The sequence below is a fragment of the Caballeronia sordidicola genome (assembly GCF_000729995.1).
Taxonomy (GTDB): domain Bacteria; phylum Pseudomonadota; class Gammaproteobacteria; order Burkholderiales; family Burkholderiaceae; genus Caballeronia; species Caballeronia sordidicola_A.
The window spans coordinates 229,795-287,209 of the sequence record NZ_JNFG01000020.1; the positions used below are offsets into that span (position 1 = coordinate 229,795).

The 57,415-nt window shown below is 59.2% G+C and carries 52 protein-coding genes and 1 riboswitch (2 of these 53 running past the window's edge); of the genes, 34 read left to right on the top strand and 18 right to left on the bottom strand.

Features of this window, described 5'->3' with window-relative positions; genetic code table 11:
* Both FH08_RS0120275 and FH08_RS0120280 read right to left on the bottom strand, forming a co-directional pair.
* Positions 1-737, bottom strand: the 5' portion of a protein-coding gene (locus tag FH08_RS0120275; RefSeq protein ID WP_031360098.1) for an L-idonate 5-dehydrogenase. It extends 298 nt beyond the left edge of the window; 737 of the gene's 1,035 nt are visible here — the first part of the coding sequence; the start codon lies at positions 735-737; the stop codon falls past the left edge of the window.
* Between the two features lie 205 nt (positions 738-942).
* Positions 943-2,046, bottom strand: coding sequence for a porin (locus FH08_RS0120280; RefSeq protein WP_031360099.1), 1,104 nt, complete (start codon positions 2,044-2,046; stop codon positions 943-945).
* Between the two features lie 426 nt (positions 2,047-2,472).
* Between FH08_RS0120280 and nac the strand changes: the two genes are divergently transcribed.
* From nac to FH08_RS0120355, 15 genes are all read left to right on the top strand, one after another.
* Complete coding sequence (nac, locus tag FH08_RS0120285) at positions 2,473-3,399, top strand: nitrogen assimilation transcriptional regulator NAC (RefSeq protein WP_031360100.1); 927 nt, start codon at positions 2,473-2,475, stop codon at positions 3,397-3,399.
* Positions 3,400-3,559: 160 nt separating this feature from the next.
* Positions 3,560-4,009, top strand: a complete 450-nt coding sequence (gene accB, locus FH08_RS0120290) for an acetyl-CoA carboxylase biotin carboxyl carrier protein (RefSeq protein ID WP_235210423.1) — start codon at positions 3,560-3,562, stop codon at positions 4,007-4,009.
* Positions 4,010-4,011: 2 nt separating this feature from the next.
* Positions 4,012-5,361, top strand: coding sequence for an acetyl-CoA carboxylase biotin carboxylase subunit (gene accC, locus FH08_RS0120295; protein WP_031360102.1), 1,350 nt, complete (start codon positions 4,012-4,014; stop codon positions 5,359-5,361).
* Positions 5,358-6,125, top strand: a complete 768-nt coding sequence (gene pxpB, locus FH08_RS0120300) for a 5-oxoprolinase subunit PxpB (RefSeq protein ID WP_268810831.1) — start codon at positions 5,358-5,360, stop codon at positions 6,123-6,125. The genes accC and pxpB overlap by 4 nt, the downstream gene beginning before the upstream one ends.
* Positions 6,122-7,126: a biotin-dependent carboxyltransferase family protein gene (locus FH08_RS0120305; protein ID WP_031360104.1), complete on the top strand. Its 1,005-nt coding sequence runs from the start codon at positions 6,122-6,124 to the stop codon at positions 7,124-7,126. Before pxpB ends, FH08_RS0120305 begins: the two co-directional genes overlap by 4 nt.
* Before the next feature lie 4 nt (positions 7,127-7,130).
* Complete coding sequence (locus tag FH08_RS49550) at positions 7,131-7,553, top strand: acetyl-CoA carboxylase biotin carboxyl carrier protein (protein ID WP_051888385.1); 423 nt, start codon at positions 7,131-7,133, stop codon at positions 7,551-7,553.
* A 13-nt stretch (positions 7,554-7,566) separates the two neighbouring features.
* Positions 7,567-8,334 carry a LamB/YcsF family protein gene (locus tag FH08_RS0120315; protein WP_031360106.1) on the top strand — a complete coding sequence of 256 codons (768 nt, stop codon included), beginning with the start codon at positions 7,567-7,569 and terminating at the stop codon, positions 8,332-8,334.
* A gap of 37 nt (positions 8,335-8,371) precedes the next feature.
* Positions 8,372-9,112: an SDR family oxidoreductase gene (locus FH08_RS0120320; RefSeq protein ID WP_031360107.1), complete on the top strand. Its 741-nt coding sequence runs from the start codon at positions 8,372-8,374 to the stop codon at positions 9,110-9,112.
* A gap of 84 nt (positions 9,113-9,196) precedes the next feature.
* Positions 9,197-10,195, top strand: coding sequence for a 2-hydroxyacid dehydrogenase (locus tag FH08_RS0120325; RefSeq protein ID WP_031360108.1), 999 nt, complete (start codon positions 9,197-9,199; stop codon positions 10,193-10,195).
* A 291-nt stretch (positions 10,196-10,486) separates the two neighbouring features.
* The gene (locus FH08_RS0120330; RefSeq protein WP_031360109.1) at positions 10,487-11,188 is read left to right on the top strand and encodes an amino acid ABC transporter permease; all 702 of its coding nucleotides are present in this window, start codon (positions 10,487-10,489) and stop codon (positions 11,186-11,188) included.
* Positions 11,189-11,190: 2 nt separating this feature from the next.
* Positions 11,191-11,952: an amino acid ABC transporter permease gene (locus FH08_RS0120335; protein ID WP_051888386.1), complete on the top strand. Its 762-nt coding sequence runs from the start codon at positions 11,191-11,193 to the stop codon at positions 11,950-11,952.
* Positions 11,953-11,978: 26 nt separating this feature from the next.
* Positions 11,979-12,707 carry an amino acid ABC transporter ATP-binding protein gene (locus tag FH08_RS0120340; RefSeq protein WP_031360111.1) on the top strand — a complete coding sequence of 243 codons (729 nt, stop codon included), beginning with the start codon at positions 11,979-11,981 and terminating at the stop codon, positions 12,705-12,707.
* 62 nt (positions 12,708-12,769) lie between these two features.
* Positions 12,770-13,618 carry a transporter substrate-binding domain-containing protein gene (locus FH08_RS0120345; protein ID WP_031360112.1) on the top strand — a complete coding sequence of 283 codons (849 nt, stop codon included), beginning with the start codon at positions 12,770-12,772 and terminating at the stop codon, positions 13,616-13,618.
* A gap of 112 nt (positions 13,619-13,730) precedes the next feature.
* Positions 13,731-14,285, top strand: coding sequence for a gluconokinase (locus FH08_RS0120350; RefSeq protein WP_235210425.1), 555 nt, complete (start codon positions 13,731-13,733; stop codon positions 14,283-14,285).
* 5 nt (positions 14,286-14,290) lie between these two features.
* Entirely contained in the window at positions 14,291-15,055 is a 765-nt protein-coding gene (locus FH08_RS0120355) for a glucose 1-dehydrogenase (RefSeq protein ID WP_031360114.1), read from the top strand.
* An 85-nt stretch (positions 15,056-15,140) separates the two neighbouring features.
* Here the strand turns inward: FH08_RS0120355 and FH08_RS0120360 are convergent, their stop codons facing one another.
* Together FH08_RS0120360 and FH08_RS0120365 are read right to left on the bottom strand one after the other, a co-directional pair.
* Positions 15,141-15,815, bottom strand: a complete 675-nt coding sequence (locus FH08_RS0120360; protein ID WP_031360115.1) for an RraA family protein — start codon at positions 15,813-15,815, stop codon at positions 15,141-15,143.
* Between the two features lie 42 nt (positions 15,816-15,857).
* Positions 15,858-17,066 (bottom strand): aspartate transaminase, encoded by a 1,209-nt coding sequence (locus FH08_RS0120365; RefSeq protein ID WP_031360116.1) that lies wholly within the window; start codon positions 17,064-17,066, stop codon positions 15,858-15,860.
* A gap of 633 nt (positions 17,067-17,699) precedes the next feature.
* Between FH08_RS0120365 and FH08_RS0120370 the strand changes: the two genes are divergently transcribed.
* From FH08_RS0120370 to FH08_RS0120395, 6 genes are all read left to right on the top strand, one after another.
* Entirely contained in the window at positions 17,700-18,050 is a 351-nt protein-coding gene (locus tag FH08_RS0120370; protein WP_031360117.1) for a DUF4148 domain-containing protein, read from the top strand.
* A gap of 203 nt (positions 18,051-18,253) precedes the next feature.
* A complete protein-coding gene (locus FH08_RS0120375) occupies positions 18,254-18,979 on the top strand; it encodes an alpha/beta hydrolase (RefSeq protein WP_081889528.1) in 726 nt (241 codons plus the stop codon).
* A gap of 269 nt (positions 18,980-19,248) precedes the next feature.
* Complete coding sequence (locus FH08_RS0120380; protein ID WP_031360119.1) at positions 19,249-19,926, top strand: heavy metal response regulator transcription factor; 678 nt, start codon at positions 19,249-19,251, stop codon at positions 19,924-19,926.
* Complete coding sequence (locus FH08_RS0120385) at positions 19,926-21,335, top strand: heavy metal sensor histidine kinase (RefSeq protein WP_031360120.1); 1,410 nt, start codon at positions 19,926-19,928, stop codon at positions 21,333-21,335. Before FH08_RS0120380 ends, FH08_RS0120385 begins: the two co-directional genes overlap by 1 nt.
* A 197-nt stretch (positions 21,336-21,532) precedes the next feature.
* The gene (locus FH08_RS0120390) at positions 21,533-21,934 is read left to right on the top strand and encodes a hypothetical protein (RefSeq protein WP_031360121.1); all 402 of its coding nucleotides are present in this window, start codon (positions 21,533-21,535) and stop codon (positions 21,932-21,934) included.
* Positions 21,931-22,431 (top strand): hypothetical protein, encoded by a 501-nt coding sequence (locus FH08_RS0120395; protein WP_031360122.1) that lies wholly within the window; start codon positions 21,931-21,933, stop codon positions 22,429-22,431. The genes FH08_RS0120390 and FH08_RS0120395 overlap by 4 nt, the downstream gene beginning before the upstream one ends.
* 102 nt (positions 22,432-22,533) lie before the next feature.
* On the opposite strand, the gene FH08_RS0120400 is transcribed toward FH08_RS0120395, so the two are convergent.
* Positions 22,534-23,451: a LysR family transcriptional regulator gene (locus tag FH08_RS0120400; RefSeq protein ID WP_031360123.1), complete on the bottom strand. Its 918-nt coding sequence runs from the start codon at positions 23,449-23,451 to the stop codon at positions 22,534-22,536.
* Positions 23,452-23,555: 104 nt separating this feature from the next.
* Here FH08_RS0120400 and metE (FH08_RS0120405) point away from each other — a divergent pair, with 104 nt between their 5' ends.
* From metE (FH08_RS0120405) to FH08_RS0120415, 3 genes are all read left to right on the top strand, one after another.
* Positions 23,556-25,835, top strand: coding sequence for a 5-methyltetrahydropteroyltriglutamate--homocysteine S-methyltransferase (gene metE, locus FH08_RS0120405; protein WP_031360124.1), 2,280 nt, complete (start codon positions 23,556-23,558; stop codon positions 25,833-25,835).
* 243 nt (positions 25,836-26,078) lie between these two features.
* Positions 26,079-27,362, top strand: coding sequence for a cystathionine gamma-synthase family protein (locus FH08_RS0120410; RefSeq protein ID WP_031360125.1), 1,284 nt, complete (start codon positions 26,079-26,081; stop codon positions 27,360-27,362).
* A 249-nt stretch (positions 27,363-27,611) separates the two neighbouring features.
* Positions 27,612-28,583, top strand: coding sequence for a LysR family transcriptional regulator (locus FH08_RS0120415; RefSeq protein ID WP_031360126.1), 972 nt, complete (start codon positions 27,612-27,614; stop codon positions 28,581-28,583).
* Between the two features lie 26 nt (positions 28,584-28,609).
* On the opposite strand, the gene FH08_RS0120420 is transcribed toward FH08_RS0120415, so the two are convergent.
* Genes FH08_RS0120420 through FH08_RS0120435 form a run of 4 tightly spaced genes read right to left on the bottom strand, consistent with a single transcriptional unit; the run spans position 28,610 to position 34,114 of the window.
* Complete coding sequence (locus tag FH08_RS0120420) at positions 28,610-30,088, bottom strand: M81 family metallopeptidase (RefSeq protein ID WP_031360127.1); 1,479 nt, start codon at positions 30,086-30,088, stop codon at positions 28,610-28,612.
* 28 nt (positions 30,089-30,116) lie between these two features.
* Positions 30,117-31,280: an iron-containing alcohol dehydrogenase gene (locus FH08_RS0120425; RefSeq protein ID WP_031360128.1), complete on the bottom strand. Its 1,164-nt coding sequence runs from the start codon at positions 31,278-31,280 to the stop codon at positions 30,117-30,119.
* A 23-nt stretch (positions 31,281-31,303) separates the two neighbouring features.
* A complete protein-coding gene (locus FH08_RS0120430; protein ID WP_031360129.1) occupies positions 31,304-32,695 on the bottom strand; it encodes an aldehyde dehydrogenase family protein in 1,392 nt (463 codons plus the stop codon).
* Between the two features lie 21 nt (positions 32,696-32,716).
* Positions 32,717-34,114 (bottom strand): glutamine synthetase family protein, encoded by a 1,398-nt coding sequence (locus FH08_RS0120435; RefSeq protein ID WP_031360130.1) that lies wholly within the window; start codon positions 34,112-34,114, stop codon positions 32,717-32,719.
* Between the two features lie 446 nt (positions 34,115-34,560).
* Here FH08_RS0120435 and FH08_RS0120440 point away from each other — a divergent pair, with 446 nt between their 5' ends.
* Positions 34,561-35,616, top strand: coding sequence for a HoxN/HupN/NixA family nickel/cobalt transporter (locus FH08_RS0120440; RefSeq protein WP_031360131.1), 1,056 nt, complete (start codon positions 34,561-34,563; stop codon positions 35,614-35,616).
* Positions 35,617-35,697: 81 nt separating this feature from the next.
* On the opposite strand, the gene FH08_RS0120445 is transcribed toward FH08_RS0120440, so the two are convergent.
* Positions 35,698-36,036 (bottom strand): DUF3717 domain-containing protein, encoded by a 339-nt coding sequence (locus tag FH08_RS0120445; RefSeq protein WP_235210426.1) that lies wholly within the window; start codon positions 36,034-36,036, stop codon positions 35,698-35,700.
* Between the two features lie 160 nt (positions 36,037-36,196).
* Between FH08_RS0120445 and metE (FH08_RS0120450) the strand changes: the two genes are divergently transcribed.
* The 4 genes from metE (FH08_RS0120450) to FH08_RS0120465 all read left to right on the top strand — a co-directional run bounded on the left by metE (FH08_RS0120450) (position 36,197) and on the right by FH08_RS0120465 (position 43,837).
* Positions 36,197-38,491: a 5-methyltetrahydropteroyltriglutamate--homocysteine S-methyltransferase gene (gene metE, locus FH08_RS0120450; protein ID WP_031360133.1), complete on the top strand. Its 2,295-nt coding sequence runs from the start codon at positions 36,197-36,199 to the stop codon at positions 38,489-38,491.
* A gap of 350 nt (positions 38,492-38,841) precedes the next feature.
* On the top strand, positions 38,842-39,246 hold the full coding sequence (locus tag FH08_RS0120455) for an FKBP-type peptidyl-prolyl cis-trans isomerase (protein WP_031360134.1): 405 nt from the start codon (positions 38,842-38,844) through the stop codon (positions 39,244-39,246).
* A gap of 680 nt (positions 39,247-39,926) precedes the next feature.
* Positions 39,927-40,721, top strand: coding sequence for a transporter substrate-binding domain-containing protein (locus tag FH08_RS0120460; RefSeq protein WP_031360135.1), 795 nt, complete (start codon positions 39,927-39,929; stop codon positions 40,719-40,721).
* Complete coding sequence (locus FH08_RS0120465) at positions 40,718-43,837, top strand: EAL domain-containing protein (protein ID WP_031360136.1); 3,120 nt, start codon at positions 40,718-40,720, stop codon at positions 43,835-43,837. Before FH08_RS0120460 ends, FH08_RS0120465 begins: the two co-directional genes overlap by 4 nt.
* Before the next feature lie 33 nt (positions 43,838-43,870).
* On the opposite strand, the gene FH08_RS0120470 is transcribed toward FH08_RS0120465, so the two are convergent.
* A complete protein-coding gene (locus FH08_RS0120470) occupies positions 43,871-44,722 on the bottom strand; it encodes a LysR substrate-binding domain-containing protein (protein WP_031360137.1) in 852 nt (283 codons plus the stop codon).
* Between the two features lie 115 nt (positions 44,723-44,837).
* Here FH08_RS0120470 and FH08_RS0120475 point away from each other — a divergent pair, with 115 nt between their 5' ends.
* On the top strand, positions 44,838-46,055 hold the full coding sequence (locus FH08_RS0120475) for an aminotransferase class I/II-fold pyridoxal phosphate-dependent enzyme (protein WP_031360138.1): 1,218 nt from the start codon (positions 44,838-44,840) through the stop codon (positions 46,053-46,055).
* Between the two features lie 48 nt (positions 46,056-46,103).
* On the opposite strand, the gene FH08_RS0120480 is transcribed toward FH08_RS0120475, so the two are convergent.
* Positions 46,104-47,402, bottom strand: a complete 1,299-nt coding sequence (locus FH08_RS0120480; protein ID WP_031360139.1) for an MFS transporter — start codon at positions 47,400-47,402, stop codon at positions 46,104-46,106.
* 110 nt (positions 47,403-47,512) lie between these two features.
* On the opposite strand from FH08_RS0120480, the gene FH08_RS0120485 reads away from it, so the two are divergent.
* Entirely contained in the window at positions 47,513-48,406 is an 894-nt protein-coding gene (locus FH08_RS0120485; RefSeq protein WP_031360140.1) for a LysR substrate-binding domain-containing protein, read from the top strand.
* 16 nt (positions 48,407-48,422) lie between these two features.
* Here the strand turns inward: FH08_RS0120485 and FH08_RS0120490 are convergent, their stop codons facing one another.
* The 4 genes from FH08_RS0120490 to FH08_RS0120505 all read right to left on the bottom strand — a co-directional run bounded on the left by FH08_RS0120490 (position 48,423) and on the right by FH08_RS0120505 (position 54,241).
* On the bottom strand, positions 48,423-49,640 hold the full coding sequence (locus tag FH08_RS0120490) for a D-amino acid dehydrogenase (RefSeq protein ID WP_031360141.1): 1,218 nt from the start codon (positions 49,638-49,640) through the stop codon (positions 48,423-48,425).
* Positions 49,641-49,784: 144 nt separating this feature from the next.
* A riboswitch (glycine riboswitch) is annotated at positions 49,785-49,880 on the bottom strand.
* Between the two features lie 439 nt (positions 49,881-50,319).
* The gene (locus FH08_RS0120495) at positions 50,320-51,513 is read right to left on the bottom strand and encodes a mechanosensitive ion channel family protein (RefSeq protein ID WP_031360142.1); all 1,194 of its coding nucleotides are present in this window, start codon (positions 51,511-51,513) and stop codon (positions 50,320-50,322) included.
* A 445-nt stretch (positions 51,514-51,958) separates the two neighbouring features.
* On the bottom strand, positions 51,959-53,299 hold the full coding sequence (locus FH08_RS0120500; protein WP_031360143.1) for an APC family permease: 1,341 nt from the start codon (positions 53,297-53,299) through the stop codon (positions 51,959-51,961).
* 96 nt (positions 53,300-53,395) lie between these two features.
* A complete protein-coding gene (locus tag FH08_RS0120505; protein WP_031360144.1) occupies positions 53,396-54,241 on the bottom strand; it encodes a carbon-nitrogen hydrolase family protein in 846 nt (281 codons plus the stop codon).
* 141 nt (positions 54,242-54,382) lie between these two features.
* On the opposite strand from FH08_RS0120505, the gene FH08_RS0120510 reads away from it, so the two are divergent.
* Positions 54,383-55,243 carry a response regulator transcription factor gene (locus tag FH08_RS0120510; RefSeq protein WP_051888388.1) on the top strand — a complete coding sequence of 287 codons (861 nt, stop codon included), beginning with the start codon at positions 54,383-54,385 and terminating at the stop codon, positions 55,241-55,243.
* Positions 55,244-55,306: 63 nt separating this feature from the next.
* Here the strand turns inward: FH08_RS0120510 and FH08_RS0120515 are convergent, their stop codons facing one another.
* Both FH08_RS0120515 and FH08_RS0120520 read right to left on the bottom strand, forming a co-directional pair.
* Complete coding sequence (locus FH08_RS0120515; RefSeq protein WP_031360146.1) at positions 55,307-55,696, bottom strand: tautomerase family protein; 390 nt, start codon at positions 55,694-55,696, stop codon at positions 55,307-55,309.
* Between the two features lie 45 nt (positions 55,697-55,741).
* Entirely contained in the window at positions 55,742-56,158 is a 417-nt protein-coding gene (locus FH08_RS0120520; protein WP_031360147.1) for a MarR family winged helix-turn-helix transcriptional regulator, read from the bottom strand.
* Positions 56,159-56,368: 210 nt separating this feature from the next.
* Between FH08_RS0120520 and FH08_RS0120525 the strand changes: the two genes are divergently transcribed.
* Positions 56,369-56,626 carry a hypothetical protein gene (locus tag FH08_RS0120525; protein WP_031360148.1) on the top strand — a complete coding sequence of 86 codons (258 nt, stop codon included), beginning with the start codon at positions 56,369-56,371 and terminating at the stop codon, positions 56,624-56,626.
* Between the two features lie 106 nt (positions 56,627-56,732).
* On the top strand, positions 56,733-57,415 hold the 5' portion of the coding sequence (locus tag FH08_RS0120530) for a phosphocholine-specific phospholipase C (RefSeq protein ID WP_031360149.1). 1,450 nt of this gene lie beyond the right edge of the window; the window shows 683 of its 2,133 coding nt (coding positions 1-683); the start codon lies at positions 56,733-56,735; the stop codon falls past the right edge of the window.

A 57,415-nucleotide genomic window follows, 5' to 3' on the forward strand; every position in this document is an offset into this window, starting at 1 on the left:
TTGCCGCTCGCTTCGATCAGCACATCGAACGTGCCCTTGCCTGCAGCGAAAGGCAGGAGCGCATCCGGCGCCTGCAATATGTTGAACGCTTGATCGGCACCGACTTCAAGCGCGCTTTTCAGAGGCAACTCATTCACATCGGTTGCCACGACATGCGCGGCGCCGGCACGTCGCGCTGCCGCGACAATCAATGCGCCAATCGGACCGCATCCTGTGACCAGCACGCGCTTGCCGAGCAATGGTCCCGCCCTGCGTACCGCGTGAAGCGCAACCGACAAGGGCTCGGCCATGGCGGCTTCAGCATCGCTCAACGCATCCGACACAACGTGAGCCTGCGACCGATCAATCACGATCTCCTGGCGAAACGCACCCTGGACGTGCGGCGTACGCATTGCGCTGCCGTAGTAGCGCATGTCGAGACAGTGGTTTTGCAGACCTTGCTGGCAGTATTCGCAGTGTCCGCAGGGCCGGCTGGGACTGATCGACACGCGCGTTCCGACGGGCATGTCGGTGACACCGGCACCAACGCCCGAGACTACGCCCGATACCTCATGCCCGAGCACCATCGGTTCCTTGATGCGGACCGTCCCGAAGCCGCCGTGATTGAAGTAATGGAGATCAGAACCGCAGATGCCGCCGGCGCGAACGCGAATCAGCAGTTGATGCGCTTCCGGTTCGGGCGTCGGGACATCTTCAATGCGCAAATCCAGCGGCGCGTGAATCACGAGTGCATGCATGGCGAAAACCCCTTGTTAGGCGGTACATTGAGCGGTACATCGAACGTGCTCCACTCTACGGCCAGCTCTTCAGCTTGAACAAGATCGATTCGGTCTGGATCAATAGGCGCGCCTTATGATCCCGCTGCAATTCAGCTGCAATTCAGCTGCGATTCCACTGCGCGCAGCGTGAGCCGCGCGCATTCATGACCAGCCGCACCGTCGATCAGAACCTGTGGCGCAGGCCAATCGTCGCTTCGAACAGCGAGTTATAGCCATTGAAGGGCTGGTTCGATCCTGCACTACCCGCCAGCGTGGTCCATGCGCCGGTCAGGTGGTTGTAGTCCACGCCCACATAAACGTCGGTCCGCTTGCTGAGCAAGTAGTCAAGCGTCGGGCCGGTTGTGATCCGCGTTCCGCTTGTATTTGCGTGACGCAGGAAGTCGATATAAACCGGCATCATCAATTGCAGCGAAGGCGTGATGAAGTAGCCTGCTGCAACCGAGAACGAATCATTGCGGTAGTCAGCCGGATACACATGGCTATAGATGTAGGAGCCGTAGAGCTTGGCGCTGCCAAGCGCGTAGGTCGCACCCGCGGTAAATACCTTCTGCGAACTGTCGGGAATCGTGATGCCGAAATACGTGCTGCCGTAAGCCGAGGTTGCGGGTGTCAGGCCGCCGATATCGTTGATGACCTGATAAGCGGCGCCCACGCTAAGCGGCCCACGGTCATAAGAAAGACTGACCGCCGGCGAAGAGTTCTGATGGACGTTGCCCGCTGTCTGGCCAAAGGTGTAGGCGCTGCGCAGGGTGAAGCCGTAAAGTGTCGGCGAGGTATAGCGCGCCGTGTTGTCCAGACGTCCGCCGCCGGTTTCCCCTGCGCCCTGGAAGCCCGTGGTGCCGGTGTAGTTCGAGAACGCATAGATGTCATGCGTGTAGCCCATTTCATGCACGAGCGTGTACTGGCGGCCAAGCGCGATCGTGCCATAAGGCGACACAAGCCCAACCATTGCCGTGCGGCCGAACAGCCGGGCAGCACCTGAAGGCGTCGACTGCTGCGTCACGCCGGTGTTCGGCGTGAAACCGTTTTCAAGCTGGAAGATCGCCTTCATGCCGCCGCCCAGGTCTTCCGTGCCCTGCAAACCCCAGCGGCTGCCAGACAGTTCGCCGCCGCTTCCCATGGTGAAAAGTTTTCCACCGGTCTTGGTCTGGTGGTTATCGAAGCGAATGGCTTCGTCGATGATCCCGTAAAGCGTGACGGACGACTGCGCATGTGCGACGTTAATGGCACAAGCTGTACTTAGTATGCCGAAGCAAATCTTTTTCATGTGTTTCCCCTGTTGTCGAAAGTCCAAACCCTCTATTTCCTGAAGCGTTTTCTTATATCCGGCACACTCTTTGGTGGCCGCGATCCGCGTTCATCACGCGGTATTTCCAGGCTTGAGCATGCTGCGCAGCGCTGCCCTGAGAGCCCTCTGCACGCCATGCATTCGATCGGACGCCCGGCGCAGGGAAGCATAGGAAATGCTCCGGCATGGCCGTATTGCACGCTCGGTAATCGTTGCCTTCTGGTAAAGCGCCACGTTAAGCGGGTGAAAAAGTTAGCGCCAAGACGTCTTTGCGCTGGCGCAATAACATCCACTTATGGATGAGGGATTTGAGGCGCGAACGCGCGGGACTGGGGTTTTTGATGGCTGTCGGCTGCGCGAACCTTGCCCTATCATCTGAAATCGAATGACTTTCAGGCGACGAACGTGAATCTGCGGCGACTTAAATACTTCGTGAAGATCGTGGATATAGGCAGCCTCACGCAGGCAGCCGAGGTTCTGCATATCGCCCAGCCGGCACTGAGCCAGCAACTGATCACGCTCGAAAGCGAGTTCCAGCAGCAACTTCTCGTGCGTACCAAACGTGGGGTGACGGCGACCGAGGCGGGCGCGACGCTTTATCGGCATGCACAACTGATCCTCCGGCAATACGAGCAAGCCCAGGCCGATGTGAAGAGCGCAGGGCAGACCTTGTCGGGATCCGTGTCGGTCGGGCTGGCGCCTGGGACCGGCGCTTCCGCGTTGTCGCTGCCGCTGCTGACATCCGTGCGGGCGCGTCATCCGGACATTCTCCTGTACATCAACGAGAACTTCGGCACAACGCTCAGTGAACTCATCATGAACGGGCGCATGGACATGGCCGTGCTATACGGCGACAAGCCGGTCCACGGGCTCTCATTTCAACTCCTGCTGAATGAGGAACTCTTTCTCGTGGCGCCGCGCAGCATGGGTATCGCTCCCGGGCAGATCGCCGTGACCGACTTGCGCGATGTTCCGCTGCTCTTGCCCAGACCTTACAATTACCTTCGAAAATACGTCGACGAAGGGTTTGCACGCGTCCAGATGGTCCCCAAGGTCGTGGCGGAGATCGAGTCGGCAACTACATTGGCTGCTGCGGTGAGCGCTGGTATAGGCGCCACGATCCTGCCGGATTCGACCGCACGCGTGGTGGCGGGAGCGGGCGATGTCGTGCAGTGCCGGATCGTTTCGCCCGTCATCAAGATCCCGCTTTCGGTCTGTTTGTCGGACCATCTGCCGCTTTCCGAGCCGGCCGCGGCGGTCAAGGACATCTTGCTGGAACTGGCTGCGGACCTTGCGCTGGGCGTCACGCCCGCCATTGGCGCCGATACATAAGCGCGCCTTATCGCTACAAAGCCAAACCGTCTTGGCGCGAATTTTATGCGCCGGATACATTGAGTTCATCGTAATTCGCCTGTGAGCGCGGCTCGCGGGCGTCGCGGTTTGCCGTACGCAGCTTACAAGCGTCGGCGCACGAATAACCGGGCCTGACTCAATGATGGATCTAGAAAGAATCAAAGCCTTGATCGAACTGCTCGCGCAGTCACCGCTGGCCGAACTCGAGTTGATAGAAGGCGACGACCGGGTTCGACTCGTGAAAACGCCGGGCGGCCGCGCGGGTGTTGCTGGCGTTGCAGTGGCAACAACGACGCCTGGCGAGCCTTCCGTACCTGCTCCCGCCACACCGTCCGTGCAAGCTGAAACCGACATCCACGTGATCGAGGCGCCGATGTTCGGCGTCGTGCATCTCACGCCGGCGCCAGGCGAAGCGCCGTTCGTTCAGGTCGGCGATACCGTGACGCAAGGTCAGGTGCTCTGCACGATCGAAGCGATGAAAATGTTCAATTCGATCGAGTCCGAATTCGCCGGCACCGTCCTGGCCATCCTAGTTAAAGCAGGCGATGAAGTCGAGTCAGCCCAGCCGCTGTTCCGGATCGGACGCTGATCATGTTCAACAAGGTCTTGATCGCGAATCGCGGAGAAATCGCGCTGCGTATCCAGCGTGCTTGCCGCGAACTGGGGCTGGAAACAGTCGCCGTTTACTCAGAAGCCGATGCGGACGCCCGCCATGTACGTCTCGCTGACCAGGCAATCTGCATCGGTCCGGCCGCACCCGGGCAAAGCTATTTGAAGGGCGCGGCGATCCTGTTCGCCGCGCATGTCAGCGGCGCCGAAGCCGTGCATCCGGGCTACGGATTTTTATCGGAGAACGCGGACTTCGCCGACCAGGTCGAGGCCGCGGGCATGACGTTCATCGGCCCGGAACCGCGCTCCATTCGCATCATGGGCGACAAGGTAGCCGCCAAGCGTGCGATGCGCGCAGCGGGCGTGCCTTGCGTTCCCGGCCCCGAAGGCGGCTTGCCAGAGGATCCTCAGGGCATCCTGAGGGCAGCTGCCGAGATCGGTTATCCGGTGATCGTGAAAGCGGCCGGCGGCGGAGGAGGCCGCGGCATGCGCGTCGTGCCTGACGCAGCACAATTGCTCGATGCTGTCGCCGTGACGCGCGAGGAAGCCCGCCGCGCATTTGGGAAACCCGAGCTCTATGTCGAAAAATTCCTCGAGCATCCGCGCCATGTCGAGATCCAGGTTCTATGCGATACCCACGGCAACGCGCTCTGGCTCGGATCACGCGATTGCTCGATGCAGCGCCGACATCAGAAGGTGCTGGAAGAGGCGCCTGCGCCCGGCATCGATGCAGACCTCATCCGTCAGGTGGGTGAGCGCTGCGTGGAAGCGTGCAGGCAGAACGGGTACCGGGGAGTAGGGACGTTCGAATTTCTCTACGAGAACGGTGAGTTCTATTTCATCGAAATGAACACACGTTTGCAGGTCGAGCATCCGGTGACCGAGATGACGTCGGGTATCGACGTAGTCCGCGAGCAGATTCGCGTCGCACAAGGTCACGTGCTTTCGATCACTCAGGCGGATATCCTCACCAACGGTCACTCGCTCGAATGCCGTATCAATGCGGAAGATCCGTCGACGTTCATGCCTTGCCCGGGTCGCATCTCGCATTGGGAACTACCAGGTGGCAACGGCGTGCGCGTGGATTCGCACATGAACGCGGGTCTCACGGTGCCGCCGTATTACGACTCACTGATCGCAAAGGTCGTGACCCATGGCGCGAGTCGAGCCGAAGCGCTCGCGCGCATGCGCATCGCGCTGTCGGAGATGCGCATAGAAGGCATTCGAACGAATGTGCCGCTGCATCGGGCAATACTCGACGATAACGACTTCTGCGCGGGCGGCGTCGATATTCACCATCTGGAACGCTGGCTGGCAAGGAGAACGAATTGAGCCCGATTCTCGAGCGCGTGCTCGACGCAACGACTACGGGCGCCATGACATCCAAGCGTCCCCAACAAAATGTGCAAGGGAATGCGCACTTGGCGACCCCGAGCGACTCCGATCAAAAACCGCGGATCAGCCTGCTTGGGACGAGCGCGATGCTGTTCGAAGCGCCCGGCGAACTCGATCTGCAGACGCAGCGCCGCATCTGGGCGCTCGGTCAACGTGCCGCAACGTGGGAGGGTATTCGCGAAGCCGTTCCCGGCATGTCGAACCTCATGCTCACATTCGACCGGCCGCCGCGCCAGCCTGGCTCGCTCGTTGCCGCTCTGCACGACGCCTGGGAAGCGGCGGAAGAGCTGTCGCTCGAAGGCAAGACCGTCGTGCTGCCCGTTCAATACGGTGGGAATTTCGGCCCGCATTTGAGCGACGTGGTCGCGCACACAGGCCTCTCGGTGGATGAGATTGTCGCGCTGCACAGCGAACCGCTTTACACGGTTTATGCCCTCGGCAGTCACCCGGGATATTGTTATCTCGGCGGCATGGACCCGCGCATCGCCGCGCCGCGCCGCAAGGTGCCGGTGCTCGGATTGCCGGGCGGCGCGGTATCCATAGGCGGAGTCCAGACCGGTGTCTCGGCGTCAGCGGGACCGAGCGGCTGGAACACGATCGGTCACACGGACATGTCGTTCTTTGACCCGACCCGGACAGACCCCGCCATGTTCGCGCCCGGCGACATGATCCGCTTCAGTGTCGAAAGGATTGTCCGATGATCGAGGTACTTTCCAACGCCGCTCTGGCGACGATTCAGGATCAGGGCCGACAAGGCTATCTGCGATACGGCGTGGGCACGTCGGGCGCGATGGACCGCGTAGCGCTTGCCATTGGCAACCTGATGCTGGGCAATCCCGACGATGCCGCCGGCATCGAGATCCCGCTATTCCCGTTTCGCGTTCGCTTCACGCAAGACACCGCGTTCGCGTTGACAGGAGCTGACTGCTCGGCGCGTCTTGGCGAGCGCCCGGTCTTGCCGTGGTGGACCCTGCAGGCGAAGAAGGACGATGTGCTGACCATTGGCGTTCCCGCAAGTGGAGCGCGGTGTTATCTGCTGCTCAAGGGGGGCGTGGACGTGCCGGTCGTGCTCGGGTCGCGCAGCACGCAACTGCGAGGCGAGTTCGGTGGTTTCCTCGGGCGGCAGCTCAAAAAAGGCGATGTCGTTCAGGCAGCGGATGTTGAATTGGCGCAGAGCGAGACAGTCAACGAGGTAGCCGGCTTCGGCGTGACGCCACCTTCATGGACGCTTGGCGAGCTTGAAACAAGTCCGCTGACCGACCCCGCCGACACCGTTGTGCGCGTGTTGCCGGCCGGTGAATACGAGGCTTACGAGCAGGACTCCATCGAAGCGTTCTGGCGGGAAAGCTGGAAGGTCACGCCGCAAAGCGATCGTTATGGATATCGCCTTGGCGGGCCGGTGCTGGTTTCAAAACGTCCCGAGGAGATGCGCTCGCACGGCATTGTGCCGGGTGTGATCCAGGTGCCGCCCAGTGGCCAGCCGATCATCCAGTTGCGAGACGCGCAGCCCTCGGGCGGTTACCCGAAGATCGGCACGGTCATCGAAGCGGATCTTTGGCGGCTGGCGCAGGCGCGCATCGGCTCGAAGCTGCGCTTCGTGCAGACCAGCTACGAAGCGGGCGTCGACGCGCTGGATGATCTCGACCGCTATATGACGAAGCTGCGTAACCTCGTCGGGCTCCATCGGGGCACAAGGCCGTAGCGCGATGACACAGAAAAAAGAATTGCAGATAAGCGAGCTTCGGCAGATCACCGGATGGCTCGAAACGGCGGGCATCGGGTTTATCGAAATCGGCGGGAAAGGGACCTTGGTCCGGCTGACGCTTGAGGGCGGTGGTGCGACTGGTCCACAGCCCGTGCGGTCCGCGCCGACCCTGCAGGAGACGCGGGTCCTGGCCACGTCCCCGGGGGTCTTGATGACCTGCCATCCGATGCGATCAACGCCTATTGTCGAACCGGGTGCAGCGGTCCGGCAGGGCGATGTGCTGGGCCTGCTGCGCGTTGCGCAGCTTTGCCTTCCGGTGATCTCGCCTTCAGACGGTGTCGTCGTGAAGTGGCTGGTCGAGGCGGGCGCGACGGTCGGGTACGGGACCGCGCTGATGACCCTCGCGCCGGCCGGCAATCTTTAAACGGAGTGACACCATGGAAATCGATCTGAACGCGGACCTGGGCGAAGGCTTCGGCCCGTACCGGATGGGCGAAGACGAGGCAATGATGGAGATCGTCTCGTCGGCCAACGTGGCGTGCGGCTATCACGCAGGCGATCCGGTGATCATGGACCGGACGGTGCGCATGACACTGGGACGCGACATTGACCTTGGCGCGCATGTCGGCTTTCCCGATCTCATGGGCTTCGGACGCCGGCCCATTCAAGCTGATCCGCTTGAACTCGCCAAGTACGTGCTGTACCAGATGGGCGCGCTCGCGGGCATTGCAAAAGCTGCGGGAGCGCATCTCACGCACATGAGTTTTCATGGCGCGCTCGGCAACATGGCCGCGGCATCGTACGAACTTGCCGAGCCGCTTGTGCGCGCGGTGGCCGATTTCGATGATCGCATTATCGTCAGTGTATCGACGAACACGCAGATCGAGCGTGCCGCCGACAAAATCGGCTTGCGGGTCGCTAACACCTTTCTCGCCGATCGCGCCTACGACAACGAAGGCAACCTCGTCTCGCGCAAGCTCGACGGCGCCGTGATCAAGGACCGGGCAGCCGTGCTTGCCCGCGTGACGCAGTTGCTCGAGGACGGCACGGTCACGACCATCACCGGCCAGCGATTGAAGATCGTCGCGCAGTCGATCCTGCTTCACGGCGACACGCCCGGAGCAGTCGAACTCGCGCGCACGGTGCGGGGCGCGATCGAATCGGGTGGCGGGCGCATCGTGCCGGTATCGCGGCTCATCAAGTGAGCGCCATTTTTTTGTGAATCAAGAACAGGGGTAATTCATGCCGTTTTCAGACTACAAGATCGCTTTAGTAACCGGCGCTTCAACCGGAATGGGCGCCGCGATTGTCGAGCGCTTCTGCCGCGAAGGGCTCGAAGTGCACGCGCTCGCGCGCAATGCCGAGCGGCTGAACGAACTGGCAGAGCGCACCGGATGTATCCCGCACGCCATCGATGTCTCCGATCTCGACGCCGTGACCAAACTCACGGAGCAAGTACCGTTCGATATTGTCGTGAACAACGCGGGCGTATCGCGCAAAGGCTCGATCCTCGATGCCAGCGTCGACGACATCGACGTGCAGGTTGAAGTGAATCTTCAGGCGGTCATGCACATTGTCAGGTTGACCATGCCCGGCATGGTGGCGCGCGACCGCGGCCATATTGTGAACATCACTTCGATCGCAGCCATTTATAACTTCGGCGGCAACTCGATCTATCACGCGACCAAGGCGGGTGTTCACGCGTTGTCGCGCCAATTGCGCGTCGATGCAACCGGCAAGCGCGTGCGCGTGACCGAGATCTGCCCGGGCCGAGTGGCCACCGATATCTTCGGGCACGTGCACGGTGATATCGAGGCGGCACGCAAGCAATACATTGATGGATTCGAACTGCCTTTGCCCTCGGATATTGCCGACGCCATCGCGTTCGCGATTGCTGCCCCGCTCGCGGTCAACATCAGCAACATGGAAATCTTGCCGACCTTGCAGGTGCCGGGCGGGCTGACCACGATCAAGCGCGACTAAACCGCTCGCACGCACGCGCCACCAAGGCCGTTCGTGCTTGCCCGCTCGTTCGTACTTCTCATCGAATCATCTGGAGATCACCCTATGCGCTCTTCCGTTCTTGTCACGCGGGCATCGTTTCCCGACATCGTGGAAAAGCTCAATGAACATTTCGACGTGACCGATAATCCGTCGGACACGCTATGGACCCAGCCGGAACTGATCGCCCATCTGCAACGCAAGCGCGGCGCGGTGACGGCCGGTAGTGACCGGATTGATGCGACGCTGCTCGATGCGTGTCCGGAACTGAAGGCCGTGTGCAACATCGGCGTGGGCTATAACAACGTCGATGTCGACGCGTGCACCGCGCGCGGCGTGCTCGTCACCAACACGCCGGACGTGCTGACGCAGACCACGGCCGATTTCGGCTTCGCCCTCATGATGGCCGCGGCTCGCCGCATCACCGAGTCCGAGCATTTCCTGCGAGCCGGCGAGTGGGTCACGACCGGCCGCTTCGATATGTTCGTGGGCGGCGATGTGTACGGCGCCAAGCTCGGCATCCTGGGCATGGGCCGCATTGGGCAGGAGATCGCGAAACGCGCGTCACGCGGATTCGACATGGACGTGATCTATCACAACCGGACGCCGCTGGCGGCCGCGACAGAGGCCGAGTGCGGCGCGCGTTATGTCGAGAAGGAAGCGCTGCTTCGCGAGTCCGACCATCTGATTCTGGTCGTGCCTTATTCCGCCAGTTCGCATCACGCAATCGGCCGGGCGGAGCTCAAGCAAATGAAATCATCAGCGACGCTGACGAACATCGCGCGAGGCGGCGTAGTCGATGACCTCGCGCTCGCCGAAGCACTGAGGGAGGGCAGCATTGCCGCCGCCGCGCTCGATGTCTTCGAGGGCGAACCTCAGGTCAATCCCGCGTTGCTCGCCTGCAAGAACGTGGTACTGACACCGCACATTGGCAGCGCGTCGATCAGGACGCGTCGTGCCATGGCATCGCTTTGCGTCGATAACCTGATCGCCGCATTGAACAACGGTCAGGTGCTCACCCCGGTTAACCCGCAGGTTCTGACACAGGTGTCCGCACCGGCTTGAACGGTGCTCGCGAGTGCTCGATACCCACGCTCGACCGGGCATCGAATGCGCTTCAGGGAAGATTGAAAAACCGGCCCGCGTCCTTTGCTGGCCTGGCTCCGGCGCATTCTCGCCGGGACCATTCGCGAAACTTATCGTCCCAGAAGAAAGGCGTCTGCATGGTCAATTTTTTGCGAGCTAGTATGAATTCATGGCGAACGTCGACAAGATCTTCCGGCAGTCAAAGCGGGATGTCGTCGACCCACCCGGGCACCGGCATAAGGGTGCTCTGAACTCTTCGGAACGCGTGACATGAAACTTCATTTCGACCTGGCGACGGTACTGCAAGGCGACTACGGCGCATTGTTCCTGCACGGTGTCGAACTGACGCTCGCGATGGCCGGGCTGGCATGGTGCCTGTCGCTGGTCGTAGGCATTCTGCTGACCATGATCCGCCTCACGAACCGCCGGCCGTGCACGATGTTCGTGTCCACCTTCGTGGCTTATCACCGGAACGTGCCCACGCTCGTGCAGATCCTGTTCTGGTACTTCGGGATCTCGACCCTGCTGCCGATGCCCCTGCAAGACTGGCTGAACCAGTACAACGGCCAGTTCATCTTCGCGGTCATCGCGATCGGGCTGTGCAGTGGCGCTTATCTGTCGGAAGACATCCGCAGCGGGTTGCGAGCCATTTCCTACGGTCAGTACGAAGCATCGCGAGCACTGGGATTGAACTTCATCAAGGGCATGCGTTACGTGATCCTTCCCCAAGCGTTGCGCAACTCGATTCCGCCGATGGTGAACCACGCTGTCGTGCTGTTCAAGAACACCAGCCTGGCGATGGCGATCGGCGCAGCCGAACTCACCTACGTCACGCGCAAGGTCGAGAACGAGACGTTCCTGTCGTTCGAGTCCTATCTGGTTGCGACCGTGCTCTATCTCGCCTTGTCACTCGTCATCATGCTGGCTGGCGCCAGGATCGCAGCGCACTACCGCATTCCGGGAGTCAAGTGATCATGTTCGACGTCTTGCGCGACAACTGGACCTTGCTGCTGATCGGGCAGTATCCGCATGGTCCTATCGGCGGCATCGTTGTGACCATCCTGCTGTCCGTATCGGCACTGGTCATTGCGATTCCGTTAGGTATCCTCGTTGCACTAGCTCGTATCAGCCACTTCAAGGTATTGCGCGCACCGGCGACCGGACTTGTCTACGCGGTTCGCGGCGTGCCGCTGCTGATGGTCATCTTCTGGGTCTATTTTCTTGTCCCGGTACTGACGGGTTACCCCGTGACCGGATTCGTGACCATGCTGTGCGCCCTCGTGATCTACGACTCGGCTTACCTCGGCGAGATCATTCGCGCAGGTATCGAGGCACTGCCGAAGGGGCAGACCGAGGCGTCCAGAGCATTGGGCATGAGCTACCTGAAGACCATGCGCGCGGTGATCCTGCCGCAGGCGCTCTATAACGTAGTCCCGAGCATGGTCACGCAGTTTGTCTCGACGATCAAGGAGACGTCGCTGGGATACATCATCAATGTCCAGGAGCTCTCCTTCGCGGCCGACCAGATCAACAACCGGCTTCTCACCAAGCCGTTTCCCGTCTACCTCATTCTCGCGTTGAGCTACTTCGTTCTTTGCTACGCGCTGACACAGCTGGCTCATTACCTTGAGAGACGCGTGACGCGCAAGCGGGCAGGGAAGGGCAACAAGACAGGCAACAAGACGCGTCCCGGCGCCGAGCAACCGCTCCTTGAAGCCGCCGTGAGCGAGCAATGACCGCTTAACCGTTCGAAGGATCCGACATGATCAAATTTTCCGGCGTGAACAAGTGGTATGGCGAATATCACGCGCTCGTGGATGTCAACGCCGAGGTACGCAAGGGCGAGGTTGTGGTGGTGTGCGGGCCATCCGGTTCGGGCAAATCCACGTTGATTCGCACGGTCAATCGTCTTGAAGAAATCGATGGCGGGAATATCTCGTTCGACGATCAGGATATCCACGAGAGGAAAGTGAGTCTGAATGCATTCCGCAGCAAGGTCGGGTTCGTGTTTCAGCAATTCAACCTGTTCCCGCATCTTTCCGTGCTCGACAACATCACGCTCTCGCCCATGCGCGTACGCGGCATGAAGCGCGCCGTAGCCGAGCGCAAGGCGGCAGACCTGTTGTCGCGCGTAGGACTGGGCAACAAGGCGCAGGCGTTCCCGGGTCAGTTGTCGGGCGGGCAGCAGCAACGCGTGGCCATTGCACGCGCGCTTGCAATGGACCCACCGGCCATGCTCTTCGACGAGCCCACCAGTGCACTCGATCCCGAGATGGTGGGCGAAGTGCTCAACGTCATGAAGAGCCTCGCGCAGGACGGCATGACGATGATGTGCGTGACCCATGAAATGGGTTTCGCTCGCGAGGTGGCGGATCGCGTGTGGTTCATGGATGCGGGAAAGATCATTGAGACCGCTGAGCCGGAAGCGTTCTTTTTGCATCCGCAGCATGAACGGGCTCAGCGGTTCTTGTCGGATTTGCGCACCCACTAATGCGTTCGTATTGTTTTTAAAGCCAGGTCGTTCTCAATTCAATCAAGGTCAGGAGTTTTTCGATGCGTTCAAAAGCAGGATTAGCGGGCATGCTGGCGCTGACGGGGTGGGTCGCGTGCGTCGCGCCTGCTCAGGCGGATCAGTTGTCCGATATCAAGGCACACGGGACCTTGAGTTGCGGAGTGTATTCAAACGTAGAGCCGTTTTCGTATCCGAACGCGCAGACGCGTCAGCTCGAAGGCATGGATGTGGATATCTGCACGGCCATTGCGAAGCAGCTCGGCGTTAAGGTGAGTCTCGAGCCGCTTGCAGTTGAAGCGCGCATTCCGCAACTGAAACTCGGTCGCGTGGACATAGTGGTGGCGAACCTTGCCTACACCAAGACCCGTGCCACGCAGGTGTCCTTCAGCGACGCTTACTATTCGACCAAGGAAGTGCTGATCGTCAAGAAGGCCGATGCCGGGAAAAAGCTCGCCGATTTCTCAGGGCAAAAAATCAGCGCGGCTGACGGCTCGACCTCAGCGCAATCCATCCCGCTCTCCATCAAGGACGGCCAGGCCGTGACGTTCCACGACACCAGTTCGGCGTTCCTCGCGTTGCAGCAAGGAAAGGTGAAGGGCTTCGTGACCAACCAGATGACCGCAATCAAGATTTCGAAACAGGTTGAGGGATCAGATAACGCTGTCGCGATTGCTGCCGAGCCCATGTTGATCGAACCGATCGCCGTTGGCTTGCGCCAGAACGAACCGGCCATGCTCGGCGCCGTGAACAAAGCCCTGATGTCGCTTGAGACGAGCGGCGAGATGAGCGCGATTTTCAACAAGTGGCTTGGTCCGAAGACGCCTTACGGTCTCTCGCGTACCGACAAGGTGACGCCGATCGATCAGCTCAAGTTCACGCCGGTGTCCTGAGCGCGCCATGCCATGAGCGCATCGGCGGATACGCGTTTCGCGTTTCTGCCGATGCGCTGACTGCCTTATCGTTTGAACCGCGAAAAAATCGCTTAGTGTGTGTGGACCATAGGTGAACCATAAAATTGTTGTGATGGGCGTATCGGGCTCGGGAAAATCGACGCTCGGAGAGGCCCTTGCGCGCTTGCTCCATGCACGTTTCGTCGAAGGAGACGAGTATCATCTGGCGAGCAGCCGCGAGAAAATGCGCAACGGCGTTGGACTCGGCGATGCCGACCGCGAACCCTGGCTCGAACTGCTGGCGAGCATAATGGCCGACGAGACGGATTCGGTCGTGCTGTCCTGTTCCGCTTTGAAGCGAAGCTACCGCGAGACGCTGCGGCGGCACGTTGAGAACATCAAGTTCGTCTTTCTCGATGTCGCTCCAGGCATTGCGATGCAACGCGTGATCGCCCGGACAGCACATGAATTTCCGGCCTCGTTGGTGGCCCACCAGTTCGAGGCGCTTGAGTCGCCTGAGGGGGAGCCAAACGTTCTGGCTGTGCACGCATCGGACGCGACGGACCTGCAACTCGGCCAGATATCGGCATGGCTCGACGCTCGCAGCCAAGGTGAAAACGCCGGAGCTTGCACTCAGGAACATACGAATAATCAGGAGATATTTTGAATCAGATGCTCAAGATGTTTGATTTGACCGGTAAGCGCGCGCTTGTCACGGGGTCGAGTGGCGGGATCGGCTTTGCACTCGCGCGCGGACTTGCGGGCGCCGGTGCGCAGGTTATCCTGAACGGCCGCAATGAGGCGCGCCTTGCAGAAGCGGCGGCGCATCTGCGCGATGAAGGTTTGACCGTCAACGCAATGAGTTTCGACGTGACGTCCCCGTCGGCGGTAACGGCTGCGATCGAAAAGATTGAACGTGAGGACGGGCCCATCGACATTCTTGTCAATAACGCCGGGATGCAGCGTCGCGCGCCTCTGGACCAGTTTTCGCACGAGCAATGGCAAGAGTTGATGAAGACGAACGTGGACAGCGTGTTCCTGGTCGGGCAGGCGGTCGCGCGTTTCATGATCACGCGTGGCGCCGGCAAGATCGTCAATATCTGCTCGGTTCAAAGCGAGCTCGGACGCCCCGACATTGCTGCCTACACCGCGACGAAAGGCGCTGTGAAAATGTTGACCAAGGGCATGGCGATCGACTGGGGCAAGCACGGCATCCAGGTGAACGGGCTCGGACCGGGTTACTTCAAGACCGAGTTGACCGAAGCGCTCGTGAAAAACGAAACCTTTAGCGCATGGCTTATCGGACGCACACCGTCGCGGCGTTGGGGCGATGTTGAAGACCTGGTGGGCGCGGCAATATTCCTCACGAGTTCAGCCTCGAACTTCGTCAATGGACACATTCTTTATGTCGATGGCGGCGTGACGGCAACGCTTTAAATAAATCCACTTTGCTGACGAAAACAAAAAGCGCGTTGTGGTCACAACGCGCTTTTTGGGTTTTCTTTTCAAGCTGCGGATCGCCTTAGTTGTTACAGCGCGCCTCGAGTGCATCGATAAACGATCGGTCCCACTTACCCTCTCTCATGGCCTGCATGGTGCGTGCTTCAGCCTCCAGCACTGCACGGGCTTTCTCGATCACGGTTGCTGCATCGTCTTGAGGAATCGCCAGTGCACCGTCCTGATCGCCGACCACGATATCGCCGGGATTCACCACCATGCCGCCTACACTAACCGTCACATTGATCTCGCCCGGACCGTCCTTATAAGGGCCGCGGTGCGTAACGCCGCGCGCATAGACCGGAAAATCGCGGCTGCGGATTTCGGCTACATCGCGGATCGCGCCGTCGATCACAATGCCGGCCACGCCAATGCTCGCAGCATAGAACGTGAGAATGCCGCCGATGACCGCGTTGTTGAGGTCGCCGCCCGCGTCAATGACGAGCACGTCGCCCGGGCGGCAAAACTCGAGAGCGCGCAAATACGTGAGGTTGTCTCCGCCGCGGGAGCGCACGGTGACGGCCGTTCCGGCCATCGTAGCGGCGACCGGACGATGGTAGGGCGACAGGCCTGTCGTGCCCATGTTGCGATGCATGTTGTCGCTCAATGCCGACACGGGAATGTCGTGCAATGACGCGATGATCGCGGCATCGGCCTGGTTGGCGGAGGGATTCTTGCGGATAGCTTTATAAGCGGACATTGTGATATCGGTGAAAGCGGTTGAATGGTTCCGGGACGTCGCTTAGCGCAGTGCCTTCACTGCGGCAGCGATGCGGCGGCATCCTTCTTCGAGGACGTCGAGCGACGTCGCGATCGATAAGCGGAAGTAGGGTGACAGGCCGTAGGCCACACCCGCAACGACAGCCACGCCGGCACTGTCGAGCAGATACATCACGACGTCGGTGTCGTTGGCAATAAGCTTGCCTTCAGGCGTGCTCTTGCCCAGCAACACCTCACAGTTGATGTAGAGATAGAACGCGCCGTCGGGCTGACGGCAGCTCAAGCCGGGAATCGCGTTGATCATTTCCAGCGTCACGTCGCGGCGCTTTTTATAGATCGCGGTGCTTTCCGTCACGAAGCTTTGATCGCCGTTCAGCGCGGCCGTCGCAGCAGCCTGACTGATCGAGCAGCAGTTACCGGAGGACTGGGACAGCAGCGTGTCGAGTGCGACTATAAGGTCCCGCGGGCCTGCCACATACCCAATCCGCCAGCCTGTCATGGCATACGTCTTCGACACGCCGTTGATCGCGAGCGTCCGGTCGCGCAGTTCCGGTGCGGCCTGCAGGAAGTGGGGTGTGCTTTGGCCGTCGTAGCGCAGGTGCTCGTAGATGTCGTCCGTCATGACGAGTACATGAGGATGGGCGGCCAGTACATCAGCCAATGCGCGGTACTCAGCAAGCGTATAGCTCGCCCCGGTCGGATTGCTCGGTGAGTTGATCAACAGCCAGCGCGTGCGCGGCGTGATCGCGGCCTCGAGTTGCGAAGGGGTGATCTTGAAACCGTTTTCTTCGGGGCATGCAACGGTCACCGGGGTCCCGTCACAGGCGAGCACCATGTCAGGGTACGAAACCCAGTAGGGAGCCGGCACGATGACTTCATCGGCCGGTTCGAGCGTGATGGAGAACGCGCTATAGATCGCACTTTTCGCGCCGTTCGTGACAATGATTTCGTTCGGCGCGTAGGCCAGTCCGTTTTCACGCGCCAGCTTCGCCACGATAGCCTCGCGAAGTTCAAGCGTGCCGGCCATCAGCGTGTAACGGGTGGCGCCACGCTCCATGGCGGCAGCGGCGGCCTCGCGAATATGTTTCGGGGTATCGAAATCGGGTTCACCGACCACCAGATTGACAATGGACTTGCCCTGGCGACGCAACTCGTTGGCGCGGTCTGCCGCGGAAGTGCTCGGCGACGGCTTGATGCGCCGCACTCGAGCGGCGATTCGGGAAGTGCTCACGGAATTCCTTGCATCGGCTGTGGGATTACCCATAACAGTAAAAGCGAAGGAAACATTAAGCCAAGACGGTTTCGGTCTCGCACGAGAAGAAACGCTTATGGCATGGATCAATCATCCGCCGCACGCGACTGACTGAACCCCGATGCACACAATGAGCGGGATTCCCGATGGGTTCTTGAACAAGGCCGGCTTGCCCTTGGCTCAAATCCAGCCATAACACGGTGTTGCACCCAATCAGCCGGCTCCGGCCAAAGATAACAATTTGGTAATGCTGATGTCAGATTCGCGACAAGCTTGAAAGCAGATACTGATTGCACGTTACAGAGATTGCAACGGCCGGCGGACAGAAGTTGATGGCCTTGCCTACTTCGTATGTGAGCAAAAATCCAAAGCTGCGAGTCGTGGCTTACGAAGATCTGTCAGCGGCAAGCCGAAGAAATTATTTGGTCGATCGTGGAATAACAGCAATACCGATGTGTTTGCCACTGCATGAACGCAGCAATTTAGATTCAACTAGGTAAGGATGCCGAAATAAATATCAGTCGTTTGATTTCGTTCCGGCAGCTACAGCGTCATCCGTTCCTGGGCAAATTTGCCCGCCAATCAATCACACTCATTAAGGGAATAGTCATCATGAAAAAAGCTCTCGTTTGTCTCGCTCTCGCCGCTGGCGCCTTGTCTGCTCCGGTTCTCAGCTTCGCGCAATCGAATGCTCCTGTGACGCGCGCTGAAGTGCGTGCCGACCTGGTGCGTGTTGAACAGGCGGGTTACCAACCGGGCGGCGGTAGCGACATCAACTACCCGACCGACATTCAGGCTGCCGAAGCGAAGATCGCGGCTGAGAACGGCCAGCAACAGGCGACGCAAGCCTACGGCGGCGTGGCTGAGAACGGCACTTCGTCGTCAGGCGCCCCGATGCATACAGCCATGCATTCGACCTGCGTCGGTCCGGTCAGCTTCTGCAACATCTACGCGGGTAGCTGAGTGGCGCGGTTCAGGGCCTGCGCTGTTGTTGTCGATTCCAATGACTCGCGCAGGACCTGATTTCGCCCTTCATCTTGCCTGGCAACTAGCTCTCTCTAATCCCTTCCCCCATCTAACTAATAACGGAGTCTCTCGTGAAAATCTTGCCTTTGGTCGCCTCGGCCTTGTCATTGTCTGCTTGCCTCTTTGCATCGACCGGTGCAATGGCGCAGGATGCCCAGCCGAAGAATGCGCCGGTGAAGAACATTGTCCTGGTGCATGGCGCATGGGTGGACGGTTCGGGATGGAAACCCGTCTATAACATCCTGACCAAAGACGGCTATCACGTCACCATGGTGCAGGAGCCGTTGAGTTCTCTCGACGACGACGTAGCCGCAACCAAGCGCGTTCTCGACCTGCAGGACGGTCCCACGATCCTGGTGGCCCACAGCTACGGCGGTTCCATCATCACTGAAGCAGGCGTGCACCCGAACGTTGTCGGGCTGGTGTATGTGGCCGCGCACGCACCGGCAGTCGGCGAGGATGAAAGCGACCTTGGCAAGGGCATGCCCAGCTACACATCGAAGCAACCGGGCGCGATCAAGAAGACCGACGACGGCTACACGTACCTGAACCCGGCGGATTTCCCGAAAGACTTCGCTGCTGATTTACCGCTCAAGCAAGCGCAATTCGAAGCACAATCGCAGATCCTGACGGCCGCCAAGGTTTTCTCGGCGCCCATGACGGTCGCCGCGTGGACCTCCAAGCCTAGCTGGGGCATCGTCGCCGGTGCAGACAAGATCATCAACCCGGACCTCGAACGCTGGTACTACGCACGTGCGCACAGCCACACGACAGTGATCCCGGGCGCGAGCCACTCCGTTTATGAGTCGCGTCCGAAGGAAGTCGCTGCCGTGATCGAAGATGCAGCGAAGCACGCCCAGCAGTAATACGCCGATCAACGCAACAACAAGAACCTCGTTACCTCTCAATTTTGTAATCAAATAATGGGAGTCCCGTCATGTTGGCTGTTGCAACATGGAGCCCGGCTTCACCCGGTTCGGGTTCATCGTTTGCCCCATTATTTGAGGGCTGTCATTGAATCGCGCTCTCTTGGGTGTTCATGGAAACATCACGGGGTTTTGAATCGCGGGTCAGAGTCAAACGGGGTGGCGTACTATTCATTCAGGTAAATAAAACGTTGCAGAGAGGCGTCGACATGAGGGTTCTGGTCATTGAGGATGAGCAAAAGGCGCTCGCCTACATCAAGAAGGGTCTGGAAGAGGCCGGCTTTCTGGTCGATGTGGCGGCTGACGGCGCGGAAGGTCTGATCCTGGCACGAGAGGATACATATGACGTCATCGTGCTGGACGTGATGTTGCCGACCATGGACGGCTGGAGTGTCCTGAAGAATCTTCGAACCTTGAAAGCGACCCCCGTTCTGTTTCTCACTGCCCGTGACGACGTAATCGATCGCGTACGTGGGCTCGAACTCGGCGCCGATGATTATCTCGTCAAGCCGTTTGCGTTTGTCGAGTTGCTCGCGCGGGTCCGCACATTGGCGCGCAGAGGACCGCCACGGGAACACGATTTGCTGACGCTCGCGGATCTGGAAATCGATGTGACGCGCCGCAAGGTCCGCCGTGCAGGCAAGCGTATAGAGTTGACCCCGCGCGAATTTGCGCTGCTGCAACTGCTTGCGCGCAAGCAGGGCGAGGTGATGAGCCGCACCCAGATTGCATCTTATGTCTGGGACATGAATTTCGACAGCGATACCAATGTGGTCGAGGTCGCCATCCGCCGGCTGCGAGCAAAAATAGACGATGACTTCGAAGTCAAACTCATCAAGACAGTACGTGGCGTGGGCTACGTCATAGACTCCAAAGAGGACGACTGATGCGCTCGCGGTCGCTGACGCAGACATTGGCACTGGCCTTTGCAGGAACCACGCTGGCGGTATTCGCCCTGGTCGGAAGCTACGTGTATATGGCGCTCGCGCACGAGGTCAGTACGCAGGACGATCAGGACATCGTGCTGGCGGCGCGGCACATGCGCCGCCTGACGCAAGAGCTGGCCAATGTGAGCGAGCTGACGCAGCATCAGGAGCGCCTGGAAAGCCAGGTGCTGGGCAACGGGGCTTTGTCGGCGGAAGTGATCGATTCATCTGGCCGTGTTCTCCTGCAGCATAACTTGTCCAACGCAGCGCTCGGCATGGCGTGGCCAGCGGCCAAGCTGGATGCCTCGGAGCAAATTACGGCGGCATCGATTGCTGCCCTGACCGCCAGCGATGGCACGCCGTTCCGGCGAGTTGCCACCGAGGCGCAACTGGCTGATGGTTCGACCGTCAAGATAGTCGTGATGCGCAATGTGGCGGACCGATGGCTGCTGCTAAGGAAGTATCGCGACCGGCTCTTTCTTGCAAGCGGCGCAGGCGCATTGCTGGCGTTTTTGATGAGCTACTTGCTGGTGCGCCAGTCACTCAGGCCCTTGCGTGATATCGCTCTTAGCGCGGCAGATTTTACGACTGAAAATTTAAGCGCCCGCATCGCGGTGCGCAAAGTGCCACGAGAACTCGAAACGCTGATTGCCTCGCTCAACGGCATGTTTTCCGGCTTCGAGCATGGTTTCAACCGGCTCTCCCGCTTTACGGCAGACCTGGCCCATGACATGCGCACGCCCCTGGCCAACTTACGCGGCTCAACCGAGGTTGCGCTTGCACGGCCACGTTCCAGCGAGGAATACCAGACGCTGTTGGCATCGAATCTTGAAGAGTGCGATCGCCTTTCAAGGATGATCGAAAATGTCCTCTTTCTCGCCCGCGCCGAGCACCCTCATTTTTCCCGGCACTTGCTTGAGTTTGATGTCGACGAAGAGCTCTTCAAGATAGCGGATTATTTTGAGGGAATTGCAGAAGACGCCGGCATTCGAATTCGCGTGACGGGGCATGCGCGATTGAAGGCGGATATCGAACTTTTCCGACGAGCGGTCAGCAATCTGCTTGCGAATGCGGTGCGCTTTACGCCGCGTAACGCCGAGATCATGTTGTCGGTTGCCGAACGTGACGGCGCAGTGCGCGTTGAAGTGGCTAACGAAGGCGTTCCACTGGACGCGAACCTGCTCGAACGCGTTTTTGACCGGTTTTATCGCGCGGATCCATCGCGGACGAGCGGTGCGTCGGCGAGCGGATCGACGGGGCTGGGACTGGCAATAGTGCGGACGATCATGGAGTTGCACGGTGGCAAGGTACATGCGGAAAGTGAGCCGCAGGGAACACGATTCGTCCTGACTTTTCCGCTGGTCAAATGAAGTGCTGACCTTGCCTGGGAAACGTGAGTAGAGAAAGAGCGAATCATCGCGAGATGCCGGTTTGGTTGACGTCTTGAAGAACACATTCAAGACCGGATGTGTGGCCGCATGTCTTCACGCTTAAGAAATATGACTGTGCCCCCGGAGGTTTGATACTGTACGGGCTTCATTCCTGCTGCCGACCACCGGTCAATCTGATGAAACGGACATCCTTTGCTATCCGCGTTCTGTTCGCCGTCTGCCTGCTCGGCGCGACGTTCAACCACGTGCGCGCCGATCTCGAACACGGTTTGCTGTGGGACTACGGGTTTGGGAATGAAGCCGTGTTAGCAAGCCGTATCTATTGGAGCGTTTTAACGGTTCTGGACCCGCTCGGCGCTTTACTCCTATTCGTCAGGCCGAGAGCAGGGATTGGTTTGACGGCGCTCATCATCTTCACCGATGTCATTCACAACACGTACTACGTTGCTTTAAGTGATCAATGGACGAACCCGTTCTATCTCTCGCAGATCGGATTTCTCGTTCTTGTATTCGTGCTTTCGCCTATCGCCTGGCGTGGTCCGCAGTCAAAGACAACGACTAGGGAGGCCAGCGCATGAGGTTGACGTTTGAACAACGATCTTCGCTGCCGGTCTATGCCGGCGAGGTGTGGTCCCGGGCGACGACGCCTGATGGTGTCAACGACGAACTGTTTCCCTGGCTACGCATGTCCGTGCCTGCGGCCATGCGCGGCAAGACCATTGACCAGTTGCCGCTCGAGCAACGCCTTGGCCGTAGCTGGCTTCTTGCGATGTGCCTGTTTCCTGTGGATTTCGATGACATCACGCTGGCCGAAGTCGGTCCGGGTTACCGGTTTCGGGAAACATCGCGGATGCTCGCTATCAGATCATGGGTTCACGAACGGACGGTTCGCGATATCGCCGGTGGTTGCGAGGTCGTCGATCGTCTGACCTTCGAGTTACGGCGTCCCGGTGCGTGGGTGCCGGGTTGGCGAAACACGATGACGGTGCTCTTGAAACTCCTGTTTCGCCATCGCCATGCGCGATTGGCACGATGGGCGGCGAAGGCCGATTCCAGCAGGCGCGGGACCGGATAGCACGCCCGGTTCTTCAGGTGCAATGGCCGTCACTACAGAGTGCAAGGACGGCCATATCTCTCTAACAGATCCCCCAGGTTTTCGTTAGACGTTGCAAGTTGCTTACTGCGCCCGCTCCGTTTCCACCGCCGCATTCCAGTCGGACCCGCGCGCGAGCTCGACAAAAGCGCTCAGATAATCGATTGTCGTATCTGTTTCGCGCACGCCCAGAAAGATCTGCTTGGCAATGCCCCGTTTGCCCAGCCGGACCGCATTCACCGCGACCTTGTCCGCATACTCTTCAACGAGCCAACGCGGCAAGGCGGCAACGCCCCGACCGCTCGCGACCATCTGCAACATGATGTCGGTGGTCTCTATGACCTTGTGCCGCTTCGGCATGACGTTCGCCGGCATGAGGAACTGGTTATAGATGTCCAGCCGATCGATCTCGACCGGATACGTGATCAGGACCTCTTCGGCGAGTTCATCGGGCAGGATGAAAGGCGCTTGTGCCAGTCTATGCTGCCGTCCCACCACTAATACTTGCTCATAGTCGAACACCGGCTCAAACCGCAAGCCGGGTTTTCGCAACGGATCCGGCGTGACCAGGATGTCGATGTCATAGCCGAACAACGCGCCAATCCCGCCGAACTGGAATTTCTGTTTGACGTCGACATCCACGTCGGGCCAGCGGGCGAGGTAGGGCGACACCACCTTCAGCAACCACTGGTAGCAAGGGTGGCATTCCATGCCAATGCGCAGCGTCCCACGCTGTCCCAGCGCGAATTGCCTCATGCGTTCTTCCGCATGTTCCATCTGCGGCAGCACGCGGTTGGCGAGCGCCAGCAAGTACTGCCCGGCCTGGGTCAGGCGCAGGTTGCGCCCATCGCGGCTCCACACGGCGGTCCCGAGCTGCTGCTCCATCTTCTTGACGGTATGGCTAAGCGCAGACTGCGTCAGGCAGAGCACGTTCGCGGCGGCAGTCAGCGAGCCGTGGCGGTCGACTTCCCGAATAATGGCCAGATGAGTGCGTTCGAGCATATGGCGTCCATGAAAGGAACTAATCGATCAATGAGAAAAGACCATTATATTTCATAGACCACCCAACCTATGATCAAGCCGTTCATTTCAGGAGCGGCACATCAATGGTCACGACGCACAATTTGGGTTTCCCTCGCATCGGCGCAAAGCGTGAACTGAAATTCGCGCAGGAAGGGTATTGGAAAGGGCAGTCGTCACGCGACGAACTGACCGGCTTGGGCGCACAACTGCGCCAGCGGCATTGGCAAAACCAGGCCGGGCTCGACCATGTGCCTGTTGGTGATTTCTCGTTCTACGATCAAGTGCTCGATACGAGCTTCACGCTCGGCAACATCCCTGAACGCGTCCGCGGTTTTGACGGCGACCCGCTGGACAATTACTTCCGCGTCGCGCGTGGCCGCTCCGCGCATGAATCGGCTTGCAGCTGCGGTGTGCAGGCCGGCGAGATGACCAAGTGGTTCGATACGAACTATCACTACATCGTGCCGGAATTCAGCGCGTCGACTGAATTTTCACTCGATGCTTCGCGCCTGCTCGATCAACTGGCGCAGGCTCGCAAGCTCGGCGTGAAGGCCAAGCCGGTCATCATTGGCCCCGTGACGTATCTTTGGCTAGGCAAGGCCAAGGATGACTCGGACAAGCTCGCGTTGCTGCCGCGCCTGTTGCCGGTCTATGCAGCGTTGCTTGAAGAACTGGCGGCGCAAGGCGTCGAGTGGGTGCAGATCGACGAGCCCGCCTTGGTGACGGAACTCGATGCCACGTGGCAGCAAGCGTTCGTCACCGCATACGACGCGTTGAAGGGTTCGAAGGTCAAACTGCTGCTGACCACTTACTTCGGACAGTTGCAGGACAACTTGGCCATCGCGTGCAAGCTGCCGGTTCAAGGGCTTCATATCGATGCGATCAACGCGCGTGCCGAAGTTGAGCAAGTGCTAGCGCAGTTGCCGGCGGACAAGGTGCTGTCGCTTGGGGTCATCAATGGCCGGAACATCTGGAAGAGCGACCTGAGCGCGGTGCTGGACTGGCTGGAACCCATCCATAAAACATTGCGGGACCGCTTGTGGATTGCGCCGTCGTGCTCGCTGTTGCACGTGCCGGTTGATCTGGCCAGCGAGCAGAAGCTCGACAAGGAAATCCAGTCCTGGCTCGCTTTCGCATTGCAGAAGCTCGATGAACTGAAGGTGCTGGCCCATGCGCTCAACGACGGACGCAAGTCGGTGCAAGCGGCGCTCGATGAGAACGGGGCTGCGATCCAGAGCCGTCGTTCGTCACCGCGCGTGCACAACCCAGTGGTCAAGGCAGCGGTTGCGAAAATCGATGCAGCACTCGGCCGTCGCTTGAGCGCTTACCCGCAACGTGCCACGAAGCAGTCGGCCTTGCTGAAGTTGCCGGCTTACCCGACCACGACTATCGGCTCGTTCCCGCAGACCGCCGAGATTCGCCAGGCTCGCAGCCAGTTCAAGAGCGGCGAACTGGATGACGCCGGCTACAAGGCCGCCATGCACAGCGAGATCACGCGCAGCGTGCGCGAACAAGAAGCACTTGGCCTTGACGTACTCGTGCACGGCGAAGCCGAGCGCAACGACATGGTCGAGTACTTTGGTGAACAGCTCGACGGTTATGCGTTCAGCCAGTTCGGCTGGGTACAGTCCTACGGTTCGCGCTGCGTGAAGCCGCCTATCCTGTTCGGCGACATAAGCCGCCCGAAGGCGATGACCGTGGAGTGGATCAAGTACGCTCAATCGCAAACCGCCAAGCCGATGAAGGGCATGCTGACCGGCCCGGTCACGATTCTGAACTGGTCGTTCGTGCGCGATGACCAGCCGCGTTCGGTGTCGTGCCATCAGTTGGCGCTGGCTATCCGCGAAGAAGTGCTGGATCTGGAAAAAGCCGGCGTGCGTGTGATCCAGATCGACGAGGCAGCACTGCGTGAAGGCTTGCCGTTGCGCAAGTCGCAGTGGAACGAGTACCTGCAGTGGGCTGTTGAGTCGTTCCGCATCACGGCGAACGGCGTGCAGGACGAGACGCAGATCCACACGCATATGTGCTATTCGGAGTTCAACGACATCATCGCGTCGATCGCCGAAATGGACGCCGACGTCATCACGATCGAGACATCGCGTTCGGACATGGAGCTGCTCGATGCCTTCGATAACTTCGACTACCCGAACGAGATCGGACCGGGCGTGTACGACATTCACTCGCCGAATATCCCGAGCCAGGAGCACATCGTGCAACTGATGCGCAAAGCGGCTGAGCGTATTCCGGCGGAGCGGTTGTGGGTCAATCCGGATTGCGGCCTGAAGACGCGTCAGTGGGATGAAGTGATCCCCGCGCTCAAGAACATGGTCGCTGCGGCTAAGACATTGCGTGCGGGCTTGTGATCTCGAGCGAGTGTTAACAATGCTCAAGCGATAGCGCCGCGTAGAACCACTTGGAAGCATGAACGACGGCCGCCTTCGGGCGGCCGTTTGTTCTTTGGGCGCGTATGGGCGCCTTCGGGCGCTTGTGGGCGGCGCGAGACTTGCCCGTATCTTGGAGTAGCATGGTCTCGCGTTGCCGATGGCTAAGCGCGCCATGACTGCCCGCAACGTTCGACCGTCAGCAAAACCTCATTTGGAGCAAGCATGGCCTATCGCAACTACCATAAGCGCAAGATTGGCGATCGCGATCTGCATCCCCAGACACAGATGATGTCCTACGGCTACGATCCCTTCCTCTCTGAAGGATCGGTCAAGCCGCCTGTGTTCCTGACGTCGACGTTCGCCTTCCGTACGGCAGAAGATGGCGCCAATTTCTTCGATATGGTCGCAGGCCGCAAGCCTTCACCGGAAGGCGAAAGCGCGGGACTGGTCTATAGCCGTTTCAACCATCCGAACCTGGAGATCGTGGAGGACCGGCTTGCGCTTCTGGACGACTCCGAATCCGCGGTCGTGACATCGAGCGGCATGTCCGCGATCGCAGCGGTTTTGCTGGCGTTCTTGCGGCCAGGAGACTGTGTCGTGCAGTCAGCACCGCTCTACGGCGGAACGGAAACACTGATAGCCAAGTTTCTTCCGGAATGGGGCATCACGTCGCAAGTCATCGACGATGGTCTTTCGCCGGACGTCATTCGCAACGCGCTCGAAGCAGCCGCGAAAAAAGGCAAGGTGCGGATGTGCTACATCGAGACACCGGCTAATCCAACGAACGCTTTGTTCGATCTTGAAGGGCTGCGTCAAGAGATTGATGCCTTTGAGGGTCGCCACGGTTATCGTCCGCTTTCGGTGTGCGACAACACGCTGCTCGGGCCGTTGTATCAGAAGCCCGTCAAGCAAGGCATTGACCTCTGCGTGTATTCGTTGACGAAGTACGTCGGCGGACATAGTGACCTGGTCGCGGGTGGAGTGACAGGCAGCCGCAGCCTGGTCACCAAAGTGCGTTCGATCCGGAGTTTATTGGGTTCGCAACTCGACCCGCACTCATCGTGGATGATCACGCGCTCAATGGAAACACTGGTCCTGCGCATGGAGCAGGCGGCCCGAAGCGGCACGGCTGTCGCGCAATGGCTGGCGAGCAATCCTCATAGGCCGGTCAAGGTCTTGCACCCCGAACTGAACGACGATCCTGCTTACCAGGCGGTGTATCGACGTCAATGCACGGGTCCTGGTTCGACCTTCGCGTTTGTACTCGATGGAGGCCGCGAACAGGCGTTCAGGTTTATCAATAGTCTGGAACTGTTCAAGTCTGCCGTTAGCCTGGGTGGCACGGAGTCGCTGATCTGTCATCCGGCATCGACAACGCATTCTGGCGTGCCCATTGAGGCTCGCGCCGCAGCGGGTGTGGCCGAAGGATTGATTCGTGTCTCGGTCGGGCTGGAGCATCCGGATGACCTGATCGCCGACCTGTCGAACGCGCTGGAGCATTGTTGACTGGTTGGCGAGACCTCGGCAGCCGCGTGGGAAAGTTTGATGTGATGCAGATCATGCGGCGCTGAAAACAGCGTGTTCGTTGTATGCCGGCTATCGACGGTCCATAGGTCGCTTTGCAAATATAGTCATGTGCCGCACCGAGTGTAGTGTCACTTTTTACACCACCGCTAACAGCAGGTACACTACGCCGACGTATGGCGCGACCCACCGTTCCCGGCCACTTCCCGCTGCGGCTAATCAGCCGGTCTTATGCAAAATGGCATTTCTTTCGATCTGAAGGCGCTTGAGGTCTTCGTGCTTGTCGTCGAATCCGGCGGCATGACAGCGGCTGGTCAACGACTCAGCATCACGCAATCCTCAGTCTCGCAAACGCTGTCGAATCTGGAACAAACCCTCAACCTACAATTGCTGGATCGCTCACAGCGCCCCCCGATGCTGACACCCGTGGGGCGCCAGTTCTACAACCGGGCCTGTACGCTGCTGGATGAAGCCAGACATTTGAGTCAGGAGTTCCGCAAGCCTCTCGGTGAACCGCTCAAGCATATCCGGATTGCACTGGTCGATTCCATGGCCACCAGCATTGGCGCCGATCTGCTGACTGCAATACGGCTGCGCACCGCCAACTGGTCGATGGTGACGGGCCAATCTCATCAGCATGCCGAAGCGTTGTTGTCCAGGCGGGTTGACATCATCATCTCCGATGACGTCGTGTTGAAGAACCCGTTGCTGTACCGTCAACGCATCTTGCGCGAACCATTCGTGCTGGTTTTGCCCGGCGACTTCAAGGGACCCGTCCCGTCTCTGCGCAACCTGTTGGTCAGCGGCGATTTCATTCGCTATAGCAATACAACCGTCATTGGTCGCAGCATTGAGACCCAGTTGGAGAAATGGGGGATTCAACCACCACTACGGCTGCAACTCGACAATACGTTCGCGATCATGTCCATGGTCATGGCCAATGCCGGCTGGACCATCACCACGCCGTTGTGCTTGTTGCAGTCGGGACTGACACCGGACAATAAGTTTTCTCAGGCGTTTCGCCTGTTCCCGATTCCCGGCGAGGAGTTCTTTCGCGAACTCACCATGGTCGCCCGTCAAGACGATCTTGGCTTGCTGCCGCAGCAACTCGCTCAGGACAGTGTGGAATTGCTGAAAAGTCGCTTCCTGCCAATCATCGAGGCGAACGCGCCTTGGCTGCTTCCATCGATTGTGTTGGGCTAACGGGGCGGGTTAACTTCAAGCTAACTTCAAAGCAGCGTGACGCCGGGCCTCAATTTTTCATAACGCAGCTGGCGCAAATCCGCGACATTGATACCGGGCGCAGCCACCACCAAAATCTGCTCTGCCAGCGCGGCGAAGTCGGCCCGGAAATGCACGGAGCTCTTTAGCACCAGGATGCGGTAATCGGCCGGATCGGCGCCGACATGGCGGAACATGGCCTGATCGGCAGCCTGTTGTTTGCGGCTCGACACCACGATCTCGATGCCGAGCGGGCCGCCGCACCTGACCCGGACCATAGCGCCGAGATCCATATGGCAGCCAAGGTAGAAGGGGCCAGTGCCGGTGAAACGGCCGGTTCCAATTGCAAGCACCTCGAATGGTGCTTGCACCGGTCCCTCGCCCAAGCCGCTAACCCCGCCCAGCGAGACATAGATAACGGAGCCGATACCCGCTTGCGTCGCCGCTTCGACAAAATTGGCGTCGCACACGACCCCGGCGCAAACCCGCTGCGCTTTTTGCCTCAGCAGTTCGTGCAGGATATCGGTTGTATCGCCGCCACCGCCGCCGCCCGGGTTGTCCTGGGTATCGGCGAGGATGATCGTGCCAGACCCAGCGCGGAGTCCCCACTCGAGCGCATGCGCGACCGCCTCGGCCGGTGCATGGAGACGCCCGCCGAATTCATCCCGCCTGGCCAGAACAGCCCGTGTCAAAGACTCGACCGCCGCCTCGACCGCCATCCGATCTGCCCCATAGGCAATGACGCTCGGCCCACTATGATGGATATCGGCAAGTGGAAAACCTGGCACGAAGTCGGCCGCAAAAACCTGTTCCGACGCGAGTGATTCACCAAGCGCCATCAAACCACGCATGGGTTCGGACAAGGTGCTTTGCCAAGGCATGGGAATGAGGAAAGGCAACTGGCGATAGCCCTTGTGCAACACTTCGCCAGCGAGCAACCGGTCGAGCAGCACATGTGCACGCTGCCCTGTCTGCGCCATGTCGACATGCGGATAGCTGCGGTATGTCACCAGGCCGCTGGCATGTTCGATCATGGCCGGCGTGATATTGGCGTGAAAATCGAGCGCCGCGACTATCGGCATCGTGCCGCCGACTCTTTGACGCAGGCGCTGCAGCAATTCCCCCTCGCCGTCCTCCAGATGCTCACTGACCATCGCGCCGTGCAGATCGAGAAACAGCGCGTCCAGCGGACCCGCATCACGGATCATCCGGTCGAGCATGAAGGCAATTGCCTCGAATGCATCTTGCGTCACCGGACCACTCGGGTTGGCCGAGGCCCACAATAGCGGCACCAGTTGATGCGACGTGTGCGCAGCTTGTATGAAACCGTCTATCGCCAGATTGACGCCGGCGACCGCGCCGAATATCTCCTCGCCAACCAGCAAGCCCGGCCACGCGTCCGCCTCGACGAAGGTAGCAAAACTCGCCCGGCTGGCGGCAAAGGTGTTCGTCTCATGTAAGAAGCCAGCGATCCCGATCCTTGCCACACCATCCCCTCATCAATTTCAATGGGCGTTACAACAAGCCTTCTACGGCCGTCACGAAAATGCGGCTGTACTCGGCGGCGCTGAATGGAATCGGATTGGTCCCGGCGGATCCATCGACCACGGCCATTTCGCCGACCTTCGCTGCGTCCTGCGCATTGATGCCGATCTCGCTCAGCGTATGGGGAATGCCCAGTGTGTCGCGCATCATCAAGACCCAGTCGAGGAACGACGTGAACGACGGCTGCGCCAGTTCAAGGTAACGCGCCAACAATTCGATCCGGTCCGCAATAGCCGATTCGTTAGCCTTGAGCACATACGGCATCAGGATGGCGTTGAGCATGCCGTGGTGGGCGTCATACAGCGCCCCTAGGGGATGCGCCAGCGCATGCATCGCGCCCAGGCCGCGCTGGAACGCCGTGGCGCCCATGCTCGACGCCACCAGCATTTGCAGGCGTGCATCGAGGTCCTGGCCGTCCTTGACCGCACGCGGCAGGAACTGCTTGATCAGGCGAATGCCTTCGACCGCGATGCCCGTCGCCATTGGATGATAAAACGGCGAACAATAGGCTTCGAGGTTATGCGAGAGCGCGTCCATGCCGGTCGCCGCCGTCAGTTTGGCCGGCAGGCCCACCGTCAACTCAGGGTCGAGGATGACGACCGAGGGCAGCATGTTCGCGTGGAATATGATGCGTTTCACATGGGCATGGTCGTCGGTGATCACCGAAGCGCGCCCGACTTCCGAGCCGGTCCCGGCTGTGGTCGGCACAGCCACCACTGGCGCCATACCGGCTACATTGACGCGCAGATAGTTGTCGCCGACATCTTCGAAATCCCACAACGGACGATCCTGCCCAACCATTAGCGCCACGGCCTTGGCCGCATCGAGGGCCGAGCCGCCGCCGAAAGCGATTACACCGTCGTGACCACCGGACTTGAAGATCGCCACGCCATCGTCGACATTCTTGCCCGTCGGGTTGCCCTTGATATCGTGAAACAGCCCGCTCTCCAGGCCGGCGGACCGGCAGTGATCCAGCACGCTGCCGATCAGCGGCAATGCCGCCAGTCCCGGGTCGGTAATCAGCAGCGGCCGGCGCATGCCGAGGCTCTTGCACCATTGCGGCAATTCGCGGATCCGGCCTGCGCCGACCTTGACTGCGGTCGGGTAATTCCAGTTTGCGGAGGGAAGTGACATACGAAATTCCTTTGAAGATCCGTTCAGAGACGGGTTTTCAGATGAAAAGATTTGGGTCGCGTCAGGTGCTCGTATCCGATCGCCGACAAGGTGACTCCCCGGCCGGTATTCTTCACTCCGGTCCAGGCGAGCGCAGGGTCGAGATAATCGCAGCGGTTCATAAAGAAGGTGCCGGTTTCGACACGCAGGCCAATCGATAGCGCCGCTTCTTCGTCGCTCGTAAACACAGCGGCCGTCAAACCGTAGGGGCTGTCGTTCATCAGTTCGATTGCTTGTTCATCTCCGGACACCGGCATGATGCCGACCACCGGTCCGAAACACTCATCGTTCATCAGCGTCATGCCGTGATCGACATCCACGAACACGCCCGGCGCCACATAAGGCGTGCCGGCGCGCGACAATTCGAACCGACTTTCATCGATAAGATTCTTAGCGCCTTTAGCGAGTGCCTCGGCGATCACGGCCCGCACTCCGTCGGCAGCCGCGGTACGGACTACCGGCCCCAACGAAGTTTCCGCATCAAGCGGGTTGCCCAGCACATACTGATTTGTCAGCGCCACGGCGCGCTCGACAAAATCCTTGTACAGAGGCTGAGCCACATAGATTCGCTGGATACCGCAGCATGACTGGCCTGAATTGAAGAACGCGCCGTCGACGAGCGTTTCCACTGCGTAGTCGAGATTGGCATCGGCTCGCACGTAAGCCGGATCATTACCGCCCAATTCCAGCCCAACCCCGATAAAGCGCCCAGCCGCAGCTTCCTCGACAATGCGACCTCCGCCCACCGAACCGGTGAAGCAGACAAAGCCGATCTCGTTCGCGTGTATTAATCGACGCACACGTTCATGATCCACATGCAAGTACTGGAACACGCCCTCGGGCAACTCGGCCTGGACGAAGGCCTGATGAATGAGCTCGGCACACAACGGCGTTTGATCGGAGTGCTTGAGAATCACCGAATTACCCGCTAACAAAGCCGGGACGATACTATTGACTGCCGTCAGCAAAGGGTAATTCCACGGTGCGATGGTGAACACCACGCCCACCGGCTCACGTGAAATAAAACGGGTAAAGCCTTCCTGCGGTGCCACTTGGACGAGCTTCAATGCATCTTCCGCAATCGCCATCATGTGGCGCGCTCGTGAGGCAAAGCCGTCCACTTCGCCGGCGGTGTAACGCAACGGGCGTCCCATCTGACGCGTAATCGCCTCGCCGATGGTTGCCTTGTTTTCGACAAAGAGTTCTACGGCACGTCCAACTAGCGCCAGTCGCTCGGACAGCGGTCGCGCGGCCCATGCCTTCTGGGCAGTTTGCGCGAGTCGCAGTGTCTGCTCGATCTGCGACTCGCTCGCATAAGGCCGGCGCACGAATTCGCTGCCGTCAATCGGGCTAATGGTGATCAGTTCTTCTTTCATAGTTGGCTTGGATTAATAGACTCAAATAATCTCGAAATAGCGGGCCAGTTCCCAATCGGTCACATGCCGACGGAACTGCCGCTCTTCCCATTCGCGGGTCGCGACAAAATGCTCGACAAACGCTTCGCCAAACAAGGTCTTCGCGGCTTCCGAATGGCGAAGTCGTTGTGCGGACTCCCACAAGGTGCAAGGCAATTTCAGATGGGCAGGGAATTCCTGTGTATAGGCGTTGCCCTCGACAATCTGCCCCGGATCCAGTCCCTGTTCGATACCATGCAAGCCGGCACCCAACGCGGCTGCCAATGCAATGTAGGGATTCGCGTCCGCCGAACCGATGCGCACTTCAACGCGTTGGGATTTCTCGGAACCCGGGATCAGGCGCAAGGCCGTGGTTCGATTCTCGACGCCCCACGTTGCATCGAGCGGCGCCCAGTAGCCCGGCACCAGCCGTGAATAGCTATTGACGGTCTGCGCGAACATCGACATGAATTCGGGCAGGTAGCGTTGCACGCCCGCCATGAAACTGGCTTGCTTGACGCTCATATTGTAAGGACGGCTTTCGTCGTAAAACGCCGACTTGCCGGTGCTCGTCTCGCGCAGGGACAAGTGGATATGACCGCTCTGTCCGGGGTGATCATGCGACCATTTCGCCATGAAGGTCGCCATCAGATTGTTCTTCTGGGCCAGCGCCTTGGTAAAGGTCTTGAACAAGATGGCCTTGTCCGCCATCTCGGCCGCACCGTCGACTGCGAGCGCAGCCTCCAGCACGCCGGGACCGGTTTCGGTATGCAGCCCCTCGATCGGCATGTCCATCTGCTCGCACATATCGAGCAATTGCCGATAAAAATCGCCTTCGACCGTACTGCGCAGCACCGAATAGCCGAAATTGCCGGGCGTCCAGTTTTTCAGGTCACGGTAGTTTTTTTCACGCACCGAATGCGGCGTCTCCTCGAACATGAAGAATTCATATTCAAGGGCGGCGGAAACCGCGAATCCCATATCGGCGGCGCGCTTTAATACGCGCTGCAATAAACCCCGTGGGCAAATTGCTTCGGCATCCCCAGCAAATTCGGCAAGGAAGAAGAGCATGTCTTCGCCATCGCCCTGTTCAAGCGGCAAACGCCGGCAGCTCTCCGGTACGATGCGCACCATGGCGTCCGGATAGGCGGTGTGCCAGCCGGTGTATTTCGTATTGTCGTACATCTGGTCGTCCACATCCCAGCCCAGGACGACATTGCAGAAAGCGAAACCCGCACGCAGAGCTCCGAGGAATTTATCCTTGCGCAGATATTTGCCGCGCAGGATGCCATCGGTATCGGACAGACCGACTTTGATATGCGTCAGCCCGCTTGCCTCCACCAGACGTATCGCATCTTCTACTGTCTTGATTGCCCGTTCGGGCTTCGCGTGCGCATCCATATCCATTGTCTCCGTGTTATCGTTTTTTTCGGCTAATTCATCTTAGGAACGAGAGAAATGCAGATCAACAACAATCGGTATTCGTTATGGTGAGGATCGGCTGGGGTAATGCTGCATGATGTGTGGTCGCTTGTTGTTCGCTTGTTGCTCGCTTAGGCACGGCGGCGTGTTAGTGCCTCATACTCATGGGCGCCATGTCGCGCTGCACAACGCATTGGCATGCCGGCCCGGCGGCTAGCCAGGCTCGCTGCTGGTGCGAGCGCGCCCACTCTCAGCTCTTTCAGCGCCACTTCGGGGCGTTCCTCAGACGCAGGTCACGCTGCCGATTCTAGTCAAACACCTTTCGAAAGCCCTTCGATAAAGGCATGCTTGCCACTGGCACAACTCTTGTGTATGAAGTTAAAAAATTACTTCAAGCGGGATACGTATTCCCGAAGGGTTTCCAGATGGTTTCTCAGTTGGCGCAGATCTTCAGCGACTCAGGCACCAAGGTGCGGGGCAAGCTTTTCGGCATCTACGGGCTATTGATTGCGTTCAACGTCCTCGCCTGGGTTTGGGCATTCGTGGCATTCCGCCACCATCCGGTACTTCTGGGAACCGCATTGCTGGCCTACGGATTCGGGCTGCGTCATGCGGTGGATGCCGACCACATTGCCGCTATCGACAATGTCACGCGCAAGCTCATGCAGGAGAAGAAGCGCCCTGTTGCGGTCGGTTTTTTCTTTTCCCTCGGACACTCGACCGTGGTCGTGCTCGCCTCTGTCGGTGTGGCTGTCGCAACGTCGGCCATGCAGGGTCGATTTGACCACTACAAGGAAATTGGCGGAGTGGTCGGCACGTTGGTGTCGGCGTTATTCCTGTTTGCGATTGCGCTGATGAACCTGATTATCCTGAGGTCGATCTATCAAGCGTGGCGTAACGTCAGGAATGGCGGTGCTTATGTCGATGACGATTTCGATCTGCTTCTGGCTGATCGAGGATTTCTGGCTCGAATTTTCCGCCCGCTGTTTAGCATGATCACGCGAAGCTGGCACATGTATCCACTAGGTTTCCTGTTTGGTCTGGGATTCGACACAGCGACTGAAATCGGCTTGCTCGGTATAGCAGCAACCCAGGCGTCGCAAGGGCTCTCTCCCTGGGCGATCATGGTGTTCCCAATCCTGTTCAGTGCCGGCATGTCCCTGGTAGACACGCTGGACGGTCATCTGATGCTCGGCGCTTACGGATGGGCTTACCTGAAGCCGATCCGGAAAATCTACTACAACATGACCATCACGCTGGTGTCCGTCATCGTGGCCGTGGTGATTGGCGGTATAGAAGCGCTTGGGCTGCTCGCCGATCAGTTGAAACTGCAAGGTCCGGTGTGGGATGCCATAGGGACCTTGAACGATAATTTCGGCACGCTGGGCTTTGTGATCATCGGCATTTTTGTCTTTAGCTGGATTGTGTCGGTCCTGATCTATCGGGTAAAACGTTTCGACGAGCTGGAAGTTGGCCGCTAGATAAGCTGCCGGGATTCGGGCGACTTCGCTCCTTACTGTCCACAATGAGCATGGCCTGGGCCCAGCGTCGAACACAAACAGCTAACGCGATAGACCGCGTTGATCCAGGGCACTCGTCAGTGCCTGAATTTGCTCGCTGTTAAGCGAGGATGCCTCGATCGCGTCGGCTCGGGAAAAAATCATCTGCCCATAAGCATCGGCGAGCACACGCGCTTCCCGGCAGAGTGCCGCATCCTGACCGGCCGGCTTTAGCTCTCGCCAATAATTGATGGCCTGCTCGACGTCGATAATCGTGAATACACTCATGGATCTGGCCTGCAACTTCGGGTGAATGGGACGGGTAGTACCGGTATGCAAAAAATTTCCCACATGCGGCTCGCCCTTTAGAAAAACGATGTGGTGCTTGAAAGCGTTCGCCATCGTCGGCCACTGGGCAGCCGCGTAGTCTGATTCTTGACGATGTCGCAGGGATGCGCAAGTTGTGCCCACATGAACGAAACTAATAGGAAGATGAAAACATGTCCCTTGTTGAATAACACGGCGGCATTCAGACTGTGGGCCACTTGATTAAGGACGCGTCATGGCTCGCACTCATCTACACGGTTTTCCACGCATCGGCGCGCATCGCGAACTCAAGTTCGCGCAAGAGGCTTTCTGGCGCGGGGAGTGTGACGATGCTCATTTGCGTAGTGTCGCAGAGGCATTGCGTGCGCGCCATTGGGAGTTGCAACGCTCGGCGAAGCTGGATTTCGTAGCGGTCGGCGACTTCGCCTATTACGACCAGATGCTGAACCTGACTGCGCTATTGGGCGCGTTGCCGGAGCGGTTCGAATTCGAACCGTCGGCGCTCTCGCTTGCGCAATATTACGAGCTGGCGCGGGGCAACAATGCGCAGCCCGCCATGGAGATGACCAAGTGGTTCGACACCAATTACCACTACCTTGTGCCGGAGTTGGGGCCGCGCACAACATTCAATGGCGGTGTCAATTGGTTCTTCGACGAAATCGATGAAGCGCTTGCGCTGGATCATTCTGTCAAGCCGGTTCTCATCGGCCCGATTACGTATCTGTGGCTGTCCAAGAGCCACATTCCCGGCTTTGACCGGCTTTCACTTCTGCCAAAGCTCGTAATTCGCTATATGCGCATTCTCGACCTGTTGAAGCAACGCGGGATTGAATGGCTTCAACTGGACGAACCGGCACTGTGTCTTGACCTGGATGACGAATGGCTCGAGGCCTTTTACGCGGCCTACGATGTGCTTGGCGCGTCAGGCAACAAGGTAATGCTCGGGACGTATTTCGACACAGCCGCGCACCACGCACCGCTCGTCGCGAAACTGCCTGTTCAGGGTGTTCATATCGACCTGATCAGGGCGCCCGAACAACTGGACGCGTGGCGCGCGGCGCTACCGGCGGACAAAGTGTTGTCGGTGGGAGTGATCGATGGCCGAAATATCTGGCGGGCCGACCTCGGTAAGATCGTCGACTCGCTTCGCAGCCTGAGCGAAGAACGTTCGGATAACTTATGGATTGCACCTTCCTGTTCACTACTGCACGTGCCGGTCACGCTTGCGTCGGAGAAAAGGCTCGATAACCGCTTGACGTCATGGCTTGCGTTCGCGACTGAGAAGCTCAATGAAATTGCGGCCATCGCGCTAGCGTTAAGCGATTCGGCAGAAGCCGGGTCTGTGCTCGCCGCGTCAAACGCAGCACTCGATACGCGACGTAATTCGGACGCGGTCATCAACACCCTCGTGCAGCGAAGGACCACGGCCATCACCCAGGCAATGGCAAGCCGTAAGAGTCCTTATGCCATCCGCAAGCGTGTGCAGCGGCATACGCTCAGGCTGCCGCTCCTGCCGACCACGACCATTGGTTCGTTCCCCCAGACAATGGCGATTCGGCAGGCGCGCGCGGCATACCGGCGCGGGGAACTGGGTGCACTCGATTACCTTGAACGCATGCGCGCGGAGATCGCAACAGCCGTGCGCAAGCAGGAGGAGCTAGGACTCGACGTCCTCGTGCATGGCGAAGCCGAACGCAACGACATGGTCGAATTTTTCGCGGAGAAGCTATGGGGATATTCGCTGACGGAGAACGGCTGGGTTCAGAACTACGGCTCGCGCTGCGTCAAGCCGCCCATCATCTACGGCGATATCTATCGTCCAGAGCCCATGACGGTGGACAACACGTGCCATGCGCAGTCCCTGACCAACCGCGTGATGAAGGGCATTCTTACGGGACCGGTAACCATGCTCCAATGGTCTTTTGTCCGTGACGATCAACCCCGCGAAACAACGGCGCTACAGCTTGCGCTGGCCATTCGCGACGAGGTGACGGACCTTGAAAAGGCCGGCATCCGCATCATCCAGATCGATGAACCGGCGTTCCGCGAAGGCTTGCCGTTGCGCCAGGCCGAGTGGCCCGCTTACCTTGACTGGGCAACCCGGGCCTTCAAGATCGCCGCTAGCGGGGTCTCCGATGCAACGCAGATTCACACCCATATGTGCTATTCGGAGTTCAATGACATTCTGCCCTCCATCGCAGCGCTGGATGCGGACGTGATCACGATCGAGACCTCGCGCTCTTCAATGGAATTGCTGGATGGCTTCGGTGCGTTCGCCTACCCGAACGGAATCGGGCCCGGCGTCTATGACTCGCACTCCGCACGGGTGCCGAGCGTGGAGGCCATGCAGCGTTTGCTCGAGCGTGCATGCGAGGTCATTCCTGCGGAGCACCTGTGGGTCAACCCTGATTGCGGATTGAAAACGCGTGCGTGGCCGGAGACGGAAGCGGCACTGACCAATATGATCCTGGCGGCCCGCGCAGTCCGAGCGACGCTTTCCGAAGAAAATAAGGAAATAGCGGAAGTCTGAGTCTTCATCAGCACGCGAGCATTTTCTCCAGCGGCTTTGGTCATCACGGTTGCCGACGGCACGGTGGCTCGGACATTGTTCCGTGGTCACCGCGGCCCCTGAGGGGCTGCCTGCGACGCTTGATACCATCACCTGATCATGCTGCCACTCCTGCGCGGCGAAACGTGAAGAAAGCCCGCATGACCCACGCGAGCGGCAGGCACTTAAGTCCACCCGAACTTACCCATAAAGAACCGCCTCGAAGCGAGGTTCTGTCATGGCGTGGCCGGTCCGTGCTACTGTATTTGACTTGAGTTCGTTGACTCTTGACTTTACACACCATCCCACTTTGGGGACGTACTGGACGCTTTATGAAAAAAGTATCGCTGCTGCTTACTCTTGCTGTTATCGCTTCGTCATCGGCTTATGCCGCTACGGGCGCGACTGAAACGCTTCCCTCCGGCGTCACCGTGACGCAGATCAAGGAAGGCACCGGGGCGCAGCCCAGCGCTGCGGACACCGTGACCGTGAACTATCGCGGCACGCTCGCGAATGGCACCGAATTCGACTCTTCGTACAAGCGCGGGCAGCCGGCATCGTTCCCGCTCGGTCAGGTAGTCCCATGCTGGACGCAAGGCCTTCAGAAGATGAAGGTCGGCGGCAAGGCCAAGCTCGTGTGCCCGCCGGCAACCGCCTACGGCGATCGCGGCGTAGGCCCGATTCCGCCGAACAGCACGCTGACGTTTGAAGTCGAGTTGTTGAAAATCGGCAACTAAAGCCTGCACAACGCGCACTCGCTCCAACGTAATCATGCGAATCGCGCGTCCCGTGCTATTGCGTACCGAGATCTTTGGTCATCGCAATAGCACGGCTTTGTAACACCCTCACATAGATCTATGGATGTGGCAGCCGTTTAATTCCATCCCGATGGAAAACCATCCTTGCCTATACCTTTGCCGTTGAGACAGCCCGATTTCCAATCAAAGCGTTGACGGGTGCGAAGTAAAACTATCGATGCGAAGAGGGCACATGAACCTGTCACCTGGTTGAAGTAGCCTATGCGCTGACGCGCTCAGAGCAGCAACAGCCAAAGGCCGGAAGTCGGGTGTACAACGGCGGAATTCAATGTCGCGTGTTGTCGATCAAGTACGAAACGGTAGGTACACCACAGTTCGCAAACGATTTCCCTCGGTTGCAGTTTTAATAAGCGTCCGGTAACATTAATTCGCGGGCGTTATGCATTTTTTACTAAACCGGTCTCCTTGCCGGGACCTGCCTGAATAAGCAATTTTCTATCGTTTTTCCGAGCGACAGATTCGGCATGCAAAGGTATATTGCGAAAAGTCTCCCTGCATAACCCGTTGTTGATGGGCTTAAATCACTAAACACGCCCTCGCAACCGGTGTTAATAAAAAGAGGGCTGTATCTTAGTCATTTCCACCACCATGGCGACGCTGTGATCCGACACACTCTGGGCGCCTTGCTACTGGTGATGTCATGCCTCGGCCGTGCGGTCGCGGCAGGTCCCGATTGCTCACGCGCCTTCACGCTTGCCCTGCACGACCACGGCCTGCTTTATTCCGCCGATACCGACACCGGTATTGACCGGGATTTCGCCGACGAACTGATCCGCCGCAGCGGATGCCAGATTAGCGTCAGCCTGATGTCGCGCGCGCGCATCTGGCAATTGATCGAATCCGGCGCACTCGATTTCAGCTTGTCCGGCATTGCCAACGCCGATCGCAACCGCTTCGCTTCGTTCGCCTGGTATTTCAGCAACAAATACTATTTGCTGGTGAGGAAGGACGCGGGCATGCATCAGCTGGCCGATTTCGAGCGTAGCGACCAGTTTCAACTAGGCGTGATTCGCAGCTTCCGCTACAGCGACTCCGCCAACAAGCTGGTCGACACGCTCGCGGCTGAGAACCGCGTCAGCCAGGCGGGCGGCCTGGCACCGTTATACGAGGCGCTGATCCATCAGCGTATCCAGGGCATGATCATGGAGCCCTTTGACTACCCCGCGCTGGATGAAAAGAAGATCCGCGATGTCACCACCATCATCGAGTTCAATGATCCCGCCATCCCTCACGGCCTGATCATGTCGAAGAAGGCGCTGTCGCCCGCCGAGCAGGACAAGTGGCGTGCGCTGGTGAACGAGATGCGCGCGGACGGAACCGTGCTGCGTATATTCGAGAAGTACTTCAAACCCGATCTGGCCAGATCCATGGTCGATTTTCAGGCACCCCCGTGACCTGGGCTCGCCTCGTATTGCTGCCCTTGCTGATCTTGTCCGCCGCACTCGGCGTCACATGGATCGTCTGGGATCACGAGCGGCAAGCTTCCCACAACGAGTTACTCTCCCAGTTCAATTTTTCACTGGGCGACGTGGTCAGCCGCGTCGAACAGCGCATGTCGACGTACGAACAGATGCTGCGCGGCGTGCAGGGCCTGTTCTCCGCCACCGGCCAGATGGACCGCGACAACTTCCGCGACTACGTCAGCGCGCTCAATCTCGACGCCAATTTTTCCGGCATCCAGACCATCGGGGTTATCGAATGGGTACCGGCGGCGCGTCGGGATGCTCATATTGCCGCCATGCATCAGTTGGGTTTTAGCGGCTACACCATCCGGCCGCAGGGGTTTCGCGAGAACTACGCGCCGATCGTCCAGCGCGAACCATCCGCTACCAACAGCGTCGCTCCACTCGGGCTGGACCCCTGGACTGACCCTGTGCGGCGGCAGGCGATGGAGAGGGCGCGCGATTCCGGCATGGTGGCGGTCTCCGGGAAAGTCCGCCTGGGCGTGGACGTCGGGCCGGATGCGAAACCCGCTTTTGTCATGTATCTGCCGATCTACAACAAGGGCCAAGCGCACGACAGCGTCGCCGAGCGCCGGGCGCATCTTGCCGGCTGGGTGTATGCGTCGTTTCGGATGCACGATGTCATCGCCAGCCTGTACGGCGACACGCTGGCCGGCCTCGCGTTAGCCATCTACGACGGCGTGGAACCGTCCGCCGCGGCCTTGCTTTATCGTTCCCGTGCGGCAGATGGGCAGCACCAGCGTCCGCTCATTTCAGCCAATGAATACCTCGTGGTCGCAGGGCACAACTGGACGCTCTCGATGACCACCCTGGACGACTTCAAGACCCGCTTCGGCCGAAACGCCGAAGCACTCATCGCCGTCACCGGTACGGGCTTAAGCCTGCTGCTTGCTCTGCTCGCGTGGTTGATGGTCACCGGCCGCGGCCGCGCGATGCGGCTGGCTTCCACGATGACTCGCGAGTTGCGCGAGAGCGAGGAGAAGTTCCGCGCCATTGCGGACTGCACGGTGAACTGGGAAGTCTGGTGGGGACCGGACGGCAAACCTCGCTGGATCAATCCATCGGTCGAGAAATACACCGGTTATACGGTGGACGAATGCATGGCCATGACCGACTTTGCCGGCACGCTGATCCACCCCGATGACTGGGTCCGCGTTGCCCCTGAGTTCCTGAAGGGCCTCCAGGGCTTCCGTGGCGACGACCTCGAATTCCGCTGCGTCCGCAAGGACGGAACGCTAGTCTGGCTATCCGTTTCCTGGGTGCCGATCACCGACGCCAAAGGCGTATTCACGGGCTTCCGGACTAGCGGTCGCGACATCACCGACCGGAAGCAAGTCGAGGCCGAACTGCGGATTGCGGCGGTCGCCTTCGATTCGCTTGAAGCCATGATGGTCACCGACGCCAGCAACACCATCCTGCGGGTCAATTCGGCGTTCACCGAGTGCACCGGTTACACGGCTGAAGAGGCAGTTGGCCAGACACCGCGGCTGCTGCGTTCGCATCATCACGACGAAACGTTTTTCAGCGAGATGTGGGAAACGATCCACCGCATGGGCGGCTGGCAGGGCGAGATCTGGGGACGTCGCAAGAATGGCGAGGTCTATCCGAAATGGCTGACGATTTCGGCGGTGACAGGCGAAGGCGGAGTCGTCAGTCACTATGTAGGCACGCATCACGACATCACCGAACGCAAGATCGCGGAAGAGCGCATCAAGGAGCTCGCCTTCTTCGACGCCCTGACGCGCTTGCCCAACCGCACGTTGTTGCTGGATCGCCTGACGCAGGCTATTACGGTCAGCGCGCGAAGTGGTGCGTGCGGTGCGTTGTTGTTTATCGACCTGGATCACTTCAAGACGCTGAACGACACGCTGGGCCACGACAAGGGCGACCTGCTGCTGCAGCAAGTGGCGCAGCGCCTGGCTGCCAGCGTACGTGAGGGCGACACCGTAGCGCGGGTAGGGGGCGACGAGTTTGTGGTGGTGCTCGGAAGTCTCCATGAAACCTGGCAGGAAGCGGCCAGCCAGACAGAAGGCATGGGCGAAATAATCCTTGATGTCCTTGGCAAGTCGTACCAGCTTAACGACATCGATTACCGCAGTACGGCCAGCATTGGCGCGACTGTGTTCAGGGGCTATCAGACTTCCATCGACGAACTCCTGAAGCAGGCGGACCTCGCCATGTACAAGTCGAAGGAAATGGGGCGCAACGCGCTGTGTTTCTTCGATCCGGACATGCAGACCGTGGTAGTGGAACGGGCAGAGCTCGAGGCGGGTTTGCGAAAGGCCATAGAGGGCAATCAGTTCCTGCTGCATTACCAGGCGCAGGTGCTCGACGGCGACAGGGTTGTCGGCGCCGAAGCGCTCGTGCGTTGGCAGCATCCCCAGCGCGGTATGGTGCCGCCAGCCGATTTCATTCACCTCGCTGAAGAGACCGGGATGATCCTGGCGTTGGGTAACTGGGTGCTGGAAACCGCGTGTACTCAACTGGCGTTGTGGGCCACGCGGCCGGACATGTGCCACCTGACAATCGCAGTCAATGTCAGTGCGCAGCAGTTCCGCGAGCCCGATTTCGTGGCCAAGGTGTTGAACGTGATCCGTCGAACGGGCGCCAACCCGAACCGGCTCAAGCTGGAACTGACCGAGAGCGTGCTGGTGGACAACGTGCAGGACATCATTGCAAAGATGCATGCGCTCAAGGCCCGTGGCGTAGTCTTTTCGCTGGACGATTTCGGTATCGGCTATTCGTCGCTTTCGTATTTGAAGCAACTGCCTCTGGATCAGTTGAAGATCGATCAGTCATTCGTGCGCGACGTGCTCGTCGATCCGAACGATGCGGCGATTGCAAGGACTATCGTAGCGTTGGCGCAAAGCCTGGGCCTAGGGGTGATCGCCGAGGGCGTGGAGACTGAAGAGCAACGCGACTTCCTGGCCGACGCCGGCTGTCATGCTTACCAGGGCTTCTATTTTTGCCGGCCCTTGCCCATTGAAGGGTTTGAAGAGTTTGCGGCTGTAGGGCGGATTAAGCCGGAAGCGGCACGCGCGTACTAGCTCGGCCGGCTTACCGCATTTCTTCGCAGGGGCTCAGATTCGCAGGTCGGTCAGAATCTGTTCCGCTAAAAAATCACAGGGCGGCCGGTTCGATCCCGCGCTGCGCGCGAGCACGATTTCCAGGTCCGGCAGGGCAGGCAGGCCGTCCGCGGCGCCGAGTTGGACGAACCGTTCCGGGATGCTGCATCGGGACAGCGCGGCAATCGCGAGCCCCGCTTCGACCATGCTGAAAAGGCCCAGCAGGCTCGGGCTTTCATAAGATGTCCGATAGCTGATCTTGGCCCGTTCGAGCGCGTGGATCGCCTTGGAGCGTGCGACGCTGCCCGGTGCAAAGACCGCAATGGGTAGCGGGCGCTCCTTCCATACTTCATTGCCGACGGCGCAACCGGCCCAGACCATCGGTTCAAGCCGGATAAAGTCACCGTTCAACCCCTTCATTCGCGTCATGCAGGCGAGATCGATCTTGCCTTCCTTGATGAGCGGGGCCAGCGCGTTGCTCGGCATGCCGATGACCTGGATCTCGACCTTGGGGTAAGTCGCGGAAAATTTTCTCAGCACGGAGGGTAGGAGAGACGATGCATAGTCGTCCGGCACTCCGATCGCCACGCGTCCCCTGACGTCGGGGCGAACAATCGACGCCCAGGCTTCGTCGCGCAGTGCAAGCAACCGGCGCGCATAAGCGAGCAGCACATGGCCGTCCTGTGTCAGTGTGATGTTGCGCGGCTTGCGTAAAAACAAGGGCTTGCCTAAAGACGCTTCCAGCGACTTGATCTGCATACTCACGGCGGATTGCGAACGATGCACGAGCGCGGCGCCGCGCAGGAAGCTGCCTGAATCGGCAACGGCGACAAACATGGAGAGCGCATCCAGGTCGAAGGTTTTCATCGTAATTTCAAGTATCAGAAAATCTGAACGAAGTCTTCAATATAACTCGCTTTCCTGAATTCAGCGGGCCTTGCATACTGGGCGTCCCTCAACGCGAATCGCTGGAAAAGAAACGATGTCGATGACATACGATGACTTCAGGAAGCTCGGAATAAAGATCGATATGACCCGCGGAAAGCCGTCCTCGGAACAACTCGACCTGTGCTCGGAGCCACTGGCCAACGCTCTGAAAGCGGGCGAGTTCATGTCGCGCGATGGCATCGATTGTCGCAATTATGGTCATGCGCTGGGTCTGCCCGAAGCACGTGAATTAGGCGCTGATCTGCTTGGGGTGGCTGCGGAACAGGTCGTGGCCGCCGGTAATTCCAGCCTCGAGTTGATGCATGACGCCGTGGTGTTCGCCATCCTGCATGGCATGGCTGACGGCAAGCCGTGGCGCAATGAGAAGGACATCGCGTTCCTTTGCCCCGTGCCGGGATACGACCGCCATTTCGCGATCTGTGCGGCGCTTGGCGTGCGCATGATTCCGGTACCGCTGACCGGGAACGGCCCCGATATGGACTTCGTCGAAGCACAGGTCGCCGCCGACCCGGCCATCAAGGGCATCTGGTGCGTGCCGCTTTATAGCAATCCGACCGGTGAAATCTATTCAGCCGATACGATTCGCCGTCTCGCCTCGATGCAAACCGCCGCCCCCGACTTCCGCCTGTTCTGGGACGATGCGTACCGCTTCCATCACCTGACGGAGCAGAAGCACAGCACGTTGAACATGATCGAGGCTTGCGCGGCGGCGGGGCATCCGGACCGGGCGTTGATGTTCGCGTCGCTGTCCAAGATCACGATTGCCGGGGCTGCGGTGGCGTTCGTCGCATCGTCGCGGCGTAACATCGACTGGTGGCAGCGTTGCTCGGGTATCAGGACCATTGGACCGGACAAGCTCAATCAACTCCGGCACGTGCGCTTACTGCGCGACCGGCAGACATTGGAGGGTTTGATGGAGCGTCACCGGGCGCTGTTGCGACCCAAGTTCGACGCCATGACAACGACCTTCAGCGAGATCCTTGCGGATCTGCCCGGCGTGTCCTGGACGGTGCCGCAAGGGGGCTATTTCATCAGCCTCTATAGCCCCGATGGTCTCGCTAAACGTACCGTCGCGCTGGCTGCCGACGCCGGTATAGCAATGACGCCCGCAGGCGCTGCGTTCCCTTATGGTCTCGATCCGCGCGATCGGCATTTGCGTGTTGCGCCGACCTTTCCTGCACTCGATGAAGTGAAGCGGGCAGCGCTTGGGATTGCATTGTCGTTGCGTCGTGCGTTCGAAGAGCGGGGGTGAGCTCATCGCTTATCCAATCATGTGAGCGTGGTCTCGCGCGCTATGCCGTTAGCGCAAATCGGCGAGACCGCTTCTGCAAACCGGCATGGCACGGCGCGCGTTCGGTATCAGGAAGGCCAGTCCGACGAGGATGATCGACGCCGCTGAAGCCATCTCGTACACCGGTTGAAACGAACCGAATATCGTCTTGCATAATCCACCCAGCACGTTTCCCATCGCCCCGCCAACACCAAATGCCGCTTCGCAGATTCCGCACACGATTGCCGCGAGGGCTGGCGCGCTCGTCTTGCCGACATACGCGTGCAACAGGCCGAAGATCGGGAAGAACGAAAAGCCTAACGCGACCGCCGCGACCATCAGCGCGTAAGCGCCCGGACGCGACGCGGCGATCAGCGACCCGCACAAAAGCAGGACCCCCGCACTAACGAGCGCGGTACGCATGCCGTCTCGTTGCGTGCGCCCATTTCGATCAGGACTACCGTGCATATCGGCGATCATGCCGAGCGCCAATCCGCTCACCACCCCGACCAGCCCCACGAGTGCCCACGCGTGCGCTGTTACATCGAGACCCAGATGCAGGTCATCGTGGGAATAAGCCGATAAATAGGTGATGAACGGGACACCGGAAAAACCGCATAGCAGCGCGATGGCGTACACCAGCAGGAAGTGTCGGGCGAGCATGCGCCGCAGCCCAAGGCGCTCGCTCGGGCGCTGGGTTTGGTGCGGTGGCGTGACGCTTGGTTGCGTGGCCGATGCACGGCCAAGCCGTGCAAACACGAGGACGATTGCGCCGCTCAACACAGCGGTCAGCACGGCGCTCACGAGCCAGACCGAGCGCCAGCCCCACGACGCCAGCAACGCGGGCACCATCAACCCATTGAGCAAGACACCATAATTCGTGCCGCTGCCAATGACCCCGATGGCTTTCGCCCGATGGCGCTCGTCGATCAACGGTGTGATCAGCGCCATCATCGGGACCCAGGTCGCGGCGGCGCAGGCATTGAGCGTGACGAGCGCGGCGCCCATCATCCATGTGTTGTTGGCGAATGCGAGGCCCGCGAGGTCCATGGCGGACAGCACAGTCGCCACGAGCATGACCCGCGCTGCTCCAAAACGCGCAGCGGCGAGCCCTGATAACAGCGCCATTGCGATATTGGCCAGTTGCCGCGCAGCCGTGATGTACCCGGCCTGCGCATAGTTGAAGCCGATGTCCTGTTTCATCTGCGGCAGGACCACGGGGAAGAGATAAACGCCGAAACCGTAGGTCGCTGCGATCACGGCGGTCAGCAGCAGCGTGACGGCCAGTTGATTTGCCAGGCGAGGAGAAATGCGGGTCGAAACATCCATGGCAGGCTACCGGGAAAAGTCGTTAGATTTATTCTCGGCGTCCTTGCGTTATGACGGAAATGATTTAATTTACTATCATTGATTAAGCTTCATCATCATTGAGTCCGACCATGAACCTCGATCTTGCCCTCCTGCGCGCGTTTGTTGCTGTCACTGAGGCCGGCGGTTTTACCGCGGCCGGGCGACGGCTGAACCTGACGCAATCCGCGATCAGTCACCAGATACGGCGGCTTGAAGAAGAAGTGGGCCGGCCGCTTTTATATCGCACCACGCGCAGTCTGACCCTGACCGAAGATGGCGAGGATTTCTTGCGTTACGCCATGCAAATCCTGAATGCGATGGACGCGGTTACGGAGCGTTTTCAATCGTCTCCGGCTTCGGGCGTCGTGCGGTTCGGCGCGCCGGATATTTTCATGGGAGAACGGCTCCCCGTTTTGCTGACGCAATTTTCGCGGGCGTTTCCGAATGTGCGGCTGGACGTGAGCGTGGGCATGAGCCTCGATTCGCAGGCAATGGTCGCCGCGCACGAACTGGATCTTGCCGTGGTGCTGTGCGTGCACGGGGAAACGGATCGGGACGCTGACGGTATTGTGTTGCGGCGCACGCGGTTCGTTTGGGCGGCGGCGGAATCGTTCGAAGCACGCGTGGGGGCGTCGCTGCCGCTCGCGTTTTTTCCGGCGCCGTGTGTGAATCGGCGAGTGGCGCTTGAGGCGCTCGATGGCCTGCCGGTGGACTGGCATGTCGCGTTTACATCGTCGAGTCAGTCGGGCATTCGCGCTGCGGTGATGGCGGGGCTCGGGATTACGCCGCTGACGCGCGATGACCTGGAGCCGGGCATTGTGGTTGTGGATCGGCAGTACGGTTTGCCACCCTTGCCGGAAGCGGAATTCAGGCTGCTTTGGGGCAAGGGTGAACCCACGCTGGCCGCGCAGGAGTTTGGGCGGCTTGTGCTTGATGCACCGGTTGAGCGGCCATTACGAGCGAGTGCCGCTCAGTTTGCGTGATAGGGCCCTCAGGGACCTACATGCACTCCGCAATGCTGTGCGCCGTCGCAGCCGATAGCGTCCACCCCAAGTGTCCGTGTCCCGTGTTGTAGAACACGCCGTGACGCTTGCCGCTCCCGACCTTCGGCAACATGCTCGGCAGCATCGGCCGCAAGCCTGCCCACGGGATCACCCGCGATGTCGCGACACCCGGGAAATAGCGGCGCGTCCAGTCGACGAGCGGTGCGATCCGGTCCGAACGAATATCGCGATTAAAGCCGTTGATTTCAGCCGTACCCGCTACGCGAAAACGGTCGGCGCCAAGCCGGCTCGTGACAATCTTCGCGCTCTCGTCGAGCAGGCTGACCCACGGCGCACCCTCGCGACTCGCTGCGTCATCCAGGCACACGGTGATCGAATAACCCTTCACCGGATAGATATTCACGTGGTCGCCAAGCATCGATGCGATCTGCCGGCTCGCCACGCCGGCGCACACCACGATGCGTTCGAAGCCATGTTGCTGCTCGTCAGCTGCGCTGCCGCCGTGCAGCACACGCATGGCGAACGGGCCGTCGCCACGCTGCTCGATACCCGCGATCTGCGTGTCGTAATGAAAGCGCACTCCACGCCGCTCGCAGGCTTCAGCCAGACCGCGCGTGAACTTGTGGATGTCGCCGGTCGAGTCGGACGGCGTGAAAAATCCACCGTGAAAATCGCCTTGCAACGTGGGTTCGATCGCGCGCATTTCGTCGCTCGTCACCGCGCGCCGGTCAAGGCCACCCGACTGCAACAACTGGTTCACTTTCGCGGCGGTATCGAAGTCCTTCTTCTGCTGGTACATATGCAGAATGCCGCGCTGCTCGAGGTCGAAGTCGATCCCTTCACGCTCGGCAATCCCAAACAGATGCTCGCGCGCAGCAATGGCAAGGCGCACGGTCTCAACGGTGTTGGCCCGGTAGTTCGGGATCTGGCGCAGGAATTCGCCCATCCACGAATACTTGTGCCAACTCGGCACCGGGTTCAGCAGCAGCGGTGCGTCACGCGTGAACATCCAGCGCAGGCCCTTGAGCACGGTGGCCATGCTGTTCCAGACCTCGGCGTTGCTGGCGGAAAGCTGGCCGCCGTTGGCGAACGATGTTTCCATCGCCGCGTATCGGTGACGCTCGAAAACGGTGACGTCGTGGCCACGTTCGGCGAGGGCGTAAGCGGTCGTGACGCCGGTAATACCGGCGCCAATAATGGCGATTCGTGACATGACAAAGTCCAGATGAAAGTTGGGCATCGCCGGTGTTGCCGGCGTCTATGCCCCATCTGTCCGTGTACCTGAGAGTTTCAGTCGTGGCGTTGCACGCACGACATCCCCGTCGGTGGGCGCATTAAAGCGCCGCTCTCCAGATGTTCCTGCTGCGCGGTCCTTGGGCCTGAGAGTTTCCGGGGCGGTTGCTCCGTCGGCGCCGTCACCGTGTTCCGTGACAGTCTCTCCCGCGCTAGCGATTAGAACCCCGCCAAGATACCGTCTAAAAATAAGATAGGCAAGGGATTGATGTATGACTTGATTTGGGGCGGAGATGCCGGCGGCTAGTCGTTGAGGTCGATCGGAAACGCAGGATGCAGGTTTTTGTGCGGGTCCGACCGGCCTTTTTCGTGTCGAAAAGTAGTCAGGATACTTAATGACTTTTCGCGGACCGACCTCAACAAAATGCCCGGAGACAAAGCTTGATCCACCTAATCTTTCATTTAATACAATTATTTCTTTTTGCTTTCATTTCGCTATAAAATGCGCTTCCCCTTATCGATTCGGAGACCCGCATGAGCCCTTTTGCTAAGGCAGCAGCCACTCTGGCCGCGTGTATCGGCGCATTTACCGTCGTCGTATGTATTGTCGAGGGGCTGGCCGGATAACGGGGGCGCGACCGGGCTCGTACCCGGCGCCGCTAGCGCATTTGCCAGACGCGCAAATTGAATAGCGGCAAGATGCCATAGACGTGGTCGAACATATCCGACTGGATTTGTTCGTACGATTCCCAGCTTGTCTCGCTCAGGAACAGGAACACTTCCAGCGGCAGGCCCTGATTGGTGGATTGCAACTGGCGAACCACCAGCGGCATGTCTTTTCGGATTGCCGGGTATTGACGAAAGTATTCCATCAGATACCCGCGAAACATCCCAAGGTTGGTCAGACGATGTCCATCGTCCGGCACGGTGAACGGCACCTGGAAGGCTACGCTCGTCTTCAGGTTGGAGAGCAATTCGCTGTCGCAAAACCGGATGCTCTCGATGTCCAGATGAATCGCGTGCTTGACCCGCCGTCCGCCGGACTCCTCCATGCCGCGCCAGTTCTTGACGCTATTGGTCAGCAGCACATAGCTCGGCAGCATGACAATGGAATTGTCGAAATTCTGGACCTTGATCGTGTTCAGCGCGATATCGATGACCGTCCCGTCAGCCACGAATCCAGGTACTTCGATCCAGTCGCCCACGCGCAACATGTCGTACGCGGCGAGTTGAATGCTGGCGACAAACCCTAACAACGAATCGCGGAAGATGATGATCAGCAGCGCAGTCATCGCACTCACGCCAGTGAGGAAATTGGCGGGCGATCGATGCAACAGCAACGACACTGCGGCAATCAGCGCGAGCACGTACAGGAAGATGGCGGCTATCTGCAGAAAGCTTTTGATCGGCCTCTGGCTTGCAAAGGGGAAATGACTATAGCGATCTTCAATGCTGCCCAGGAACGCAAAGGCGGCGCGCAGAATGGTCACAACCATGAAGCATGCCGCTAGCGTCTCCACCGGGCGACCCAGCGCGGAAATGACCGGAAACGACACGCCTGTTAGCAACGGCGCTGAGATATAGATGATGCCCGCAGGCACGAGTGGTGCCAGTCGATGAAACACCTTGCGGCGTTCGGCGGCACGCAGCCACTTGCGGCGCTCCCCACGCGCGAGGTGACCGACGATCTTCAACAAGATGAAGCGCGTGATGTAGTAGCAGATCGCGCTGGACAACAGAATTGCCAGGAACAACGCGATGACGAGAAGGATCGCCACGGGCATGCTGTCGGTGTGGACATAGAAATGACGTCCATCCGGTCCATTCACTATGCGGAACATGTTATCGAACATAGATCCTCTCAGTGCCGGCCAGCCTGCTTTCCTGAAGATGATCCGGGCCCGCGCGGTACCGATCATTTCCCCGATCTGACTACGCAGCCTCACTAAACGTTGCTGCAGTGCGATCCAATGAGCCTGTCAACGGCATTGTAACGGCCTCCTGATCTTTACGGCGAGGCTATCTCTCTTCGATTCCCCGGGTCACATCGCTTAAGTTTTAGTTATACCTGGATTTTTTTTGTCGATTGGACCGCGCCGACGTCTCGTTTCTAACGGACACCTCGACACGTTCCCCTCGTCAACGCAAAGCGATGGTCTGCTGATTTCAATGGAGAGGAGCGCGACGTGCGCGCTGCAGATAACCCTTTATAAGCAGTGCCGAAGCAGGCAAACGCTTTCTCTAGCGCCGCGTACGCGTTGTCTTCGGCAATCGTTAGCGATCACGGCTACACCCGCTTTAAACCGCCACTTCCGGCGGTGGCTGACGGAACAAGCGCGTGATCCAGCACAGGTACACGAGCCCGATCACGAACCAGATTGCGCCTAGCACAAGCGCTGTCTTTTCAAGGCTCGCCAGCAGCCAGATATCCGCAACCGCACCGATCAGCGGAAAAACCAACCCACCGATCACGCCGATCTTCTTGTCGCCATGATTGCCTGACAAATAAATCCTGACCACGCAAAGATTGACGGCGGTGAACGCAAGGAACGCACCGAAGTTGATGAATGACGTTGAGGTCGCCACGTCGAGCTTCAGCGCGATCAAACCCACAATTCCCGCAATCGCGATGTTGATCGCCGGCGTCTTGAACTTTGGATGGATGAAACCAAACACACGCTTGGGCAGGATTTCATCGCGACCCATGGCATACAACAGACGCCCGACGCTAGCCTGTGCCGAGATGCCCGATGCAAACTGCGCGAGGATCAGGCCCGCCAGGAAGACGGTCACGAAGATATCGCCGCCAATCATCTTGGCGACTTCGAACGCGGCCGAATCGGTGTCCTTGAATTCCACGCCCGGGTGCGCAAGCTGCATCGTGTAAGCGGCCAGCACAAAAATTGCGCCGCCGATCAACGCGATCCACAAGATGGCGCGCGGCATGTTCTTCTTCGGGTCGATCGTCTCTTCGGTGAGTGTGGACACTGCGTCGAAGCCAAGATACGAATACGCGGCAATGGCGGCGCCGGCCATGGTCGAGGCGAACGGCACGTGTCCTTTGAAGAACGGTTCCGCCAACGCGATCCCGCCGGGCCCTGCCGCAGCCGCTGCATAGTGCCAGCACAACACGACAAACAAACCGACAATCGCCAGTTGCACCACCATCAACACAATGTTGAATCGTGCAGCCAGTTCAATCCCGACTATATTCAACGCGCTCGTCAGGACGATGAACGCAACGATCCAGATCCAGGTGGGCACGGTCGGGAACGCGGCGTTCAGATAAGCGGCGCCGATCAGCCAGATCACCATGGGCAGGAAGAAGTAGTCGAGCAATGTTGCCCAGCCGACCAGGAAGCCCAGATGCGCATTGAAGGTCTTGCGTGTGTAGGTATAAGCGGAGCCGGCGACGGGATAAAGCCGCGCGAGCTTGCCGTAGCTCAGCGCCGTGAAGGCAATAGCAACGAGCGCAAGCAAGTAGGCGAGAGCGGCGGTATCGTCACTTGCTTTGGCGAGCACGCCATAGGTGCCATATACGATCAACGGCGCCATATAAGCCAGGCCAAACAATAATACGGATGGCAAACCGAGTGTGCGTTTCAGATGCGACTGCGCGGCTACGGACGAGTCTTGCATGATGTCTCCGGGACTTTCGACGGGCGTGGGCGGGCGCGTCCGGAGCGCGGGCTCCGGACGATTCGTGTGCTACGGAACTGCTGAAAACTTCAGTCTTCAGTTGATAGGGCGACGGCGCTCTTCAATCACAAGCGCACGCGAACCATTGGCGTTGTCGATCGGCGTGAGGCCGAGCGGCACGCGTGCGTCGTTCAAATAACGATAATGCTCACGGCTGGCTTCCAGCAGCTTGAAATCGATATCAACGCGTAGCAGCGTTTCTTGCGCACCCGCCGCAGCGACGATCTCGCCGCTGGGATCGACGAGCGCGGATTCGCCGGGGAAGGTGAGGTTGTCGTCGCCTGTGCCGCAGCGGTTCACCATGAGCGCGAACATCTGGTTCTCCATCGCGCGCGCGGTAATGGCTCGCCGATGCACCGGGCCGAATGGATCCATGTTGCCGTTGGTGACGATCAGCAGGTCGGCATCCAGGGCGGCGACTGCGCGCGCGGTCTCGGGGAATTCGATGTCGTAGCAGATCAGGAGCCCGACTGTGAGGCCGTTCCACAAGCAGGTTTCGAAGCGATCGCCCGGCGTGAACACGCCCACGTCCGAAGCCCACAAGTGGGTCTTCCTGTAGCGCAACGCGATTTCGCCGTTGTCATCGACTAATACGGTCGTGTTGTAGAATCGCGCGCCTTCGCGTTCGGCCAGGCCTACCGCGACCGATACCCCGGCGCGTCGCGCGGCGTCGCGCACGGCGGTCAGTGCGGGACCATCAAGCGATTGCGCGACGTCCGCGACGTTTTCCCGTGTCGGAAAACCGGACAGCGTGGCTTCAGGGAACACGACCAGCTTCGTGCCCCCGGCGAGATCGGCGCGGCCGATTGTGTCGATGACCTTGCGTGTGTTGTGCCCGATGTCGCCGTCGACCAGCGCGAGTTGTGCGAGTTCTGCCTGCATTAAATCCGTCTCCTTCCAGATACCTTTCAATGGCATTATTCGGGTGCCTGCGCGAGGGCCTGCATTTTCGTCCGGACTATTATCGAGGCATTATTTTTGTCCAGGAATTACCCACCAGGGTTACCCTTACCGGAGGAGACAATGGAGTTTCAATGGCATGATCTCGCGTTTCACAGAGAGATCGGTTCAGCCATCGACGCACTCGATGGGCCGCATTTCTGGGCTCGCCTCACGCGGGTGCTCGAGCGGCATATCAGCTTCGACAGTTGGGTCGCACTGCGTTTTGCGCGCAATGGGCCGCCACTGGTCTGTGCCGAGCAGGCGTTGCCTGACGGCAAGATCGACTTGTTGTTCCAGGACTATCTGGCAGCGCTTTACCAACTCGATCCGTTCTATCTGGCGGCCTTTGAGCAGCGTGTCTCGGGTTTCTACACGCTTGCCGACGTAGCCCCCGACAACTTCAAGATGACGGAGTACTACCAGCGCTACTTCAAGAAGAACATTGTTGGCGACGAAGTGCACTTCAATGTGGTGATCGACGCCAATTACACCATGGGATTTTCTCTCGGCAATATGCACCGTTACGACGAGCGTGATGTAGCGTTGCTGACGTTGTTCTCGCCGTGGGTCCTTGCATTGATGCAGCAGCGCTTGCGATATGAAAATTTCGGCGCGGCGCCGGGGGCATCCGAGATTACGGAGGGCGGGCAGCATGATCTGCCTGCACGCTTTGGCATCCTGACTGAAAAGAGTGGGCGCGCCGCATTGACGGCGCGCGAGATTGAAGTCGCCATGTTGTCGCTGAGCGGGTTCTCATCGCGCGCGATTGCGGAGAAGCTGACCATTTCGTTCGAGACGGTCCGCGCGCACAAGAAACATATTTATTCGAAGCTCGGTATTGGTTCGCAATCAGAGTTGTTTGCGCTGTTCTATGAACCGGGTTCTCACCCGTTTGCGGAAGGTTCGGAGGGCGATGTGACGACGCCTGCGGGACAGCGGTGATGTTTCGCTCGCGCCGGCGGGAACTGCAGTCCACGAGTGCTCCGCCGGTTCGAGCAAAAAAACTCAGTGATGGTAGCGGTACTCCTGCGTGCGCCCGCCGTACCCATACGAAGCCGCCCTGACATCTTCAACATGGATATAGCTCTCTTCATGCAGGTCGCCCAATATCCTGCCGAACCCTTCAAAAACTGCCGAAATATACCGCGCCTTCTCGTCCTTCGTGTTTGTTTCGTCGGTGATCTTGATATCGAAATAGAAGCTGGATTTTTTCTGCTCGCTTAGCAACCGGCCTCCGATCACCCAGCTATCCGGATCGATGAACTGAATGGTGATCGCCGTCACCTCTCGCTTCTTGCCCAGGATGCTGGAGGTTAGTTCAAGCAACATGTCCGAGATGGCCGCAACGGCCTCGGGCGATTTTTCGATGCTTACCTTCACGTTCAAAATCGGCATTTTCCATCTCCAATTAGTTCGCTATACAACTATTTAGGAAAAAAATCAGTCGAGGCTCGACCGTGCATCTTTCACGCTCGCGACCGTGGTCGCAAAGCGTTCCTCACCTAGTTCAGCCTTCAAACGCTTGGTGACCGCGGCACTTGCAGCGTTCAACGAGTCCTTGATTCGCAACGCCTCGCTAGTAGGGTGAATCGCGGTCTCACGTCCGTCGGATGCGGTAAGCCGGCGTTCGATAAACAGCAACTTCTGCAAACCGTCCAGCGTTCGCGTTGCAGTGGATCGTGAAATGGCGAGTTCAGAGGCCAACTCGCTTTGCACGATGCCAGGTTTCGCCAGCACCGCGCGCAGCATGAATCCCTGCGGCGGCGTCAGGCCAAACGCTTTGTACGCGTTCGCCCACTCGCGCTCGAGGCTTCGCGCAAGTGCCGTTGTGTTGAAGTAAATGCAGTGATCGAACATGAAGAGACTCTAGGAGAAAATGATTCGCTATGCAACTAGTTTTTGATTTCCCAATATGCAAAACGTAAGCTGATTGACAGACTTTAGCGTTTCACCGCGCCCCATCAACTCTTACTAGATATTTCACAAAATTTTCTTGAAGCGTCTTCAGACTGGCGTCCGCGATGCAACGAAAACGTTTGCGCATACCCCGGACAGGCGGAAGACATCATGAGACGAACCGCGATATTGGCATTGGCAACGCTAGCGCTCACCGCCTGCGGACCAGACGATCAGGCGAGCGTGAGCGCCACCCAGGCTTCTGCTAATACATCGTTGCCAGCCAGCGCTGTGGAGCCGCTGGTGCTGGCCTCACCTTCTGACGTCCAGGCTGCGAGCAGTCCCATTGCGGCCGCTCAGGCAAGCCTCGCGGCGGATGCGCAGCAGGTCGCACCTGTTCTTCACTCCGCGCCGGACGCGTCGGAGTGACGCCAAAAGCCAACGCTCTCCAATGAACAAAAATCCCCATCCTGATCGAGTCCTTCGACCGGGACGGCATTGCCGCATCTATCATGACGCCTCGAGGTGAAACAAAATGACATTGAACAGCCGTCGCCGTTTCTTGCAGACCGTTGCTACTTCAGCCGGCGCCGCCGCCGCGCTGACGGTGTTCCCTGAATCGATTCGCAAAGCGCTCGCCATCCCGGCGTCGCGGCGCACCGGATCGATCAACGATATCGAACACATTGTCGTGTTCATGCAGGAGAACCGTTCCTTCGATCATTACTTCGGCCACATGCGGGGCGTACGCGGATACAACGACCGCTTCCCGATCCCGCTGCCCAGCGGCCAGCCGGTATGGTTCCAGCCGTCGAAGGAAGATTCGACGAAACCGGTGCTGCCGTTCCATCTGAATACGGCGACTACCAGCGCGCAGTGCGTAGGCGATCTGGATCACTCGTGGTACCCGACGCACTACGCGATCAATAACGGCCGTTACGACCAGTGGCCCGCGTACAAGACGGATATGACGATGGGTTATTACCTGCGCCGCGACATTCCGTTTCACTACGCGCTTGCCGATGCCTTCACTGTCTGCGATGCCTACTTTTGCTCGCTGCCGGGACCGACGCATCCGAACCGCGCGTATCTGATGACGGGCATGGTCGATCCGACCGGCACGCAAGGCGGCCCCCTGCTCGACAACAACGACTATGTGGACGGCGACGGTCCGCCGCAATATCAGTTGCTCTCGTGGACGACCTATCCGGAACGTCT

Excerpts from the sequence above, each read along its gene's own strand:
- FH08_RS0120440 (WP_031360131.1), top strand. The coding sequence starts at position 34,561 with ATGGTTTCTCAGTTGGCGCAGATCTTCAGCGACTCAGGCACCAAGGTG.
- FH08_RS0120355 (WP_031360114.1), top strand. The coding sequence starts at position 14,291 with ATGCTCAAGATGTTTGATTTGACCGGTAAGCGCGCGCTTGTCACGGGG.
- FH08_RS0120515 (WP_031360146.1), bottom strand. The coding sequence starts at position 55,696 with ATGCCGATTTTGAACGTGAAGGTAAGCATCGAAAAATCGCCCGAGGCC.
- FH08_RS0120435 (WP_031360130.1), bottom strand. The coding sequence starts at position 34,114 with ATGGATGCGCACGCGAAGCCCGAACGGGCAATCAAGACAGTAGAAGAT.
- FH08_RS0120525 (WP_031360148.1), top strand. The coding sequence starts at position 56,369 with ATGAGACGAACCGCGATATTGGCATTGGCAACGCTAGCGCTCACCGCC.
- accC (WP_031360102.1), top strand. The coding sequence starts at position 4,012 with ATGTTCAACAAGGTCTTGATCGCGAATCGCGGAGAAATCGCGCTGCGT.
- FH08_RS0120505 (WP_031360144.1), bottom strand. The coding sequence starts at position 54,241 with ATGCAGGCAGAACTCGCACAACTCGCGCTGGTCGACGGCGACATCGGG.
- FH08_RS0120425 (WP_031360128.1), bottom strand. The coding sequence starts at position 31,280 with ATGTCACTTCCCTCCGCAAACTGGAATTACCCGACCGCAGTCAAGGTC.
- FH08_RS0120325 (WP_031360108.1), top strand. The coding sequence starts at position 9,197 with ATGCGCTCTTCCGTTCTTGTCACGCGGGCATCGTTTCCCGACATCGTG.
- FH08_RS0120500 (WP_031360143.1), bottom strand. The coding sequence starts at position 53,299 with ATGCAAGACTCGTCCGTAGCCGCGCAGTCGCATCTGAAACGCACACTC.
- metE (WP_031360124.1), top strand. The coding sequence starts at position 23,556 with ATGGTCACGACGCACAATTTGGGTTTCCCTCGCATCGGCGCAAAGCGT.
- FH08_RS0120415 (WP_031360126.1), top strand. The coding sequence starts at position 27,612 with ATGCAAAATGGCATTTCTTTCGATCTGAAGGCGCTTGAGGTCTTCGTG.
- FH08_RS0120510 (WP_051888388.1), top strand. The coding sequence starts at position 54,383 with ATGGAGTTTCAATGGCATGATCTCGCGTTTCACAGAGAGATCGGTTCA.
- FH08_RS0120480 (WP_031360139.1), bottom strand. The coding sequence starts at position 47,402 with ATGGATGTTTCGACCCGCATTTCTCCTCGCCTGGCAAATCAACTGGCC.
- FH08_RS0120455 (WP_031360134.1), top strand. The coding sequence starts at position 38,842 with ATGAAAAAAGTATCGCTGCTGCTTACTCTTGCTGTTATCGCTTCGTCA.
- FH08_RS0120380 (WP_031360119.1), top strand. The coding sequence starts at position 19,249 with ATGAGGGTTCTGGTCATTGAGGATGAGCAAAAGGCGCTCGCCTACATC.
- FH08_RS0120335 (WP_051888386.1), top strand. The coding sequence starts at position 11,191 with ATGTTCGACGTCTTGCGCGACAACTGGACCTTGCTGCTGATCGGGCAG.
- metE (WP_031360133.1), top strand. The coding sequence starts at position 36,197 with ATGGCTCGCACTCATCTACACGGTTTTCCACGCATCGGCGCGCATCGC.
- FH08_RS0120475 (WP_031360138.1), top strand. The coding sequence starts at position 44,838 with ATGTCGATGACATACGATGACTTCAGGAAGCTCGGAATAAAGATCGAT.
- FH08_RS0120430 (WP_031360129.1), bottom strand. The coding sequence starts at position 32,695 with ATGAAAGAAGAACTGATCACCATTAGCCCGATTGACGGCAGCGAATTC.
- FH08_RS0120315 (WP_031360106.1), top strand. The coding sequence starts at position 7,567 with ATGGAAATCGATCTGAACGCGGACCTGGGCGAAGGCTTCGGCCCGTAC.
- FH08_RS0120520 (WP_031360147.1), bottom strand. The coding sequence starts at position 56,158 with ATGTTCGATCACTGCATTTACTTCAACACAACGGCACTTGCGCGAAGC.
- FH08_RS0120400 (WP_031360123.1), bottom strand. The coding sequence starts at position 23,451 with ATGCTCGAACGCACTCATCTGGCCATTATTCGGGAAGTCGACCGCCAC.
- FH08_RS0120470 (WP_031360137.1), bottom strand. The coding sequence starts at position 44,722 with ATGAAAACCTTCGACCTGGATGCGCTCTCCATGTTTGTCGCCGTTGCC.
- FH08_RS0120345 (WP_031360112.1), top strand. The coding sequence starts at position 12,770 with ATGCGTTCAAAAGCAGGATTAGCGGGCATGCTGGCGCTGACGGGGTGG.
- FH08_RS0120395 (WP_031360122.1), top strand. The coding sequence starts at position 21,931 with ATGAGGTTGACGTTTGAACAACGATCTTCGCTGCCGGTCTATGCCGGC.
- FH08_RS0120495 (WP_031360142.1), bottom strand. The coding sequence starts at position 51,513 with ATGTTCGATAACATGTTCCGCATAGTGAATGGACCGGATGGACGTCAT.
- FH08_RS49550 (WP_051888385.1), top strand. The coding sequence starts at position 7,131 with ATGACACAGAAAAAAGAATTGCAGATAAGCGAGCTTCGGCAGATCACC.
- FH08_RS0120320 (WP_031360107.1), top strand. The coding sequence starts at position 8,372 with ATGCCGTTTTCAGACTACAAGATCGCTTTAGTAACCGGCGCTTCAACC.
- FH08_RS0120360 (WP_031360115.1), bottom strand. The coding sequence starts at position 15,815 with ATGTCCGCTTATAAAGCTATCCGCAAGAATCCCTCCGCCAACCAGGCC.
- FH08_RS0120330 (WP_031360109.1), top strand. The coding sequence starts at position 10,487 with ATGAAACTTCATTTCGACCTGGCGACGGTACTGCAAGGCGACTACGGC.
- FH08_RS0120390 (WP_031360121.1), top strand. The coding sequence starts at position 21,533 with ATGAAACGGACATCCTTTGCTATCCGCGTTCTGTTCGCCGTCTGCCTG.
- FH08_RS0120280 (WP_031360099.1), bottom strand. The coding sequence starts at position 2,046 with ATGAAAAAGATTTGCTTCGGCATACTAAGTACAGCTTGTGCCATTAAC.
- FH08_RS0120375 (WP_081889528.1), top strand. The coding sequence starts at position 18,254 with ATGGCGCAGGATGCCCAGCCGAAGAATGCGCCGGTGAAGAACATTGTC.
- FH08_RS0120385 (WP_031360120.1), top strand. The coding sequence starts at position 19,926 with ATGCGCTCGCGGTCGCTGACGCAGACATTGGCACTGGCCTTTGCAGGA.
- FH08_RS0120490 (WP_031360141.1), bottom strand. The coding sequence starts at position 49,640 with ATGTCACGAATCGCCATTATTGGCGCCGGTATTACCGGCGTCACGACC.
- FH08_RS0120410 (WP_031360125.1), top strand. The coding sequence starts at position 26,079 with ATGGCCTATCGCAACTACCATAAGCGCAAGATTGGCGATCGCGATCTG.
- FH08_RS0120485 (WP_031360140.1), top strand. The coding sequence starts at position 47,513 with ATGAACCTCGATCTTGCCCTCCTGCGCGCGTTTGTTGCTGTCACTGAG.
- FH08_RS0120445 (WP_235210426.1), bottom strand. The coding sequence starts at position 36,036 with ATGGCGAACGCTTTCAAGCACCACATCGTTTTTCTAAAGGGCGAGCCG.
- FH08_RS0120340 (WP_031360111.1), top strand. The coding sequence starts at position 11,979 with ATGATCAAATTTTCCGGCGTGAACAAGTGGTATGGCGAATATCACGCG.
- FH08_RS0120305 (WP_031360104.1), top strand. The coding sequence starts at position 6,122 with ATGATCGAGGTACTTTCCAACGCCGCTCTGGCGACGATTCAGGATCAG.
- FH08_RS0120370 (WP_031360117.1), top strand. The coding sequence starts at position 17,700 with ATGAAAAAAGCTCTCGTTTGTCTCGCTCTCGCCGCTGGCGCCTTGTCT.
- accB (WP_235210423.1), top strand. The coding sequence starts at position 3,560 with ATGATGGATCTAGAAAGAATCAAAGCCTTGATCGAACTGCTCGCGCAG.